At 63.8% G+C, this 57671-nt stretch carries 51 protein-coding genes and 1 tRNA gene (1 of these 52 running past the window's edge); 32 read left to right on the top strand and 20 right to left on the bottom strand.

Going from position 1 to position 57671, the window contains the following annotated elements; genetic code table 11:
- The 5 genes from ugpC (IH615_RS09350) to IH615_RS09330 all read right to left on the bottom strand — a co-directional run.
- Window positions 1–198, bottom strand: the 5' end (the start) of a protein-coding gene (ugpC, locus tag IH615_RS09350) for a sn-glycerol-3-phosphate ABC transporter ATP-binding protein UgpC (protein ID WP_291361600.1). It extends 858 nt beyond the left edge of the window; 198 of the gene's 1056 nt are visible here — the first part of the coding sequence; its start codon is at window positions 196–198; its stop codon lies off the left edge, out of view.
- A gap of 10 nt (window positions 199–208) precedes the next feature.
- Complete coding sequence (locus IH615_RS09345; protein ID WP_291361599.1) at window positions 209–3421, bottom strand: glycoside hydrolase family 38 C-terminal domain-containing protein; 3213 nt, start codon at window positions 3419–3421, stop codon at window positions 209–211.
- Window positions 3418–4230, bottom strand: a complete 813-nt coding sequence (locus tag IH615_RS09340) for a carbohydrate ABC transporter permease (protein ID WP_291361598.1) — start codon at window positions 4228–4230, stop codon at window positions 3418–3420. The genes IH615_RS09345 and IH615_RS09340 overlap by 4 nt, the downstream gene beginning before the upstream one ends.
- Window positions 4230–5120, bottom strand: a complete 891-nt coding sequence (locus tag IH615_RS09335; protein WP_291361597.1) for a sugar ABC transporter permease — start codon at window positions 5118–5120, stop codon at window positions 4230–4232. Before IH615_RS09335 ends, IH615_RS09340 begins: the two co-directional genes overlap by 1 nt.
- Before the next feature lie 278 nt (window positions 5121–5398).
- The gene (locus tag IH615_RS09330; protein WP_291361596.1) at window positions 5399–6715 is read right to left on the bottom strand and encodes an extracellular solute-binding protein; all 1317 of its coding nucleotides are present in this window, start codon (window positions 6713–6715) and stop codon (window positions 5399–5401) included.
- A 285-nt stretch (window positions 6716–7000) separates the two neighbouring features.
- Here IH615_RS09330 and IH615_RS09325 point away from each other — a divergent pair, with 285 nt between their 5' ends.
- Complete coding sequence (locus IH615_RS09325; RefSeq protein WP_291361595.1) at window positions 7001–8038, top strand: LacI family transcriptional regulator; 1038 nt, start codon at window positions 7001–7003, stop codon at window positions 8036–8038.
- Window positions 8039–8083: 45 nt separating this feature from the next.
- Complete coding sequence (locus IH615_RS09320; protein WP_291361594.1) at window positions 8084–9133, top strand: Gfo/Idh/MocA family oxidoreductase; 1050 nt, start codon at window positions 8084–8086, stop codon at window positions 9131–9133.
- A 3-nt stretch (window positions 9134–9136) separates the two neighbouring features.
- On the opposite strand, the gene IH615_RS09315 is transcribed toward IH615_RS09320, so the two are convergent.
- Entirely contained in the window at window positions 9137–9913 is a 777-nt protein-coding gene (locus tag IH615_RS09315) for a class I SAM-dependent methyltransferase (protein WP_291361593.1), read from the bottom strand.
- A 101-nt stretch (window positions 9914–10014) separates the two neighbouring features.
- Here IH615_RS09315 and IH615_RS09310 point away from each other — a divergent pair, with 101 nt between their 5' ends.
- From IH615_RS09310 to IH615_RS09300, 3 genes are read left to right on the top strand one after another with little or no spacing between them, the layout of a single operon-like run.
- Window positions 10015–11151 (top strand): ABC transporter substrate-binding protein, encoded by a 1137-nt coding sequence (locus tag IH615_RS09310; RefSeq protein ID WP_291361592.1) that lies wholly within the window; start codon window positions 10015–10017, stop codon window positions 11149–11151.
- Between the two features lie 3 nt (window positions 11152–11154).
- Window positions 11155–12231, top strand: a complete 1077-nt coding sequence (locus IH615_RS09305; protein WP_291361591.1) for an iron ABC transporter permease — start codon at window positions 11155–11157, stop codon at window positions 12229–12231.
- Window positions 12225–12980: an ABC transporter ATP-binding protein gene (locus tag IH615_RS09300; RefSeq protein WP_291361590.1), complete on the top strand. Its 756-nt coding sequence runs from the start codon at window positions 12225–12227 to the stop codon at window positions 12978–12980. The genes IH615_RS09305 and IH615_RS09300 overlap by 7 nt, the downstream gene beginning before the upstream one ends.
- A 62-nt stretch (window positions 12981–13042) precedes the next feature.
- On the opposite strand, the gene IH615_RS09295 is transcribed toward IH615_RS09300, so the two are convergent.
- The 8 genes from IH615_RS09295 to IH615_RS09260 all read right to left on the bottom strand — a co-directional run bounded on the left by IH615_RS09295 (window position 13043) and on the right by IH615_RS09260 (window position 22033).
- On the bottom strand, window positions 13043–13723 hold the full coding sequence (locus IH615_RS09295) for a hypothetical protein (RefSeq protein WP_291361589.1): 681 nt from the start codon (window positions 13721–13723) through the stop codon (window positions 13043–13045).
- Between the two features lie 459 nt (window positions 13724–14182).
- Entirely contained in the window at window positions 14183–15613 is a 1431-nt protein-coding gene (locus IH615_RS09290) for a gamma-aminobutyraldehyde dehydrogenase (protein WP_291361588.1), read from the bottom strand.
- Window positions 15614–15628: 15 nt separating this feature from the next.
- Window positions 15629–16441 (bottom strand): ABC transporter permease, encoded by an 813-nt coding sequence (locus tag IH615_RS09285; RefSeq protein WP_291361587.1) that lies wholly within the window; start codon window positions 16439–16441, stop codon window positions 15629–15631.
- Window positions 16431–17381, bottom strand: coding sequence for an ABC transporter permease (locus IH615_RS09280; protein WP_291361586.1), 951 nt, complete (start codon window positions 17379–17381; stop codon window positions 16431–16433). Before IH615_RS09280 ends, IH615_RS09285 begins: the two co-directional genes overlap by 11 nt.
- Window positions 17378–18373: an ABC transporter ATP-binding protein gene (locus IH615_RS09275; protein WP_291361585.1), complete on the bottom strand. Its 996-nt coding sequence runs from the start codon at window positions 18371–18373 to the stop codon at window positions 17378–17380. Before IH615_RS09275 ends, IH615_RS09280 begins: the two co-directional genes overlap by 4 nt.
- 195 nt (window positions 18374–18568) lie before the next feature.
- Window positions 18569–19726, bottom strand: a complete 1158-nt coding sequence (locus IH615_RS09270; protein ID WP_291361584.1) for an ABC transporter substrate-binding protein — start codon at window positions 19724–19726, stop codon at window positions 18569–18571.
- 163 nt (window positions 19727–19889) lie between these two features.
- Window positions 19890–20798, bottom strand: coding sequence for a LysR substrate-binding domain-containing protein (locus tag IH615_RS09265; protein WP_291361583.1), 909 nt, complete (start codon window positions 20796–20798; stop codon window positions 19890–19892).
- Between the two features lie 311 nt (window positions 20799–21109).
- A complete protein-coding gene (locus IH615_RS09260) occupies window positions 21110–22033 on the bottom strand; it encodes a LysR family transcriptional regulator (protein ID WP_291361582.1) in 924 nt (307 codons plus the stop codon).
- A 169-nt stretch (window positions 22034–22202) separates the two neighbouring features.
- Here IH615_RS09260 and IH615_RS09255 point away from each other — a divergent pair, with 169 nt between their 5' ends.
- The 6 genes from IH615_RS09255 (at window position 22203) to add (ending at window position 28420) form a co-directional block, all read left to right on the top strand.
- Window positions 22203–23180, top strand: coding sequence for a nucleoside hydrolase (locus IH615_RS09255; protein ID WP_291361581.1), 978 nt, complete (start codon window positions 22203–22205; stop codon window positions 23178–23180).
- A gap of 12 nt (window positions 23181–23192) precedes the next feature.
- Window positions 23193–24509, top strand: a complete 1317-nt coding sequence (locus IH615_RS09250) for a sugar ABC transporter substrate-binding protein (protein WP_291361580.1) — start codon at window positions 23193–23195, stop codon at window positions 24507–24509.
- A gap of 48 nt (window positions 24510–24557) precedes the next feature.
- Complete coding sequence (locus tag IH615_RS09245) at window positions 24558–25427, top strand: sugar ABC transporter permease (RefSeq protein ID WP_291361579.1); 870 nt, start codon at window positions 24558–24560, stop codon at window positions 25425–25427.
- A complete protein-coding gene (locus IH615_RS09240) occupies window positions 25424–26278 on the top strand; it encodes a carbohydrate ABC transporter permease (RefSeq protein WP_291361578.1) in 855 nt (284 codons plus the stop codon). Before IH615_RS09245 ends, IH615_RS09240 begins: the two co-directional genes overlap by 4 nt.
- Window positions 26279–26289: 11 nt before the next feature.
- Window positions 26290–27360 carry a sn-glycerol-3-phosphate ABC transporter ATP-binding protein UgpC gene (gene ugpC, locus IH615_RS09235; protein ID WP_291361577.1) on the top strand — a complete coding sequence of 357 codons (1071 nt, stop codon included), beginning with the start codon at window positions 26290–26292 and terminating at the stop codon, window positions 27358–27360.
- A 148-nt stretch (window positions 27361–27508) separates the two neighbouring features.
- Complete coding sequence (gene add / locus IH615_RS09230; protein ID WP_291361576.1) at window positions 27509–28420, top strand: adenosine deaminase; 912 nt, start codon at window positions 27509–27511, stop codon at window positions 28418–28420.
- Window positions 28421–28806: 386 nt separating this feature from the next.
- Here the strand turns inward: add and IH615_RS09225 are convergent, their stop codons facing one another.
- From IH615_RS09225 to IH615_RS09215, 3 genes are read right to left on the bottom strand one after another with little or no spacing between them, the layout of a single operon-like run.
- A complete protein-coding gene (locus IH615_RS09225) occupies window positions 28807–30462 on the bottom strand; it encodes a GMC family oxidoreductase (protein ID WP_291361575.1) in 1656 nt (551 codons plus the stop codon).
- A gap of 58 nt (window positions 30463–30520) precedes the next feature.
- Window positions 30521–31915, bottom strand: coding sequence for a guanine deaminase (guaD, locus tag IH615_RS09220; RefSeq protein ID WP_291361574.1), 1395 nt, complete (start codon window positions 31913–31915; stop codon window positions 30521–30523).
- Window positions 31912–32964 (bottom strand): LacI family DNA-binding transcriptional regulator, encoded by a 1053-nt coding sequence (locus IH615_RS09215; protein ID WP_291361573.1) that lies wholly within the window; start codon window positions 32962–32964, stop codon window positions 31912–31914. Before IH615_RS09215 ends, guaD begins: the two co-directional genes overlap by 4 nt.
- 211 nt (window positions 32965–33175) lie before the next feature.
- On the opposite strand from IH615_RS09215, the gene IH615_RS09210 reads away from it, so the two are divergent.
- The 11 genes from IH615_RS09210 to IH615_RS09160 all read left to right on the top strand — a co-directional run bounded on the left by IH615_RS09210 (window position 33176) and on the right by IH615_RS09160 (window position 47732).
- Window positions 33176–34426 (top strand): extracellular solute-binding protein, encoded by a 1251-nt coding sequence (locus IH615_RS09210; RefSeq protein ID WP_291361572.1) that lies wholly within the window; start codon window positions 33176–33178, stop codon window positions 34424–34426.
- 67 nt (window positions 34427–34493) lie between these two features.
- Complete coding sequence (locus tag IH615_RS09205; protein ID WP_291361571.1) at window positions 34494–35393, top strand: sugar ABC transporter permease; 900 nt, start codon at window positions 34494–34496, stop codon at window positions 35391–35393.
- Window positions 35393–36223 carry a carbohydrate ABC transporter permease gene (locus tag IH615_RS09200; protein ID WP_291361570.1) on the top strand — a complete coding sequence of 277 codons (831 nt, stop codon included), beginning with the start codon at window positions 35393–35395 and terminating at the stop codon, window positions 36221–36223. Before IH615_RS09205 ends, IH615_RS09200 begins: the two co-directional genes overlap by 1 nt.
- Window positions 36224–36263: 40 nt before the next feature.
- Window positions 36264–37184 (top strand): sugar phosphate isomerase/epimerase, encoded by a 921-nt coding sequence (locus IH615_RS09195; RefSeq protein WP_291361569.1) that lies wholly within the window; start codon window positions 36264–36266, stop codon window positions 37182–37184.
- Window positions 37181–37966 (top strand): TIM barrel protein, encoded by a 786-nt coding sequence (locus IH615_RS09190; protein ID WP_291361568.1) that lies wholly within the window; start codon window positions 37181–37183, stop codon window positions 37964–37966. Before IH615_RS09195 ends, IH615_RS09190 begins: the two co-directional genes overlap by 4 nt.
- Window positions 37967–38381: 415 nt before the next feature.
- Window positions 38382–39755, top strand: coding sequence for an efflux transporter outer membrane subunit (locus tag IH615_RS09185; RefSeq protein WP_291361567.1), 1374 nt, complete (start codon window positions 38382–38384; stop codon window positions 39753–39755).
- 29 nt (window positions 39756–39784) lie between these two features.
- Window positions 39785–40966 (top strand): efflux RND transporter periplasmic adaptor subunit, encoded by a 1182-nt coding sequence (locus IH615_RS09180; RefSeq protein WP_291361566.1) that lies wholly within the window; start codon window positions 39785–39787, stop codon window positions 40964–40966.
- A 16-nt stretch (window positions 40967–40982) separates the two neighbouring features.
- A complete protein-coding gene (locus tag IH615_RS09175) occupies window positions 40983–44120 on the top strand; it encodes a multidrug efflux RND transporter permease subunit (RefSeq protein ID WP_291361564.1) in 3138 nt (1045 codons plus the stop codon).
- Window positions 44113–45882 carry an ABC transporter ATP-binding protein gene (locus IH615_RS09170; RefSeq protein ID WP_291361563.1) on the top strand — a complete coding sequence of 590 codons (1770 nt, stop codon included), beginning with the start codon at window positions 44113–44115 and terminating at the stop codon, window positions 45880–45882. The genes IH615_RS09175 and IH615_RS09170 overlap by 8 nt, the downstream gene beginning before the upstream one ends.
- Before the next feature lie 58 nt (window positions 45883–45940).
- Complete coding sequence (locus tag IH615_RS09165) at window positions 45941–46624, top strand: response regulator (protein WP_291361562.1); 684 nt, start codon at window positions 45941–45943, stop codon at window positions 46622–46624.
- Window positions 46617–47732: an ATP-binding protein gene (locus tag IH615_RS09160; protein WP_291361560.1), complete on the top strand. Its 1116-nt coding sequence runs from the start codon at window positions 46617–46619 to the stop codon at window positions 47730–47732. The genes IH615_RS09165 and IH615_RS09160 overlap by 8 nt, the downstream gene beginning before the upstream one ends.
- Here IH615_RS09160 and IH615_RS09155 read toward each other — a convergent pair.
- Window positions 47725–48657 carry a helix-turn-helix domain-containing protein gene (locus IH615_RS09155; protein WP_291361558.1) on the bottom strand — a complete coding sequence of 311 codons (933 nt, stop codon included), beginning with the start codon at window positions 48655–48657 and terminating at the stop codon, window positions 47725–47727. The genes IH615_RS09160 and IH615_RS09155 overlap by 8 nt on opposite strands.
- 154 nt (window positions 48658–48811) lie before the next feature.
- Here IH615_RS09155 and IH615_RS09150 point away from each other — a divergent pair, with 154 nt between their 5' ends.
- The 6 genes from IH615_RS09150 (at window position 48812) to IH615_RS09125 (ending at window position 52618) form a co-directional block, all read left to right on the top strand.
- Entirely contained in the window at window positions 48812–49975 is a 1164-nt protein-coding gene (locus tag IH615_RS09150; RefSeq protein WP_291361557.1) for an amine dehydrogenase large subunit, read from the top strand.
- On the top strand, window positions 49972–50505 hold the full coding sequence (locus IH615_RS09145) for a MauE/DoxX family redox-associated membrane protein (RefSeq protein ID WP_291361555.1): 534 nt from the start codon (window positions 49972–49974) through the stop codon (window positions 50503–50505). Before IH615_RS09150 ends, IH615_RS09145 begins: the two co-directional genes overlap by 4 nt.
- 26 nt (window positions 50506–50531) lie before the next feature.
- Window positions 50532–51131: a methylamine dehydrogenase accessory protein MauD gene (mauD, locus tag IH615_RS09140; RefSeq protein WP_291361553.1), complete on the top strand. Its 600-nt coding sequence runs from the start codon at window positions 50532–50534 to the stop codon at window positions 51129–51131.
- A gap of 61 nt (window positions 51132–51192) precedes the next feature.
- Window positions 51193–51732, top strand: coding sequence for a methylamine dehydrogenase light chain (locus tag IH615_RS09135; protein WP_291361551.1), 540 nt, complete (start codon window positions 51193–51195; stop codon window positions 51730–51732).
- Entirely contained in the window at window positions 51729–52178 is a 450-nt protein-coding gene (locus IH615_RS09130) for a cytochrome c (RefSeq protein WP_291361549.1), read from the top strand. Before IH615_RS09135 ends, IH615_RS09130 begins: the two co-directional genes overlap by 4 nt.
- Window positions 52175–52618: a hypothetical protein gene (locus tag IH615_RS09125; RefSeq protein ID WP_291361548.1), complete on the top strand. Its 444-nt coding sequence runs from the start codon at window positions 52175–52177 to the stop codon at window positions 52616–52618. The genes IH615_RS09130 and IH615_RS09125 overlap by 4 nt, the downstream gene beginning before the upstream one ends.
- 432 nt (window positions 52619–53050) lie before the next feature.
- Here the strand turns inward: IH615_RS09125 and IH615_RS09120 are convergent.
- A tRNA-Ser gene (locus IH615_RS09120) sits at window positions 53051–53140 on the bottom strand.
- Window positions 53141–53383: 243 nt separating this feature from the next.
- On the opposite strand from IH615_RS09120, the gene IH615_RS09115 reads away from it, so the two are divergent.
- The 3 genes from IH615_RS09115 to IH615_RS09105 are packed head-to-tail and all read left to right on the top strand — an operon-like array spanning window position 53384 to window position 54850.
- Window positions 53384–53707 (top strand): hypothetical protein, encoded by a 324-nt coding sequence (locus tag IH615_RS09115; protein WP_291361546.1) that lies wholly within the window; start codon window positions 53384–53386, stop codon window positions 53705–53707.
- Window positions 53708–53764: 57 nt separating this feature from the next.
- Complete coding sequence (gene msrA / locus IH615_RS09110; protein WP_291361545.1) at window positions 53765–54421, top strand: peptide-methionine (S)-S-oxide reductase MsrA; 657 nt, start codon at window positions 53765–53767, stop codon at window positions 54419–54421.
- Window positions 54422–54481: 60 nt separating this feature from the next.
- The gene (locus tag IH615_RS09105) at window positions 54482–54850 is read left to right on the top strand and encodes an MmcQ/YjbR family DNA-binding protein (RefSeq protein ID WP_291361543.1); all 369 of its coding nucleotides are present in this window, start codon (window positions 54482–54484) and stop codon (window positions 54848–54850) included.
- A gap of 4 nt (window positions 54851–54854) precedes the next feature.
- Here IH615_RS09105 and IH615_RS09100 read toward each other — a convergent pair whose 3' ends face one another.
- A complete protein-coding gene (locus tag IH615_RS09100) occupies window positions 54855–56642 on the bottom strand; it encodes a hypothetical protein (protein WP_291361542.1) in 1788 nt (595 codons plus the stop codon).
- Between the two features lie 158 nt (window positions 56643–56800).
- Between IH615_RS09100 and IH615_RS09095 the strand changes: the two genes are divergently transcribed.
- The coding region (locus IH615_RS09095; RefSeq protein ID WP_291361541.1) for an MFS transporter at window positions 56801–57671 on the top strand (871 nt) is incomplete at its 3' end.

The raw sequence follows: 57671 nt of genomic DNA, 5'->3' as shown, positions 1-57671 counted from the left end.
CACCCTGCCGCCGATGGAGATGTCGCCGCCCGAGATGGGCTCGAGCCCGGCGATCATGCGCAGCAGGGTGGACTTGCCGCAGCCCGAGGGGCCGACAAAGACCACGAACTCGCCGGACTTGATGTCGAGATCCACCCCATGGACCACTTCGAGTGAGCCATAGGATTTGCGGACGCCGCGCAGCGATACGTCGGACATGAAGGCCTCCTCAGGTTTCGATCAGGAGCGTGGCGATTTCGAAGGGCCGCAGCGACAGGGTCACGCCATTGTCCTTGAGTTGCAATGGCTTGCCGGCGCCCTCCTCCATCAGGTTGACCACCCGCACGCTCTTGACCGGGATGCCGAAGGTGATGGTCGCCTCGGCCCGGATATTGGCGTGTTCGAAGAGGCGCAGCACCACGGCGTCGGACTTTTCGGCCTTCTTGACGGTTTCGAGCGTCACATTGGACTGGTCGACGCTGGCGAAGCTGAAGCTGGCGAACTCGGTGGCGGCATTGGCGGCCGGCCTGAGCGCGCCGATGACGGCGACGGGATTGTTGAAGCGTTCGGCGGCGCGATGCACGTCGGCCAGGTCGGCAACGCCGTCATGGACGAAGAGCGCATAGCGCAGGCGATGCTCGCCCAGATCGGCATCGGGGCTGGGGAAGGTCGAGCCGCGCACCAGGGTCAGGCGGACGGATTGTTCAAGGCAATCATAGGCATACTTGCAGTCGTTGAGCAGGGCGACGCCGAAATCGGCTTCGCTCAGATCGACCCAGCGATGCATGGAGGCCTCGAAGCGGGCCCGGTCCCAGGTGGTGTTTCGATGGGTCGGGCGCTTGACGTGGCCGAACTGGATTTCCGAGCGGATTTCGGAGGTGTTGAGATCGAAGGGGAACTGGGCCTTGAGTACCGTGTGGCGCTCTTGCCAGTCGATGAAGGTGTCGAATTCGACCTGCCTTGCGCCTGCGGCCAGCGAGATGACCTGGACGATTTTGGATTTCCGGTAGCTCCGCTCGACGCGGATGGCGGCGCGGTGGGGGCCGGTTTCTACCACTGAAATCAAGGACTTGCCATCGGCGAGCGGCCAGAACTGTTCCTCGAAATAGCGGTCAATGTCCCAGGCGTCCCATTGCATGGGCTTGTCTTCATAGGCGATGAGGCGGTTGGCCGCCTTGCCGGGCTCGAGGGTTTCGCGATTACGCGTCTTGTCGAAGACCGAGGTGATCTCGCCCGATTTGTCGAACGTGACCCTAAGCAGTTCATTTTCCAGATGTTTTTCTGAAACCGAGAGCGGTGAGCTGCTGTTGGCCGCGCCGCCGGCGACCACTTGTGCACCGGTCCAGCCGAGGGGAGACAGGTCGGAAACTGGCGCGGCGAAGCTGGTGGAACCGTCAGCGGAGACCAGTTTCTGGATCGGCGCGACGCCTGCGCCTGACGCCAACGAGGCACCAGCAAGCTGGGAGATTTCCTGCGCATTGCCGGCAAAATGCACGAGCTCTGCCCGTGTCTGGCCGGTAAAGTTGACCAGCCGCAGTTGATCCGCGCCCGGCTTGGCGAAGGCCTGGGCGGCGGAGTGCCAGGGACCATTCTGGGAGCCCAGGGTCGAGAAGATCTGGCCGTACTCGTTGTCGCTGTCGACATAGACTTCGGGGATCGAGGTGCCGGGCAGGATGTCGTGGAACTGGTTGATGAGCACCAGCTCCCAGAACTCGGCCAGCGTGTCGCTGGGATAGGCGGCGCCGGCCTGGGTCAGCGCCATGGCGCCGAGGAATTCCAGTTCGCGCAGCAGGCGTTCGGCCTTGCGGTTGTTGGCCTTGTTCTTGGCCACCGAGGTCAGCGTGCCGCGGTGATATTGCAGGTAGAGCTCGCCGTTCCAGACCGGGAACTTGTTGCCGGGGGCATCCATCTTCTTGCCGAGGCGATCGAGGAAGGGGACGATGCCTTCGAGCTTGACCCTGGGCGCGCCGGGAATGCCGCGTTCGAGGCGGATGCCGCGCTCGATCATGCCGCGGGTCGGGCCGCCGCCGCCATCGCCATAGCCATAGGACATGACGACTTCGTTGTGCACCGCCTTGGGCTCGTAGCGCTTCCAGGCGCCCATGGTCTCGCTGACCGAGAGGTCGCCATTGTAGGTGGTGAAGATTTCCTGGCTGTCATATTTCTGCGCGGTGATCAGCTGCGCCTTGGTGACCGTGCCGTCAATGCCGCGCCAGTGGAAGCTGTCATAGGGATGGCGGTCGGTGTCGTTCCAGCTCAGCTTGGACGTGACGAAGTATTTGAGACCCGACTTGTCCATGATCTGCGGCAGGTTGGCCGAATAGCCAAAGGTATCGGGCAGCCAGACCGTCTTGGGGTCGACGCCGAAATGCTCAAGGTGGAAGCGGCGGCCGCGCATGATCTGGCGGACCAGCGACTCGCCCGAGACGATGTTGACATCGGGCTCCACCCACATGGCGCCTTCGATCTCGAACTGGCCGGACTTCACCTTCTTGAGCATGCGCTCCCAGATTTCAGGATAGTCCTTTTTGAGGAAGTCGAAGAGCACCGACTGGTTATACATGAAGATGAATTCGGGATATTCCTCCATCAGGTTGAGCACCGTGGCGAAGGAGCGAGCCGTCTTGTCGCGGGTGTGGAGGACGCGCCAGAGCCAGCCGACATCGAGATGGGTCGAGCCCACAGCGGTGACCTGCGGCTGGGTCTCGGTATCGACAAGCTTGTAGATTTCGGCGGCGATCTTCTCGGCGGCGCCGAGCGAGGCCTCGAATTCAGGCGTGAAGCCGTCGCGACGATCCAGCGCCCGCAGGGCGCGATCGATGATGTTGAGAATGGCCTGACGGCGCGGGTCGTTCTGGTAGAGGCGGACGGCCACGTCCAGTGGGGTAGCCAAGTCCCAATAGAGCTTTTCGGCGCGTTCGCTGCGGGTATAGAAATCGACCGTGAAGCCGACCAGCGGCCGATCGAAGAAGGTGAAGGCGTTGACCAGCAGCGTGTGCTTGCTGCCCGGCTTGGCATTGCGCTCGATGACCAGCTCGGTGTGGTTGCCGTCGAGCGCCTGGGCAATCTTGCCGTCGAGATAGGCGAGGCACTGTGGGTCGGTGGACCCCGGACGATCCTGCCACTGGCTGGTGAATTTGAGCACGAAGGTCTTGCCGCGCGCGGCTTCGGGCACCACGATTTCGGCGGCAAACCAGGTGTGACCCTGCTTCTTGGCCCAGACGGAATGGGGGCCGAACTGCTCCCATTTGCGCCAATCGGCCTTGAGGGCCTGGTCGGCACTCATATCGGCGCGCTGCACATGCCACTGCCAGGGGACATCGGCGACGGGAGTGAGGATCTTGGCTTCAAGATCCTTGCAAAGCCGGATGAGTTTGCCTTCCATCTTGAGATCATCGTCCAGCAAACCGAGCTTTGACGACATGGGATTGGAATAGGTCATCCTTTGACTCCGACACCGGCGAACCCTGTGTTCATGTTTCGCCGCAACAAGAAATACACGCCGACCGCCGGCGCTGCGTAGATGATGGAAAAGGCCGTGAGGAAACCATAGTTGATGGCGCCCTGCTGGCCGAAAGCCGCGTATAGCCCCACCGACATGGGAAAGGCATCCTGCACGCGGGCAAAGATCAGCGGCAGCAGGAACTCGTTCCAGGCGCCGGTGAAGCTGTAAAACCAGACCACGGCAATGCCGGCGCGCGACATGGGCAGCACGATGCGGGTGACGATCTGGAACAGGGTTGCCCCTTCGACATAGGCGGCTTCCTCAAGCTCGATCGGCACGGTGTCGAAGAAGTTCTTGAGCAGCAGCAGCGTAAAGGGGAGGTTGAGAATGGTCAGGGCCACGATGACGCCGAACTGGTTGAGCAGCCCGCCGCGCTGCGCCGCGAAATAGAGCGGCACCAAGACGCCGGCCGAAGGCAGCATGCGCAGCAGCACCAGCGTCCAGAGGAACGCATTGCGCCCCGGAATGCGCAGCCGCGACAGCGGATAGGCGGCGGCGATGCCGACGATGACGCTGAGCGTGGCGGTGCCTGCCGCGATCAGCATGGAATTGAGGAACTGCTTGCCGGCATTGCCGCTGACGGCAAGGGCGAAATTGTCGAGGCCGACCGAGCGCGGGATTTCCAGCTGCCCGGTCGACATGGGGTTGAAGGCATTGAGGAACAGCCAGGAAAACGGGCTTACCCAGATGACGGCCATGAAGGCGAGCGCAACGGCGGTGATGCGCGAGCTGCTGGTCGATTCCATTATTTCGGCTCCCGCAGCATGCGCAGATAGACCAGCGACAGGAGGCCCACAATGACCAGCATGGCCACCGAAATGGCGCTGCCGAAGCCCAGATTGCCGCGGGAAAAGCTCTGATTGTAGAGGAACACCGCCAGCGTCTGGGTGGCCGTGCCCGGCCCGCCGCCGGTCATGGCGAAGATCAGCGGGAAATAGGTGAAGGTCCAGATGGTGATGAACAGCATGTTGGTGGCGATATGGGGCCGGATGATGGGCAGCATGACCAGCCAGATGCGCTGGAAGCCGGTAGCACCATCGACCTTGGCGGCCTCGACGACCTCGCGGCTGACCGAATCGAGCGCCGCCGAGAACAGCAGGTAGCTCCAGGCGGTACCCTTCCAGATATTGGCGATGGTGACGACGGGCAGCGCGTATTCGTTGATGAAGTTGATGGGCTTGAGGCCGAAGGGAATGATGAAGAGCTGGTTGATCAGGCCCGTCTGGCTGGTGGTGGCCGACCACAGGAAGGCCGCCACGATATCGGGCAGCAGCCAGCCCAGCATGATGCAGATTTCGACGACGTTGCGAATGGACGACTGGGTGCCGCGCAGCAGAGCCGCGAGCAGGAAGCCCAGCACCGACTGGCCGACAATGGCCGAGAAGAAGACGAAGATGACGGTGGTCCAGAGCGATTCGAGAAAGCCACGGCGGGTGAACAGGCGCTCGAAATTCTGCAGGCCCACCCAGCTCCATTCGACCGACTTGCGCCCGACCAGGGCCAGGTCGGTGAAGCTGAAGGCGAAGGCCCAGGCCGTGAAATAGAGCAGCGCACCGATCAGGATGGCGGCAGGCAGCATGCCGAGACCGAGGACCCAGAGATTGCTGGTGAGCCAGGGGTTGGCTTGGTTCTTCATGCTGTGTTTCTCACTCACACGGGCCGTTCAAAACACTCGATGTCATCCCGGCCTTGAGCCGGGATCCATCTTGAGATCTCAGGATGGACCCCGGCTCAAGGCCGGGGTGACACCGTGGCTAGGGAGACCTCGAAGGCACCCTCCCCCGTCACGACGGCGCCCGGAGGACAGTGGGGCGCCGCCGCGTCGGGAGGAATTGCCATTCGGGCATAGCCCTCATGGCCTTCTTGCCTCAGATCGCTCCACCGGAGCGACCTGCCCTACGGGGCGGCTCGAAGTCATTCGTAGGTGATGACCTTTTCTTCGCCGAATTCGTCAACCAGGGCATCATGATAGCTCTGGATGACTTCTTCAACGCTGGCGCCATCGAGCAGGTCGGACGTGGCCTGCTGAATGAGGGCCGAGACGGTCTGGTAGCCGGGGATGGTGTCGCGGCCGGTGGTATCGGCGGCAAGCGCGGTGGCCTCGGCGAGGAACGGATCGGCGGTATACTCAGCCGATTCCGAAATATCGGTGCGGACGGCCATGCGGTGATTGGCCAGCGTCCAGGCCTTGAAGTTGCCTTCGTCGAAGATCGAGGTCACCAGCTTGAACGAGGCTTCCGCATCGGCAGCCTTGGCATTGATGCCGATGGCCCAGCCACCCGAAATATTGGTGGTCGCCTTGGTGCCCGGTTCACCCGAGCCCGGCCATGGCGTCCAGCCGACCAGGGCGTCACGCTCTTCGCGTGATGGAGGGGCGTTGCAATCCCACAGGCATGCATCTTCCCAGGAACCCGAGGCCAGGATGCCCAGCTTGTCATCGGCCAGCGCCTGACGCACGGCAGCGCCAATATCGGTGGCGTAGTTGAGATCGGCCGGGTTCAGCTCACGCTCGACATAGACCTGGTGATAGAGATCGAAGACACGGCGCAGGGCCGGGCTGTCGCCGATCCACTGATTGGTCTCGCGGTTGAGCAGGCGGTTGCGATCGCCTTCGGGAACGTCAGCGCCGAGCAGCGCCATATAAACGCCCTGCATGGTGGCGGCTTCGCCCTGCTTGGTGCCCGCCGGCAGCTGGAACGGATACTGCACGCCCGCATCCTTGAGCTTCTGTGCGGCATCGAGCACGTCAGTCCAGCTCTTGGGCTCCCACGGCATGGCAATGCCCGCCTTTTCGAAATTGGACTTGTCGTACCACAGCATGCGGACGTCGGTATCGGTGGGCAGGGCATAGACATTGCCCTGGTAGGACGCCACTTCGAGCAGGCCGGGCAGGTAATACTGATACTGGTCCCAGGCGGCGGCCATGTCGTTGAGCGGGGTCAGGTAGCCGGCAGCGGCCAGCTCGGAGACCATGAAGCTGTCGATGACATTGACATCGGCGGCGGTGCCGGCGCTGAGGTCGAGCGCGATGCGCTGGTCATAGCCCTGGCCGGGCAGCTTGATGGCGTTGACGGTGTCGCCCGTCTCGGTCTTGTAGGCCTCGATGCCCGGCTCGACCAGCGAGGCGATCCATTCGGGATACATAATCGTCACTTCCGCCTGCGCGGGCATCGCGGCGGCGGCCATCAGTGACAATGCGGCCACCGTGGTCAGAAAACCTTGTCTGAGCATCAAGTCCTCCTCTGCTGCTTGAGCCGCCTCTGAATGAGCGGCCTGGCGCCGGAACCCTCATCCGGAACGCGGCCAGAGCAAACCACAACTTATGCAACGTTGCAATTCTGAATCGCATTGCGACAGCAATAATGACGTTTCGACAATTTTGTCGTTATTTGCCAGTGTGTTAATTTTGCGCAATCGTTTCAGGTTGGACCGAACATGCAATGTATCGTTGCAAAATTTGGCCTGTTTGGTTTCGGCGCTTGCCGGTGTAAAAGCGTCTGGGGAAGGCAACACAGCATGAGCAGCAAGTTCACCACAGCAGGCAAGGCACGGGCGCCAGGGAACCAGCGGGTCACCCTGCGCACCATTGCCGATGTGACGGGGCTGAGCCTGTCCACCGTGTCGCTATCGCTGCGCGGCGGGACGACGCTGAAGCAGGAGACGCGCGACAAGGTGGCCGAGGCCGCCAAGGCGCTGGGCTATATCCCGGACCGCGCCGGCGTGCGCCTGCGGACGGGCAAGACCAATGTGATCGCGCTGGTGCTCGATGGCGCCGAGGATTCGATCGATTTCGCGCGGCAGATGATCCAGGGGATCGGCCATGCCATCAAGGGCACGCGCTATCACCTGACGGTCATTCCCGAATTCGAGCGGCACAACTCGGCCGAGACCATCCGCTATATCCTGGACAACCGCACCGCCGATGGCGTGGTCATCACCCATACCAGCCCGCGCGACAAGCGCGTGCAGATGATGATCGATGCCGATTTTCCCTTTGTCAGCCACGGCCGCACGGAATTCTACACGCCGCATCCCTATCACGACTTCCATTCGGAAGCCTTCACCGCCATGGCGGTGGAACGGCTGGCCAGCAAGGGCTGCAAACGGGTGATGCTGGTCATCGGCGATGACAGCACCACCAATTACCACAACATCGTCACGGCCTTTCACAAGGCGGCGGCCCGCGCCGGGATCGAGGCGCGCATCCTCGAGGGCACCAAGGGTATCAGCCCGGCCGATATGCGCAAGATCGGGCTCGATCTCGCCGCCGACCCGATGCGGCCCGATGGCATTATCAGCGACAGCGAAATGCGCACCATCGCCCTGGTGGGCGGCTTGCAGGAGGGGGGCCTCGTGCTGGGGCGGGACCTGCAGCTGGTCTACAAGCAGACCTCGGGCATCCTGCCGACGCTGTTTCCCGCGCTGGACAGCATCCGCGAGGATGTGTTCGCGGCAGGGGGCGAGCTGACCCGCCTGCTGCTCAAACGCATCGAGGGCGCCGATATCGAGAGCCTGCAGACCATGGCCGAGCCGCAGCCGCACTGGCGCAGCTAGGTTTTCGCGATTGGTCCCGCCCGGGACAATCAGGGAGGAGTTGCGATGCGCCTGCTCATCATCGGCACGGGCGGCATGGCCAATAGCCATGCCACCAATTTCTCGGCCATTTACGGCGTGTCGCTGGTGGGCGGCGTCGATGTCGATCCGGGGCGGCTGACGGCCTTCTGCGCCCAGCACCATATCGAGCGGCAATTCGTGTCGCTGGAGGAGGCGCTGGCCTGGGGCGAATTCGACGCGGTGGCCAATGTGACGCCCGACCGGGTGCATTATCCCACCACCATGCAGGCCATTGCCGCAGGCAAGCATGTCTTCTGCGAAAAGCCGCTGGCGACCGATGCCGGCAAGGCGATGGAAATGACCGAGGCCATCGAGCAGGCCGGGCTGGTGGGCATGGTCAACTTCACCTATCGCAACTCGCCGGCGGTGCAGCAGGGGCGCGCGCTGGTGCTGTCAGGGGCCATCGGCGCGGTCAGGCACCTCGAAGCCTCGCATCTGCAGAGCTGGCTGGTGGGCAACCACTGGGGCGACTGGCGGACCGAGCCCAAATTCCTGTGGCGGCTGAGCACCGGGCATGGTTCGGGCGGCGCGCTGGGCGATATCGGCATCCATATCGTGGATTTCGCCTCCTATGGCTCGGGGCTCGACGTGGCGCATGTATTCGGGCGGCTCAAGACCTTCGACAAGGCGCCGCCCGACAACCGCATCTGCGAGTACCAGCTCGACGCCAATGACAGTTTCACCATGAATGTGGACTTCACCTCGGGCGCCATTGGCACCATCCAGGCGACGCGCAGCGCGGCCGGCCAGATGGACCAGCTGCGCCTGCGCATCTATGGGGAAACCGGCTCGGTGGAGATCGTCTATGACACGGGCCAGTCGAGCCTGCGGGCCTGCCTGGGCGAAGACGTGCATAAAGCCACCTGGCGCGAGCTGCCGCTGACGCCCGTCGATACCAACTACCAGCGCTTCGTGGCGGCGGTGCGGGGTGGCGCGACGCTGGAGCCGTCGTTCCGGCGGGCGGCTGATATCCAGAAAGTGCTCGATGCCGCCATTGCCTCCAATGCCAGCGGGCGGGACCAGGGCGTAGCCTGACCGCTAGCCCGGCCGGGTGACGCAGATGGCGAAGCGGTCCTGTGTCAGCCGCTCGAGCGCGCGCCAGAACGGCATCTTGCGGGCCTGGGCCCAGTGGATGGCGCCCAGGCGCCGGTCGACAACCGGATTGACGAAGCCGACTTCCAGCAGGGCCGCCACCACGGCCTCGGCCGGCATCTGGTCGGAAAAATAGACCTGCTCGCGGATCCGGGTGAGCCGCTCGGCCATGCCGGGTGCAAGCCTGGTGTGACCGGGTTGGCCGCCGAACGCCAGGCGCAGGCGCGTCGCCCAGCCCTTGCGGCCCATATTGCCATCGACGATCAGCAGCTTGCCGCCGGGCTTGAGCAGCTCGAACCATTCGCGGAAGGCGGCGGGCGCGTCGACCAGGGTCCAGACGAGATGGCGGTTGGTGATGACGTCATAGCTCTGGCGGGGCTCGGCGGTATTTTCCGCATCACGCATGATGAAGCGGATATCGGCCTTGCGCTTGCGGGCCTTGGCCCGGGCCTGTTCGAGCATGGCCTCGGACCAGTCGGCGCCGGTCACCGCGAAGCCCATGTCGTGCATGAGGTGGGAAATGACCCCGGTGCCGCTGGCCAGATCGAGCGCCGCCCGCCCCTGCCCCTCGCCCAGATGCTTGCGGATCAGCCGGTGCCAGCCGGCCCGCTCAGCCTCCGAAAAAATCTCGTGGCCGACGCTCTCGTCGAAGGTGGCGGCGCGTTCGGACCAGAACTCGCGAATTTCGTCGCGGATAGAATAGTTTGAGCTCGCATCGCTCATCGGGAGACCTAACATATTGGAATTGCTCTAAAAGATAAAACTTGATCTCTGACATCATGTTTTATAGGCGGGAGACGTATCAAGTTTCCAGCGAGACTCAAATGAAAATATCGCGCCTCATGCTGATGCCGGCAGTTGCCGTGCTTGCCGCCCTTTCCCTGCCCGCCTTTGCGCAGGCCTTCACCGTAACCGACGTGGCCGGCCGCGCGGTTTCGTTCGACGCGCCGGTCGAGCGCGCCATCCTGGGCGAAGGGCGCATGATCTATTCGCTGGCCACCATCGAGACGGAGAATCCGTTCGCCCATGTCGTGGGCTGGCGCAACGATCTGTGGACCACCGACGTCAAGTCGTTCGACGCCTATGTCGAAAAATTCCCCGAGGCGGCCGAGCTGCCGTTTTTGGGCAGGCTGACCGATGGCACGCTGCAGGTCGAGACCGTGGTGACGCTGGATCCGGACGTGCTGATCCTTCCTATCGGTGACAAAACGGCTGCCGAAGAAGTCAAGCTCGAGGAGACGCTGGCCGATGTGGGCGTCAAAATCGTCTATGTCGATTTCCGCGAGCACATCATCGACAACACGGTGCCGAGCCTCCACATCCTGGGCCAGCTGTTCGGCAAGCCGGAGCGCGCGGCTGAGGTCGCCGATTTCTGGCAGTCCAAGATGGACGCGATCGCCAAGGTCATCGCCGAGAACGACATCGAGCGCCCCGATGTGTTCATGTATCGCGCGGCGGGCCTGGTGGAATGCTGCGGCACGTTCGGCCCGGACAATTTCGGCCTGATGGTCGAATTGGCCGGCGGCAACAATCTCGGCTCGGACTTCCTGCCCGGCTATACCGGCTCGATCAATCCCGAGCAGGTCATCGCCTCCAACCCCGACGTGATCGTGGTGACCGGTTCGGACTGGACCAATTCGCCCAATGCGACGGATTTCGTCAGCGTCGGCCCCGGCACGGCCGGTAATGCCGAAGCCAGCCGCGCCATGCTGGCCAAGCTGGTGGACGCTCCGGCCTTTACCGGCTCGACCGCGGTGGCCGAAGGCAATGTGCATGCCATCTGGCACCAGTTCTATACCAGCCCCTACCAGTTCGTGGCGATCCAGGAGATGGCCAAGTGGTTCCATCCGGAGCTGTTTGCCGATGTGGATGCCGGCGCGACCTTCAAGGAATTCTACGACCGGTTCCTGCCGATCGACTATGAGCCGGGTGCCTGGCTGTCGCTCAAGGCGGGCGAGTAAACCATGGCCGTCGCCGATATCACCGACATGACGGAAGCGGCGGCACAGGGGCGCGGTGAATACCGCGCCCGCACCCGACGCAAGATCGCGATCCTGGTCGGGCTGAGCCTGGCGCTCTGCCTGTCGTTTGCGGTGGACCTGGCCTGGGGACCGGCACGCTATGGCCTCGACCAGGTCGTGCTGGCGCTGTTCCACCCCGATGCGGTATCGGCGCAGGTGCGCACCGTGGTGTGGGACATCCGCATGCCCGTGGCGGTCATGGCCATCGTGGTGGGCGCGGCCCTGTCGGTGGCCGGCGCCCAGATGCAGACCATTCTCGCCAATCCGCTGGCGAGCCCCTTTACCCTGGGCATTTCAGCCGCCGCCAGCTTCGGCGCGGCTTTGGGCATCGTCACCACGGTGCCGCTGCTGCCGGTGGCTGCCGGACTGATCGTGCCGGTCAATGCCTTCATCATGGCGCTGGCGGCGACGCTCTTCATCCACTTCGTCTCGCAGGCGCGTGGCGTCACGGTGCAGACCGTCGTGCTGCTGGGCATAGCGCTGGTCTTCACCTTCAATGCGCTGCTCGCCTTCGTGCAATATCTCGCGTCCGAACAGGCGCTGTCACAGGTGGTGTTCTGGACCATGGGGAGCCTCACCAAGGCGACCTGGCCCAAGATCTGGATCACGCTGGTGGTGCTGCTGGTGGCGCTGCCGCTGTTTGCGCGCAATGCCTGGGCGCTGACGGCGATCCGCCTGGGCGAGGACAAGGCGGCCAGCTTTGGCGTCAATGTTCGCTATGTCAGGCTCGAAACCATGCTGATCATTTCGCTGCTGGCCTCGGTGCCGGTCAGCTTTGTCGGCACGATCGGCTTTGTGGGCCTGGTGGGGCCGCATATTGCCCGCATGATCCTGGGCGAGGACCAGCGCTTCTTCCTGCCCGGCTCGGTGCTGGCGGGGGCGCTGCTGCTGTCGGTGACCTCGATCGTCTCCAAATCGATCATTCCGGGCGTGGTCTTTCCCATCGGCATCATCACCGCGCTGGTCGGCGTGCCCTTCTTCATTTCGCTCATTCTCTCCAATGTGAGGCGGTCATGGTAGCTCTCGAGCTGGACGGCGTCGGCGCGCGCTATGGCAAGCGGCTGGTGGTATCGGAGGTGTCGACGCCGACAATCACGGCAGGCGAGATCGTCGCAGTGATCGGCCCCAATGCGGCCGGCAAGTCGACGCTGTTCAAGCGCGTGGCCGGCCTGCTCAGCGGCCCCGGCGAGGTTCGCCTCAGCCAATCGAGCAAGGGTAAGAACTCGATCAGCTACATGCCGCAGGACACCTCGGCCAATGCCGTGCTGACGGTCTATGAATCGATCCTCCTGGCCCGCAAGCAGGGCAGCGCCTGGTCGGTGGCCGATGACGACCTCACGCTGATCGACCATGTCATGACCGCCCTCAACATCACCGAGATCGCCTTTCGCGACCTGGGCGCCCTGAGCGGCGGGCAGCGGCAGCTGGTATCGGTGGCGCAGACGCTGGTGCGCGAACCCGACATCATGCTGATGGACGAGCCGACCAGTGCGCTCGACCTGCACCGGCAGGTGGAGGTGCTCAGCTTCATGCAGGCGCAGGCGCGCCAGAAGGGCATGATCGTCTTGATCGCCATCCACGATCTCAACCAGGCCCTGCGCTTTGCCGACAAGGTGCTGCTGATCGCCGACGGCAAGATGCGCGCCTGCGGCGATCCGCTCGACGTGATCAATCCGGCCATGCTGCGCGACATCTATGGCGTCGATGCCCGCATCGAGAAATGCTCGCGGCAGTTCGACCACGTCATCGTCGATGGCGTGGCTGCCTAGCGGTCATTCCCACAAAGGGTCGTTCGGCCTTTGAAAGGGCGAGGCGCCGTCGACGGGTGGCGCTATCTGGCCTCATGCAGGATGCGGGCAGCCGACTTGGTGAAGACAAACTCGGCGGCGCGAATTTGCCCCGCCAGCAGGTCCAGCCTTCGCTCCAGACTCCTGCGGTAAAGGTCGGTGGTTTCGCGCTCAACCCGATCCAGGAGCCACGGGCGGAAGCCAAGCAGATTGGTGGCAGCCGAACCGTGGGCCATGGTCACCAGGTTTCGGGCGAGGAGCGAAAGAGCATTATGATCCTGCGGCAGCAGGAAAAGTTCCTGCAGGGCCCGGCTCACCGCCATCCAGTTACCAGCGGCGACGTGGTGCATGACATTGCCATAGTGGCCGTGGCCCTTGATTTCAGACACCAGCCATTCCGCCAAGGCGTGAAGAAGCGTCGCACTGCCGTCCTCATGCAACAGGCCCCCGGTTCTGACGGCGATTATTGACGAATGTTCCATGGCGATCCCCTGATGGTCACCCCTGTTACCCGGGATCCCGATGTCGTTCGTTGCGACCGCGCAAGGATGCGCGACCACGCAGCCGGGCCAGACGCTTAAGATCCGCGCCGAGGGTAATTCGGTGCATCTGTTCGACGCCGAGTCGGGCAGGCGCATCGCGACCCAGGCGATCTCGGCGCCATCATGAACTGTGTTGGAAGGTCCGCCTTCGCTGCGCTCCTGCCGGAAGCGGTCGTTCCGCAAACGGCTCCAACTTGCCAGTCGGCAAGGCGCCCCATATCGGCCATTCAGACCGCGTCTCCGATTTCCCAAAAGCAGCCGTTCCGCTCACGTCGAGGCAATGGCGAAAACGGGGCGGAAAGGCGACAGGCAGCTTTTGGAATCGCTGCGGCCAGCTGGTTAGCCCAGCCGCCACCCACTAGGAGCTGCCGAGCTGTGATCCTGGCGCTGTCTTTGGCTGCCAGAAACAAGGCCATCCGCGCCACGTCGTGCGGATAGACACGCCTGTCAGCGCTTAGCTGTCGTTGATCGGCTGCTCCGCTGACAGGCTATCCAGTGGGTGAGTGGACGTTCCATCATCACCCGGCCCGACACCAGTGTGTCATGCGGATGTCGTGCTTGCCCAGCGCGCTTGCCGTGGATCGCGTGAGCCCGTGAGACCTGAGGCAAACCTAGATCTGGATTGGCCGTCGGATCCTGCGGCTAGCCTCCGTGGTTGATCATCACGTGCCGGACCGCCGTGTAATCCTCGAGCGCGTAGGACGACAGGTCCTTGCCGTAGCCGGACTGTTTCAGCCCACCGTGCGGCATCTCGTTGACCAGCATGAAATGGGTGTTGATCCAGGTGCAGCCATAGCGCAGGCGCGCCGCGGTCTGCATGGCCTTGCTGACGTCGCGGGTCCACACCGATGAAGCAAGGCCATAGTCGCTGTCATTGGCCCAGGTGATGGCGTCTTCGGGGTCCTTGAAGCGGGTGATGGAGACGACAGGGCCGAATACTTCCCTGCGGACGATCTCGTCCTCCTGCATGGCCCCGGCAATGACGGTGGGCTGGAAGAAATAGCCGCGCTCACTGGCCGGTTTGCCACCGGTAGTGATCGAGATATGCGGAAGTTCGGCGGCCCGCTCGACAAAACTCGCAACCCGGTCGCGCTGGCGCCGGGAGATCAGCGGCCCGATTTCGTTCAGGGTATCGTCGGGATCGTTGAGCTTGATGGTGGACACGGCCGAGCTGAGGTCGGCGACCAGCTTGTCGTAGATCTTGTCGCCGGCATAGATGCGGCAGGCGGCGGTGCAATCCTGCCCGGCATTGTAGAAGCCGAAGGCGCGGAGGCCGTTGACCACCGATTCCAGATCGACATCGTCATAGACGATGACAGGCGCCTTGCCGCCCAGTTCGAGATGGGTGCGCTTGACCGACTTGGCGGCGGCCTGCAGCACCTTCTTGCCGGTGGCCACGTCGCCGGTGATGGAGATCATGTCGATCCCCGGATGGTTGATCAGCGCATTACCCACCGTATCGCCGCGCCCGAGCACGACATTGACCACACCTTCGGGCAGGATGTCGGCCATGACACGCGCCAGCTTGAGCGCGCTGAGCGGCGTCTGTTCGGAAGGCTTGAACACCACTGTATTGCCTCCGGCAACGGCGGGTGCCAGCTTCCAGGCCATCATCATCAGCGGATAGTTCCATGGCGCGATCGAGCCGATGACGCCGACGGCGTCGCGGCGGATCATCGAGGTGTGACCGGGCAGGTATTCGCCCGAGACCGTGCCGGTCATGTTGCGCACGGCACCTGCGAAGAAGCGGTAGCAATCGACGACGGCGGGGATTTCGTCGTTGATCACGGCATTGATCGGCTTGCCGCAATTGAGCGCCTCGAGCGCCGCGAAGGCGGGGGCATCGCGTTCGATGGCGTCGGCAATGCGCAACAGGCAGCTCGAGCGCTGCCCCGGCGTGGCGCGTGACCACCCTGTGAAGGCCGCCTTGGCCGCCGCCACAGCCGCATCGATCTGGCTCAGGGAGGCTTCCGGCAACTTGACGATTTCGCTGCCCGTCTTGGGATTGAGGATGATCTCTTCGGTTTCCGTGCCGGATACGAAGTCCGAGCCGATCAGCATCTGCGTGTCCAAGATGTCCTCCTTAGTTCATTTGCCGCTGCCGGCGATCTGGTCGCCGTCGCGGGTCAGGTAAAAGGCCAAGAGAATGGGGATGGTCGTGACCAGCACCACGATGAGCGCCACGACATTGGTGACCGGCCGCTGGCGTGGCCGCACCAGTTCTTCGAGCATCCAGATCGGCAGCGTCTGCTGCTGGCCGGCGGTGAAGGTGGTGACGATGACCTCGTCGAAGCTCAGCGCGAAAGCCAGCATGCCGCCGGCCAGCAAGGCCGTGCCGATATTGGGCAGGATGACATGGCGGAACGTCTGGAACTGGTCGGCGCCGAGATCCATGGAGGCCTCGATCAGCGAGCCCGAGGTACGTCGGAAGCGGGCGACGGCATTGTTGTAGACCGTAACCACGCAGAACGTGGCGTGGCCGACCACGATGGTCCAGAACGAGAAGGGTATGTCGGTCATGCCAAAGGCCGAGCGCAGGGCGAGCCCGGTGATGATGCCCGGCAGGGCGATGGGCAGGATGACCAGCAGCGAGATGACCTCGCGACCGAAGAACCTGCTGCCCGAAACGGCAGCGGCGCAGAGCGTGCCGAGGATGAGGGCGATGATGGTCGACACCGTCGCCACCTGCACGGACAGGGTCAGCGCCTCCCAGACATCGGCCCGGCCCCAGGTGACGGCAAACCAGTTGAGCGTCAGGCCCGGCGGCGGCCACTGATAGGTGCGTTCCTCGGTGGTGAAGGCATAGACGAAGATCAGCAGCAGCGGCGCGATCATGAAGACCAGGCCCGCCCCGGCGGCGAGCTTCAGACCCCAGGGGGCGCGCGGAGTGTCAGAGTGCATCGAAGGCCCCCTTGCGCTGCGCCATCCACAAATAGAGCCCCATGATGACGATGGGCACGACCGAGAAGGCCGCCGCCAGCGGAATATTCCCGGCGGTGCCCTGATGGGCATAGACCGCCTGCCCGATGAACAGCCGCGAACTGCCGATGATCTGGGGAATGATGTAATCGCCCAGCGTCAGCGAGAAGGTGAAGATCGAGCCGGCGATAATGCCGGGGAGGGCCAGCGGGAAAGTGACATGGCGGAACGTCTGCCAGGGGGTGGCACCGAGATCGGACGAGGCGTCGGTCAGGTTCACCGGCACCCGCTCAAGGGCTGCCTGGGTCGGCAGGATCATGAAGGGCATCCAGACATAGACGAAGACCAGGAACGTGCCGGTATAACTGATGGACAGCGACCCGCCGCCCACCACCGGCAGGCCGAGATAGGCCTCCAGCAGACCGGTCAGATGCAGCTGCGCGAACAGCCAGTTGAGGATGCCCTCCTTGGCGAGGATCAGTTTCCAGGCATAGATCTTGACCAGATAGCTGGACCAGAGCGGCAGCATGACCGCGAGATAGAACATGGCCTTCCATTTGCCGCGGGCATAACGCGCCGCCATATAGGCGATGGGGAAGGCGATGATGGCGGAGGCCAGCGTCACGGTGGTCGCCATCAGCACGGTGCGGATGATGATGTCGAGATTGGCCGGGTTGAACAGCTCGCGATAGGTCTTGAGCGTCAGCACGTCGTAATCGACCAGACCGGTGAATTCGTCGATGGCGTAGAAGCTCTGCAGCAGCAGCGCCAGCAGCGCGCCGACATAGATCACGCCGAGCCAGAGCAGTGGCGGCGCCAGCAGCAGCAAGACCAGCAGCTTGGGGCGGCGCCAGAACAGGTCTGACAGCGCAGTGAGCGCGCCATGCCTCTGCTCGGTGAAGGCGTCGTCTGTGGTGCTCATGGTGTGTCCGCCAGCCGATGCAGAGCGGATGGATCGAAGGACACGGCCACCTGCTCCCCCTCCTCCGGCATGGCCGGGCCAGACGGCATCACCGCATGGATGCGCTGCCCGGCGATATCGACAGTCAGGCGCGTGGTGGCGCCGAGATAGCTGCGGGACACGACCATGCCAATGAGGTTGGCCCCTGCCCCGGCGGTGACGGTCACGGCCTCGGGCCGCAGGCTTGCCCAGCCTGGCTTGCCGGTGAGCGTGCCGACGAAGTCCGGCGGCAGCACATTGGAGGAGCCCACGAAATCGGCGACGAAGCGTGAGGCAGGGGTGAGATAGATCTCCTCGGGCGTGCCTACCTGCATGATCCTCCCCAGATTGAACACGGCGATGCGGTCGGCCATCGACATGGCCTCGCCCTGGTCGTGGGTGACGAAGATGAAGGTGATGCCCAGCCGCTTCTGCAGGCTCTTGAGCTCCTCCTGCATCTGTTCGCGGAGCTTCAAATCGAGCGCGCCGAGCGGCTCGTCGAGTAGCAGTACCTTGGGCCGGTTGACCAGCGCCCTTGCCAGCGCCACGCGCTGCCGCTGCCCACCAGAAAGCTGGCCCGGCCGGCGCGCGCCATAGCCGGACAGTTTGACCATCTCGAGCGCCGCCTCCGCCTGGCGGTAGCGCTCGGAGCGCTCCACTTTCCGCAGCATCAGCGAATAGGCGACGTTGTCGATGACGTTGAGATGGGGGAACAGCGCATAATCCTGGAACACCGTGTTCACGTTGCGCTTGTAGGGCGGCACGGTTTCGGCGCGCTCGCCGAAGATGGCGAGTTCGCCCGAGCTTGGTTGCTCGAAGCCGGCAATGACGCGCAGGCAGGTGGTCTTGCCCGAGCCGGACGGGCCCAGCATGGCGAAGAACTCCCCCTCGACGATGTCGAGGTCGATCGCGTCTAGCGCCAGGACATCGCCGAAGCGCCGGGTGATGGCCTTGAGGGATACGGCGGTGGTCAACTCGCCCTCCGCCAATCGTTACTGCTTGTCACTTCGGTCCCCGCTCTAGCCACGTGCACCGCACGGCACCTCCCCCTCGATGGGGGAGGTTGGGAGGGGGTGATGGGAGCCCCGATATCGCGGCTCTCAACCCCCACCCTTGATCCCTCCCACAAGGGGAGGTGTCGACTGAATCGTCGGGATCGGCGAACGCGTCTACCGACCGCCAATCACTCCGACATAATCGGACACCCAGCGATAGTAGGGCACGCATTCGCCGGTTGAACACTGCGCGGTCGGGGTGCGCCAGAACTTGATCTTGTCGAAGTTCTCGTAGCCGTTGGTGGCGCAGCCGGCGTCGCCGAGCAGTTCATTGCCGGTGCAGGCGGCAGGGACCGACGGCACGGTGCCGAACCAGGCGGAGACGTCGCCCTGCACCTTGGGCGAAAGTGAATGCTCCATCCACATATAGGCGCAGTTGGGATTGGGGCTGTCGACATGCAGCATGGTGGTGTCGGCCCAGCCGGTAATGCCTTCCTCGGGGAAGGTGGATGCGACCGGCGCGCCGCCAGCCTTGAGCACGTTCACCTGGAACGGCCAGGAGCTGGACGCGACCACGCCTTCATTGGTGAAATCGTCCATCTGGATAAAGGCATCGTGCCAGTAGCGGCCGACCAGAGTGCGTTGCACGCGCAGCAGGTCGAGCGCGGCCTTGTATTGGTCTTCATTGAGTTCGTAGGGGTCGGTGATGCCAAGCTCGGGCTGGTGCTTCATCAGGTAGAGCGCAGCGTCGGCCACATAGATGGGGCCGTCATAGGCCTGCACGCGACCCTTGTTGGACTGGCCATCGGGCAGCGTCATTTCCTCGAACACCACGTTCCAGCTGGTGGGCGGTGTGTCGCCGAAGACTTCGGTATTATACATCAGCACGTTGGCGCCCCACACATAGGGGGTGCCGTAATGGACGCCGTCCACGGTATGCCAGGGAGCGTTCTGCAGGCGCTCGTCGATAGTGGACCAACTCGGGATCAGCGCCGTGTTGATCGGTTGCACCCGGTCGCCGGCGATGAGACGCAGCGAGGCGTCGCCCGAGGCGGTGACAAGGTCAAAGCCACCCTCGTTCATCAGCGCGACCATTTCGTCGGAGGTGGCGGCCGTCTTGACCGAGACCTTGCAGCCGGTGTCGGCCTCAAAGCTGGTCACCCAGTCATAAGCCGGGTCGGTCTCGCCGCGCTCGATATAGCCCGCCCAGGCCACGATGCTGACCTGGCCCTCGCCTGCGCCAAGGGCCTGCAGCATTTCCTGCGCCATGACCTGCCCGGAAAACAGCACGGCAATCGAGAGCGCGGTACCTGTCCTCAGTATCGATTTCATCGAAGTCTCCCTGTTCCTGAACGTCTCCGACCGCCCTTTCAGGCTGGTCGCGCTCGGGAGCGGGCGCGGAGCGCTAGGCTCCCTTGAAACAGAGCTTATGACCCCCGTTAAGTTTCGCAAACGCATTGTTGAGAATGGTTGTATCGGAAAAACCGATACCACATCAGCTTTTATGGCGCGGATGGTGGGCCTGGGCCATGGCGATGAAGTCGCGGGCGGCGCGCGGCAGTTCCGAACCACGCCGCCAGACCATGCCGACCTGCACCACCGGCAGCACGCCGGCAACGTCGCGGCTCTCGATGCGGTCGCCCTCCAGCGACCAGGGGCGATAGATGAGATCGGGCAGGATGGCGAGCCCGGCGCCGGTGGCCACGAGACTGCGCACCGCCTCGACCGAGCGGGTGCGGAAGGCCACATGCGGCCGGGCCCCAAGTGCTGACAGCAGCTTGCCGGTATTTTCCTCGGTCTCGTCCACCGTCAGCATGATCAGTGGTTCCTGGGCGATGTCGCCGATTTCGATGATCTCTGCGCCGGCCAGGCGATGGCCCAGTGGCAGCCACAGCCGATAGGGCGACGTCTCGAAGATTTCGGCCTGCAGGGCAACCCGGTCACGCATGTTGGAAATGACCATGACGGCGACGTCGAGTTCGCCGCCGATCAGCAGATGTTCGAGATAATCGCCATTGTCCTCGATTGCGGTGACCTGCACGGAGGGTTGCGCTCTACGATAGCGGGCCAGCAGGTCTGACAGGATATAGCCCGCCACCAGCGAGGTCACACCCAGTTGCAGCGTCCCGCCTCCAGGCTGCGCCTCCTCGCCGAAACTGCGACGGGCGTCAGACACATCACCCAGGATACGTGCGGCGTGACGATAGAACTGATGGCCGCGATTGGTGATCAGCAGGCCACGTCGGTGCCGCTCGAACAGGGCGACCCCCAAATCTTCTTCGAGGTCCTTGATAGCGTCCGTCACCGCCGATTGGGATACGGAAATCGTATGGGCTGCGCCCGAAACCGTCCCGGCCTCGCAAGCGGCCACGAAGTACTGAAGCTGGCGCAAGGTAAAAGCCAAGCCGAATGCCTTACTAGCTGAGACCACAACAATTGACCGGGCGTGTTGCCAAAGCAAGTGCCGCCTCTGCCGCCTGACCAAGCTTTCCTCGAAATGTTCCAAGCGAGGAGCAGCTGAGCGTGGCCACCACTATCAACACTGACCGGCGCGCAGGCGATGCGACAGACCGCTTCTTGGTTCATCCCCGTAGGTGGTCGGGGCGCTATGCTCCCGTCGGCTTCTACTGCCGGGTCCGGCGTCAAGGTACCAGCCAGTATAAAGGTGCGCACAAGGAACGCGCTCCCACCAGAAGATGACTGGTCACCGTCGCCTTAGGCGTTCCCGTTCACTCTCCGGGCCTGCTCGGTCGACCGCTCCTCAAACTTGAGCCCCCGGGCCATCTCCGTTTCGAACCACCGCCGCACGACCTGCATCATCCTGTTCGAGCGATCTTCTCGCCAGGCAAGGAACCAGTGGCCGGATCGCGTGACCATGCCGAGGGGAGCCACGAGGCGGTTCTGTTCGAGCGCGTCCCACACGGCTGGCCCTGGCCCGATGGCGACGCCCTGTCCGGCTTCGGCGGCCTGGACGCTGAAGGAGAGACTGTCATACCAAACGCTTTCCCGCGCAGGCAAAACCACGCCCCCCTCGCGGGCCCAATTGGTCCACATGTCGGGCGGCCAGCGAATGTCGAGGCGCGGAAGGCTCCACATGGCCTCCGCGTCGCTGCGCCGACCCAGCGCGATCATCGGGCTGAGCACCGGTCCGAAGGTTTCCGGCGCCACCGGCGCCACCACCATGCCCGGAATGTCGAGCAGCTTGCCGACGCCGATATAGAGATCGATGGAGCGGTCGGCGGGGTTGATTTCCCGGGTCCAGGTGGTGATCCGCACCGAGACGCCACCCAGCGCCTTTTCGAGGCTTTGTAGGCGCGGTACCAGCCAACGCAGCAGGAACGTGTCCGGCGCGGTCAGCATGATGGTGGATTGATCATGTAGCGCTTTGAGATGCTCGGTGCCGCGATTGATCGAGGCCAGGGCCTCGGTCACCGTCGCGGCAAACGTGGCGGCCGCCGGCGTCAGCCGCAGCGAGCGATTGCCGCGCTCGAACAGTGGCACGCCCAGCTCATCCTCGAGATTTTTGATATGCCGACTGACGGCACCATCCGACACGCGTAGTTCCTGGGCTGCACGATGAATGCTGCCCAGGCGGGCCGCGACTTCGAAGGCACGCATGGCATTGAGCAGGTGCAGCATGATCTTGCCTCAGGAAAAGTCAATCGAAGGGTAAAATAGTCTGCTGTTGCCAATCTGTCATCTGCCCTAGCGTCTAGGCAGTTTCAAAGGGAAAACGGGGCGAATTCCGGCGCCACCAGACGCCCCGAGTTTGCCTCAGTAAAACTAGGTCATGGAAGAGTTTGCCGACTTGAGCGCCATTCACCGTATCATTATCGACTGCGACCCCGGCCATGACGACATGGCCGCCATCCTGCTCGCTGCCTTCCATCCTTCGATTGAGATCGAGGCGATAACCGCGGTCTGCGGCAATGCTCCGCTTGTTCACACGGCCGACAATGCCCTGCGCATCGTCGATGCTTTCGGGCTGGACGTCCCTGTCTATGCGGGCGCCGAAGCGCCGCTGCTGCATCGATATGCCTTTCCTGCTGAATTCCACGGCCCGAGCGGGCTCGACAGCGCCGGCCAAGGCTTGCCGCCGGCCCGCAGCCAGTTGCAGACCCAGCATGCCGTCGACGCGATCATCGAGCGCGTCGAGGCGGCGCCGGGCGAGATCACTCTCGTCGTCATCGGCCCGATGACCAACATCGCCCTGGCGCTCGCCCTTCGGCCCAGTCTCGCGCAAAAGATCAAGCAGGTCGTGTTCATGGGTGGCTCGGCCACCGAGGGCAATGTGACCCCGGCGGCAGAATTTAACATCTGGGCCGATGCCGAGGCCGCGCGCATGGTGTTCCGCTCCGGCGTCAAGCTCGTGATGTTCGGGCTCAATGCCACCCACCAGACACTGATGCGTCGCGAGGATGTCGCCCGGATCCGCCAGGCCCATAAGGGCAGCAATCCGGTCGCCGACATCATGGATTTCTATTGCGGCACCTATTACCGCTTCGCCGGAGCTGACAAGCCGGGTGCTCCGGTGCACGATCCCTGCGCCATTGCCTGGCTCATCGATCCCACCATATTCGACCTTGTCGAACGACCGGCCGAAGTGCTGGTCGGCGCTGATGGCGGGTATGGTCAGACCCTGATCGACATGCGGCCGCAGGACCCGTCCCACGACGCGCGGATCCGCAATGTCGCGGTGGCCATCAAGGCCGATCCGAACCGTTTCGCCGACTTGGTCACCCAGGCATTGGTCTGGGCTGCCGGCCGAATTTCCGCAAACTCATAAGGGGTGCCTAGGATGAAGATTACTCAATTCGCCATCGCTGCCGGTCTTGCGGCCGGCCTTCTCGCCGGCACCGCGCTGGCCCAGGAAAAGACGCTCACCATGATCGTCATCGAGGGTGGCGACACCACCGCGATGCAGGCCGTGGTCGACGCCTACAAGGCCGAGCATCCGGATGTCGCCATCAATCTCCAGCCCTATCCGTTCGCGCAGTTCTTCCAGGTTGCCGAATTGCGCCTGCGTTCGGCCGAAACCGGGATCGATCTCGTCTATGTCGATGCCCCGCTACTCGCGAGCTACGCTTCGCGTGGCTTCCTGTCGCCGATCGATGCAGCCATCGACACCTCCGCGCTCGTTCCCGCCGCCCTCGATGCCGGCCGGTATGAGGGCACCCAGTTTGCCCTGCCGATCAACAATTCGGCGCAGGTGCTCTACTTCAACAAGGCCCTGTTCGAAGCCGCCGGGATCACCCCGCCGGCCGGCCTCACCGAGGGCGAGACGGCAAGCCAGGTCGAGGTGGACACCCTGGCCTCAAGCGAACGCTGGACATGGGAACAGGTCGCTGAAGCCGCCCGTGCGCTGACTGTTTTCGAAGGCGGCCGCACCACCACCTATGGCTTTACCGTCGAACAGTTCGGCGAACTCTATCAGTTGCAGCCTTTCGGCGAATCCCTGGGCAGCCCGGTGATCGGCCCCGATGGCTATACCGCAGCGGGATATCTCGATAGCGAGGCCTGGACCAAGGGCGCGACCTTCTGGGGCAATCTCTACAATGAATGGGCGGTGAGCCCGAAGAGCCTGGGTTATGGCGAAGCCGCATCCCTGTTCGGCAATGGCCAACTCGCCATGTTTGCTGGCGGCACCTGGAACCTGCCGATCCTGTCGGCCACCGATGTCGACTTTGGCGTGGCGCCCTACCCCTATTTCGAGGGCGGCTCGGTCGTCACCCCCACCGGCTCCTGGTATGTCGGCGTCAATGCCGCCTCGGCCAACCAGGCCGAAGCCATGGCTTTTGCCAGCTACCTGACCACCAGCGACGCCGGCACCAAGGTGTGGTTCGACAGCCTCCAGCAATTGCCGACCTATACGCCGCTGCTCGACACCATCAGCACCTCGGCCGATTATGACGCCTTCCCGCAGAACGTCTTCCGCCTTGGCGTTTATGACTCGCTCAATACCGCCAAGGCTCGCCCAGTGACCGCCGCCTATGGCCAGTTGCAGGACGCCTTCCGCACCGCCTTTGTCGACATCGCCAATGGCGTGCCGGTTGCCGATGCGCTGGCCAGCGCCGTACAGAAGTTCGAAGCTGCCGCGTCCCGCGTCGCGCAGTAAACGATAGAGGGCGTCCGGTCTCCCGCGGACGCCCCGAAGGAAACGACAATGTCCCGATCGCGCACCCCGGTTCTGCTCATAGCGGCCTTGCTGGCACCGGCGCTGATTGGGCTTGTCGTTTTCCGCCTTTATCCGGTGGGACTGGCGATCAGCGACAGCCTCTTCAACATGGTGCGCGGCCAGCAGATCTTTGTCGGCCTCGACAATTACCTGTCCCTCCTCACCGACCGCACTTTCTGGAAATCGATGCAGGTGACCCTGTGGTTCAACCTGCTGATCAATCCCATCCAGATCGCGCTCGCCCTGGGCCTCGCGCTGCTCTATGTGCAGAATTTCAAGGGCGTGACGCTCTATCGCGTCCTCTTCCTCATTCCCATCGGCGTCTCGCTCCCCACCGCGGTGATCATCTGGCGCATCATGCTGACCCAAGACGGGCTGGTGAACGGTCTGGTCGGCATAGCCGGCGTGCCTGCACAGCCCTGGCTGACCTCGGAAAGCCTGGCGCTCTATTCCATCATCGCCATAGCCACCTGGAAGGGCATTTCCTACTGGATGATCTTCATTATCGGCGGATTGCAGACCATCGCCCCCGAGATCTACGACGCTGCCCGCATCGACGGCGTCAAATCCTGGCAGCGCCTGATCTTCATCACCATTCCGCTGCTGCGGCCGACCCTGCTCTTTGTGCTCGTTGCCGACGTGACCATCAATTTCCTGCTCTTCGCGCCGATCTTCATGCTGACCCAGGGTGGGCCCGCCGACAGCACCAATGTCCTCATGTACGAAGCCTACAAATCCGGCTTCATCTTCGGCGACATGGGCCGCGCCATGGCCATCATCGTCGTGGTGGTCGCCATCCTCCTCGTCATCGTCGGCCTGCAGTTCAAGTTGTTGTCGAACCGGGAGGCCCGCTCATGAGCACGCATGCGGCAACGCCGAAGAAGGCCCTGAGCCTTGGCCTCAAGCACCTGGTCTATCTCGTCATTGCCTTCATCTTCGTGCTGCCGCTGTGGTGGGCAATCGTCTCCTCGCTACGGCCCAACAGCGCTATCTTCGCTGATATCTTCCCCTTCACGCCCAAGGCATTGCTGCCGACGCCACCGACCTTCGAGGCCTATGCCGGCGTATTCGAGCGCGGCTTCGGGCAGATCATCGCCAATACAATGCTTGTGGCGCTGGTCACCATGGTCGCCGGCCTCGTGGTCAACGGCGCGGCCGGCTTTGCCTTTGCCATGTTCGACTTCAAGGGCAAGAAGATCGTCCTCTCGGCCATCATCATCAGCTTCATGCTGCCCTTCGAGGCCATCGCCCTGCCGCTCTATACAGTCACCCAGCAACTGGGCTGGCTCGACAATATCGCCGCGCTGATCGTGCCCAGCGTCGCCAACGGCCTGGCCGTATTCCTCTTCTACCAATTCTTCAGCCAGGTCCCGAAGGACTATGCCGAGGCCGCCCGTCTCGACGGCGTTAGCTGGCTCAACATTCTCATGCGCATCTACGTGCCCCTGTCGCTTCCCACCTGCATCAGCGCCGCCCTGCTGCTATTCATCTTCCAGTGGGAGGCCTTCCTCTGGCCGCTGCTCGCCATGCCCAGCCAACAGTTCAAGGTCATCCAGGTCGGCATGGCCGCCTTCCAGCAGCAATACCAGACCATCTGGAACCAGCTTTTTGCGGTTTCGGTCATTACCGCACTCATCCCCATCGCCTTGCTCATGCCATTGCAGCGCTACTATGTGCAGGGCCTGGCCGGTGCCGGCATCAAGGGCTGAAGGAGCCTTCCATGGCAGGTCTTTCCCTCTCCAATGTCAGAAAATCGTTCGGCCAGACCGCCATCATCCACGGCGTCGACCTGCACATTGCCGACGGCGAATTCGTCGTCTTTGTCGGCCCTTCCGGCTGCGGAAAATCCACTCTCCTGCGCATGATCGCGGGGCTCGAAAGCGTCAGCAATGGCACCATTGCCATCGGCGGCCGCGATGTGACCCATCTCGATCCCTCCGAGCGCGGCGTCGCCATGGTGTTCCAGTCCTATGCGCTCTATCCGCATATGAGCGTGCGCGACAATATCGGCTTCGGCCTGCGCATGAACGGGGTGCCGCGCGCCGAAGTGGACCGCAAGGTCGCCGACGCCGCCACCGCTCTTCATCTCACTGAATTGCTCGACCGCAGGCCCAAGCAGCTTTCCGGAGGCCAGCGCCAGCGCGTCGCCATCGGTCGCGCCATCGTGCGCCAGCCGGACGTGTTCTTGTTCGACGAGCCGCTCTCCAACCTCGACGCCGAATTGCGTGTGCAGATGCGGCTCGAAATCGCGCGCCTCCATGCCGAACTGGCCGCGACCATGATCTATGTGACCCATGACCAGGTCGAGGCCATGACCCTGGCCGACAAGATCGTGGTCCTGCGCGCCGGCAGCGTCGAACAGGCCGGCACCCCGCTCTCGCTGTATGACGATCCCGAAAATCTCTTCGTCGCCGGCTTTATCGGCTCGCCGCGCATGAATTTCCTCCGCGCCGAATGCGGCACCGATGGCATGATCCGTCTCCCCGACCACCGCAATGTCATTGTTCCTCTGACACTCGCCGCAGCGCCACAGCCCGGCCAGGACCTGCTCCTCGGCGTGCGCCCGGAACATTTTGCTCCAGACGAAGCCGTGAGCCTCAATCTCACCGTCGACCTCGTCGAACATCTGGGCGGCGCGTCCTACGCCTATATCGGCTCCGGCACTGCCCATCCCCTCACGATCGAAATGCGCGATGCCCGTAATGTCGGCCGCGGCACCGTTCTCGAGACCAGCTTCGACCCCAATCGCGCCTTCCTTTTCGACGCAAGGACCGGAGACCGCCTACGATGACGGACGCCCAGACCACATCCGTCGCCGACCTCCCCAAGGTTGAGCTGCACCTCCACCTCGACTGCTCGATGAGCTTTGAATCCGTTGCTGCTCTAGTGCCCGACATGACGCAGGAACGTTACCGCGCCGAATTCCTCGCTCCCAGGAAGTGCGTCAACCTCGTCGATTATTTCCGCTATCTCGCCGCGCCCTGGCCCTGCTGCAGACCGGGCACGCGTTGCGCATCGCCACGATCGACCTCCTGCGCCAGCTCGCCGACGACAATGTCATCTATGCCGAAATCCGCTTCGCTCCGCACCTTCATCAGCGGGACGGCCTGCGCTCGGAAGAGGTCGTGGAAATTGTCCTCGCGGCCGTAAACGAAGGCAAGACCCTCTACCCGGTCGAAGCCCGCCTGATCCTCTGCACCCTGCGCCCTGACGACACAGCGCAGGGTTTTGAAATTCTAGCCCTCGCCGAAAAATACGCGGCCCGGGGCGTGGGCGGGATTGACCTTGCCGGTGACGAGGCCGGCTATGGACTGGCCGAGCATATTCCAGTGTTCCGCCGCGCCGCAGACCGGGGCATCAACGTCACGGCCCATGCCGGCGAAGCCACCGGCGCCAAAAGCGTCGAGGAGGTCGTCACCGAACTCGGCGTCCGCCGCGTCGGCCACGGCGTGCGCAGCATTGAGGACGCCGCCGTCATCAACCTGCTCATCGACCACAAGGTTCACCTCGAAGTCTGCCCCTCGTGCAATATTCAGATTGACGTCTTCCGGACTTACGCCGACCACCCGGTCGAGCGTTTGCGCAAATCCGGCGTCGCTCTGTCCATCAATACGGACGCGCGTGGTCCGACAGATTTGACCCTTCGGCAAGAATATCAACGGATCGAGGCGACCTTCGGCTGGACGAGGCGCGACTTTGTCGCGGCAAGTCTCGCCGCCATCAACGCCAGCTTCCTCGAAGAGTCCTTGCGTGGCAAATTCACACATTCGCTCGTCGAGTTGAGTGGGGAGACGGAAATCGGGCCTTCTTCAAGCCTTGAAATTCCGACCACTAATCAAGTTCGCACCTAGCTCTTGCAGATAGCCGGACGCGCTCAGTGGTGCTAGCGACACCGGCGACTGGGAGTCGTCGCTGACCCGCTTTTTCGGGCAAGCGCTTCGGCTGCGGGCTGCAGCGTACAAATGCCAAACCGAAGTAGCCGACCGGGCATTGCTGGGGGCCGTCTACAACGCGCCCCATTTATACCGATCGGTGATCTGCGATATTTGCCCAATAGCGAACATGCTGACGAACGCCTCTGGCCGGCATGCCGGGGTCCGACCAGAAATTTGGGGGCCGGCGAACTGATCCGTCTGGCCCCGATCTCCGTCCGGGTGGCGAATTCAGTTTGCCTTCACGGAGCTTTGGCACCACGGGCCAGTCCCGGCAGTCGCACGCGGGGCGCTGTGGCGATGCCCTACGCCACCTCGCTATTCAGTCGTGACGCCAGCTTGCGGCATGCCCTTACGGTCATGGCCATGATGGTCAGGGTCGTTCCGGAGACGCCGCTGCCGGCAAACGCGCTGGCATCGGTCACCAGCAGATTGGGCAGGTCCCAACTCTGGTTCCACGCGTTGAGAACGGAGGTCTTAGCGTCGTCTCCCATGCGGGCACCACCGGCTTCGTGAATGGCGGCGCCCATCACCATCGTGCGCGAGAACATCTTGCGAAACACGAAGCGGCTGAGGGGGTTGGCGTCGGGATAGGCGCCGCGTCCCTTTTCCTCGAGGCCCAGGGGGGACCCGACATAGGCGATGCGGCCGCCGGCCTGTTCGATGGTTTCGACAATGGCGCTGATCTGCTGCTTGAGCGTGACGCGGTCCTGCTCGCCGATTTTGCATCGGATATGCGGGATCGGGATGCCCCAGGCATCGCGGCGGCTGGTGTCGAGGGTGATGCGATTGTCCGGCACGGCGTCCATGGCGCCATAGCCGAAAAAGCTGAAGCGGGCATCGGCATTGTCGGGCGTGCTGTAGCGCCCGATGCTGCCCTGAAAGGCAAAGTCGCTGTCGGCCGATTGGCCATCGGCAGCGATGAAGCGCGGCATGTAGATGCCGCCTGACGGGCCGTAGAACGGGTCGGCAGGTGCCGTGTCGGCGCTGGCCCAGCCCTTGGCTTTTGTATAGGTGCCGGCCACCACGCAAGGCAGTTGATCAACGAAGTAGCGGCCCAGTGTGCCCGAACTGTTGCCCAGGCCCTGCGGATGCTGCGGGCTTGCGGAATTGAGCATCAGGCGGATGCTTTCGATCGGGGAGGCACACAGGATGACCGAGCGGGCGCTGACGGTGGTCTTCTGCCGCGCGAGGCGATCGATGACCTCCACGCCTGTCGCCTGTCGCCCGCTTTCGTCGGTCAGGATCCTGCTGACGATGCTGTTGTAGCGGATGTCGAGACGGCCGCTGGCGATGGCATCGCGCAGCGGGCGCAGAACGCGGGTGGCTTCGGGGCCAATATAGCGCCAGGTGACAATCTTGCGTTCAGGCCACTGGCTCTCGACATCGGCCTTGAAGGTCTGCTCGGCGGCCGTCATGGCGGCGCGATGGCCGTAGATGCTGTCGGGAAGCGTGGGGACATTGTCCTGTTCGCCATAAAGAGCGAGCGAGCGTTCCACTTCTTCGTAATAGGGCACCAGATCATCGTAGCCGATCGGCCAATCGACGCCGCGGCCGCTGCGGGTGTGCATCTTGAAGTCGTCGTCCGTCCAGCGCAGCAGGACGCGGCCGAAAACATGGGTGCGGCCACCGGCCTGCCGGCTGCGGATCCAGACAAACGGCGCATCGGGCGGGGTGGTATAGGGCAGTTCGCGGTCGTTGACGAAGAGGTGGCGCTGGCGTGCGTCGAAAAAGGCCGCCCGCGCCTGGATGCCCTGCCCGCCGACAACAGCCTTGACCCGTTGCCAGAGGTTGATGTCACTCTGCCGGCGCACCGATGAAGGATTGAAGTCGCCCACGCCGATCTCGGGGCCGGCTTCCAGTTGAACCACGCGCAGGCCCTGCGCCGTCAGCTCCTGGGCCGCAAACATGCCGGATGCGCCTGATCCGACGATCACGGCGTCGTAAATTGTATCCGACATAGTCGCTCCATTGCTTGGATTGTGTTTGAGATGGCGCCTTGGCAACGCCAGCGATGATCTAGTTGGCCGCTTCGCGCTGCGCTGACGGAACGACCTGATGCCCATCGACCCAGACGGTTGCGACATTGGCGCGGGTCGCCCCATGCATGATCTTCTCAAAGATCGCCGTGGGGTCGGTGAGGTCGAAGAGACGAATGCCGCCGGCCCTCGCGGTCGCATCGATGGCCACCAGGTCGAAGCGGCAGCCCACTGCAAGGCGCCCCACCGGCAGGTCCAGCACGTCGCCGCCACCGGCCGTGGCCAGGTGAAACGCGGCGACCAGATCCACCGCGGAGTTGGGGCGGCCGCGCCGCTCCGGTGGCAGGTCGGGATCGACACCCTCTTCCAGCATGCGCGATGATCGCACCGTCGCCAAGCAGGCGTCGAACATGGACGCCGACGGTCCGCCCGAAATGTCGGTGCCCAGGCCCACGCCCACCTGTCGCTCCAGGGCCTTGCGCAACGGAAAGACGCTGTTGGCAAAATAGATGTTGGACAGGGCGCAATGGGCGACGCCCGCGCCACGGCCGGCGAGCCGATCCATGTCATCGGTTGAGAGGAAAGTGGCGTGGGCCAGGACCGTGCGCCGCGTCAGAAGGCCAAAGCCGTCCAGCGCTTGCGTATCCGTCACGCCGAAGCGGGACAGGGCATGGCCATGCGCCCAGTCGCTTTCCGAGCAGTGGGTCTGGACGTGGCAGTCATACTGGTGCGCCAAGGCGCCCAGTCCGGCCAGCGCCGCTTCGGAGCAGGACGGGGTGAATCGCGGCGTCACTACGGGGAGAACCAAAGCCTCTTGATTGCCCGGATGGGCCCGGATGTATTCGATGACCTCTCGCGTACCTGCGACCGCGGCTTCCGGGGTCGCGTCGCGGTAGCCGTCCGGGCAGGCGGCCGGATCGTCCATGGCAACCTTGCCCACCAGGGCACGTTGGCCGAGCGTCAGGCAGATATCGGCGAGCAGTTTGCTGGCCGCGACATGCTGGGTGGCGAAATAAAGCGCAGTGGTGGTGCCGCCTGCCAGCAGATCCTCCACCAGCGACTGGTAGCGCGTGGCAGCGAATTCGAGATTCGCGTACTGCGCCTCGAGCGGGAAGGTATAGGTATTGAGCCAGGTTTCGAGCGGCGCATCGAGCGCTAGGCCCAGCTGCGGATATTGCGGCGCGTGCACATGGGTATCAACGAAGCCCGGCAGGCCATAGCTGCCCTGCGGCAATCTCAGGGCCATGTCGCCAAAACGCGCTTCGGCGTCGGCGCGGTCCGCATCGTTGGGCCCAAGAACCGCAGAGATGGTGCCGGTTTCGTCGATTGCGATCAGCGTATCGGCGAGGATTTCGAGCCGATCGAGCGCCGGCGCATGGAAGAAATCGCCGATGATGGCGCGGCCACGCAGGCCGGAGCGGAGAGGGGTGTTCATGCTTGGATGTCTCTGACGCTCTGGCGCAAGACCAGTTGGCACGACACTTCGATACGGGTGTTGAGGGGGACCGTCTCGCCTTCCACGATGCGAATGAGGAGATCGGCGGCCTGCTGGCCAAGTTCTGTCGTGGATTGCTGGATTGTTGAGAGGCTCGGAACCAGGAATGCGCCGACAGGCGCCCCGTCAAACCCGATCACCGAGACATCTTCTGGCACGCTGAGACCGGCATCGGTCACCCGCTTGATGAAGCCGATGGCGGTATCGTCATTGGCGCAGACCACCGCCGTTGCGCGACGCTCGGGTGCCGCCTTGAGATAGTCTTCGGCAGCACGAACACCGCCGCCAAAATTGAAGTCGCCGCGGAGGACCTCGAGGCCTTCAGCCGGCACACCCTGGGCGGCAAGGGTCTCGCGCACACCGCTGACGCGCTGGTGTTCATGGTAATTGTCGGCACGCCCCCCGACATAGACGAACTTGCTGTGCCCCATGTCGATCAGCGCCAGCACTGCCTCGGCGATGGCGGTGAAGTCATTGCTGACCACGCTGGGAATGCCGGCCGCGCTCTGGTCGAAATGCAGGGACACAACGGGAAGACCGGCGTCAGCAAGGGTCAGTTCGGCAACCTTGGGGGGGAGTGTGGCCATCAGGATCACGCCGCAAATGGTGCCGCCAAAGGCGGTGGTGATGATGTGTTCATCGGTCCACGCCTCGCGCGACACGTTGGCGATCAACAGATGATAGCCGCGCTCGGTCAACGTCCTGGCCACCGATTCGAGCCCCTCGAGAACGGTCTGAGAGGCTCCGATGTAGAGCGTCTCGGGCAGCACGATCATCACGGTTCGGGTCTGTCCCACGCGCAGGCTGCGCGCTGTCTGGTTGACGGTATAGCCCAGCTTTCGCGCCGCAGCTTCGACCTTCAGGCGCGTCGGTTCAGCAATGCGGCCGGGTTTGGTCAGCGCACGACTCACGGTCGATGTGGCCACTCCAGCCTCGCGCGCCACATCCGAAATGGATGGCCCGAACGCGCGATCATCGTTCCTCGCCATGCTAACTCCCACCCTGCACACCAAATCCCGATCTGCGGATTTGCCTAATTTGAAGGCACCGACCACCCTTGCGTACCAAATCAGCATATGCCATCGTTAGCGCGTTGGCAATCGATTGCCAAACCTGAGTGGTCTAACCGGTGCTGACGGGAAGCGGCGTGTGGAAGGACCTGCAATGCTGTCATTCACGGGTCCCAGAGGAACCACGCCCATGAAACATCTGATGATTGCCGCAGCGCTTCTGGCGGCCACCGCTTATGCAACGCCTTTCGCCTTTGCCCAAAGCCCAATCGACGACACGCCTGCCACGGGGACGCTGCAAGTCTGGATTGGCGGCGCTGAAGGCGAAAAGCTGCCGGCGTTTCTTGCCGACTTCAAAGCGGCAAACCCCGGTCTTGATGTCCAGGTCACCCAGATCCCGTCCGACCAGTTCGATACCAAGCTGCTGACCGCCATCGCGGCCGGCACCGTGCCGGATTTGGTGCGGCTCTATTCGCAGAGCCAGTCCGGGCTCTTGGCCACCGGGGCGTTTGCCGAGGTGCCAGCGGGCCTGGTTGATCCCGAGAGCTTCTTCACCAACACCTACAACACCACCGTCAAGGGCGGCGTCGCCTATGGTCTGCCATGGGACGCCTATGCCACCATCTTCCAGTACCGCAAGGATCTGGCAGACAAGGCCGGCCTTGAAGCGCCCAAGACCTGGGACGAGCTCAAGACCTTTGCCGCTGCCATGAAGGAACAGGGTGTCGAGTGGCCGATTTCGCTCGACGTCGGCTATGACATCTACAATGCGCAGGGCCTGAACGAATATGTGCACCAGAACGGTGGCAGCTTCATCAATGCTGACCAGACGGCCTGGACCATCAACTCCCCCGAGAACGTGGCTGCATTGGAATACTGGGGCTCGCTGATCTCGGAGGGCTTTGCCTCGCCCGATGGCCCGAAATTCCTCGACACCGTGCCGTGGTTCACTTCCGGGCAGATTGTCGCCAAGGACAATGGCCCCTGGCTTGAGCAGTGGCTGGTCGACGCCAATGGCGCCGACTGGGTGAAGAGCAACCTTGCCACAGCACCGGTGCCCGCCGGCCCGGACGGCAGCTTCTCGGCCTTGGGCTCGGGCAGCGTTGCCGTGCTCAAGGATGCCAAGAACCCTGACGCCGCCTGGAAGCTAGCGCGTTACCTGACCGAGCCTGCAACCCAGATCGCCTGGTACAAGACCTTTGGCGCCTTGCCCGCCGTCAAGGCTGCATGGGACGATCCATCCATCGCGTCCAATCCTTTGCTCGATGCGGAGCGCGAAGCCCTGCAGACGGCCGTGGATATTCCGCAGGTTGCCACCTGGCCGCAGGTTGGCACCTATCTTGGCCAGCAGATGGAACTGGTGGCCCGCGGTCAGGCCAGCGCCAAGGACGTGCTTGATGACGTTCAGAGCTTTGCCGAAGGCGCCGGCCTGGGCAACTAATCTCCCTTACGGCCCCGGGGCATCGCGTTCCGGGGCCATTTGCTGCCGTCCTTGTCTGGAGCCCGTCATGTCTCGCTTCGTTTCCTGGATGCAGGCGCCATGCCGCCAGCGCGTCAGCACGGCCTGGCTTTTCATCGCCCCGTTCATGACGATCTTCGTGCTGTTCACGGCAATTCCAGCGGTGCTGGCGCTGATCTACAGCTTTACCGACATCGGCGTTGCTGACATCCGACACCCGCTGGATGTTGATTTTGTCTCGTTCCAGACATTTGCGCGCGTGCTGACCAATCCGGGTTTCCTCAAGTCGATCTGGACCACGGCGCTGTTCGTGGTCATCGGCGTGCCGCTGACCATGATCATCGGTCTGGCCTTGGCGATCGGGCTCAACAATGGCATCACCAAGCTGCGCGCCACCTATCGTGCCGCCTTCTTCCTGCCTGTCATCACCAACATCGTGGCGGCCGCCGTGATCTGGCAATATGCCTTCACGCTGAGTGGGCCGGTCAACTCCATCCTCGCCTCGATCGGCACGGCGGGCCCCAATTGGCTTGGCGACCCACGGATGGCGATGCCCACCGTCATCATGCTGGCCGTCTGGCGCAATGTCGGCACCTGCATGGTGCTGTTCCTGGCCGGGCTGCAGGCCATTCCTGTGGACGTCTACGAGGCCGCCAAGATTGATGGTGCTTCCGCCTGGCGACGTTTTACGGCCATGACGCTTCCCCTGCTCAAGCCGGCAACGCTGCTGGTGACCGTGCTGATGACCGTCTCGTTCATGAACATTTTCGACGAGCCCTATCTGCTCACCAAGGGCGGCCCGCTGAGCTCGACCAAATCGGTTGCCCTTTGGGTCTACGAACAGTTCGGGCAAGGCAATATCGCGCCCGCCATGGCCGGTTCCTACGTCATGCTGGCCATTGTCGTGGTCCTGGGCGTCCTGCAACTCCGCCTGCTGAGGGCCCGCTGATGGACAAACCCCACCCTGTCGTCACAGCCGTCCTCTACGGTCTGTTGACCCTTGGCGCCCTGATTGCCCTGCTGCCCTTTGCCTGGGTCTTGTTCGGTGCGTTCAAGACCCAGGCCGAGATTATGTCCGCGCCCGGGGCCTGGCTGCCGCAGAATTTTGGCAATGTCAGCAACTTCATTGCCTTGTTCGCCGAGCGCATGTTCGGGCGCTACATGCTCAATTCGCTGATTGTGTCGTCGGCAACCGTGGTCACCAACGTGTTGTTCGCCACCATGGCCGGCTATGCCTTGGCCAAGCTGGAATTCCCCGGCCACAAGTTGGTGTTCGCCTGCGTGCTGACGGCCATGATGGTGCCCTATATCGCTCTGTTCGTGCCGCAGTTCTTCATCATCGTGCAGATGGGCCTGGTCAATACGCTGACCGCGATCGTGCTGCCGATGGCGGTGATGCCGATTGGCGTGTTCATCATGCGCCAGTTCGCCGATTCCGTTCCCACCGAATTGCTCGAGGCTGCCCGCATCGATGGTGCCGGCGAGTTCGCCATCTTCTTCAAGATATTTCTCCCCCTGGTCGGCCCGGCAATGGCGACGGTGGCAATCATCACCTTCCTAAATTCGTGGAATTACTTCCTCTGGCCGCTGATCGTGGCGCAGAACCAGGACACCTACACCCTGCCGGTCGGCCTGGCCGTGGCGTCGCAGGGCGCCAAGTCGACCGACTATGGGCTGCTGCTGGCCGGGGCCATCGTGGTGTTGCTGCCCGTGCTGATCCTCTTCCTCTTCCTGCAGAAATACTTCGTTCAGGGCATTGCCGGCACCGGCATCAAATAGCCCCGTCATACCGAGCCCTCTGGCTCAGCAAGGGATTTTCATGCCGTTCACCGTGGCGACCGACATCATCACTTTCTACGATCCTTCGTTCTGGGGCCTGAGCACGTTTGACGAGACGCTGGCCTGGGGCGCAACCCACCCACGCGCATTCTGGGACAAGGTGCTGGCGACGCTGTCCGGCACAGGTGTCACCGGGCTGGAACTGACCTTTGGTCCGGGCAGCATCGACAATGCCCTTCTGGCCTATGGCGGCGTGGCCGCCTTCAAAGCGGCGCTGGAATCGGCAGGCATCAGCGTTGTCAGCGCCTTTGTTGCCGATGGTCCGAAGTGGGATGGTGATGCGGGCCTGCCCGCCATTGTCGCCGACGCTGAACGCCGTGCCGATGTCCTGGCCGCGCTCGGCGCTGAAATCCTTGTCTGCGGCCTGCCCATGCGCAAGACCTTTGGCGAGCAGCCGCCGGTGTTTGTCGACGGCCGCTACATGCAGGCCATGGCCGACATTGCCCATGCCGTGGGGGATGCGGTCGCCCAGAAGGGCATCAAGCTGACGCTGCACACCGAATCCAACAGCACGCTGTGGTATGAGCGTGACATCGATCTGTTCATGGCGCTGACTGACCCGCGCTATGTCTGGCTTTGCCCGGACTCCTGCCACATCGCCCTGGGCGGCGGCGATCCGGTGCGCGTGGCAGACCGCCACAATCAGCGCATTGCCCTGGCGCATTGGAAAGACGCACTCGGTCCCATCGAGCGGCACCTGATCATTGACGCGACCATCTACGGTCAGCAGCAGCGCTACATGGCGGATTTCGGCAAGGGCGTGGTGGACTGGGCCGGCTGGTCCGCGGCCATGGCGCGCACGCCCGGTGGAGACATCGCCCTGATCGAGCTCGATGTCGCAGCCGATCCCGTCGCTGCCCTGCGCGAGGGCCTGGCAGTCGTATCGCGCTATCGCGCATGATCGCGTTCAGCGTCTGCATCGAAACCGCCTTCACCGAAGACGATGGGGATTTTCCCCAGCGGGTTCGTGCCGCCGCAGCCAGCGGTTTCAACGCGGTCGAGATCTGGGACTGGTGGACCAAGCCCCTGGCGGAGTTGCGCAACGCCCTGCGTGATACCGGCACGGCGCTCCATACGCTCTGCGTGGAGGATTGGCGGGACAAATGCCGGCTTGGCGATGCGGCAGCGCGTGACCAATTCGTCGAGCGCGTGCAGCGTGCCGCTGCGGCCGCCCTCGATCTTGGCACGCCCAATCTCGTGGTGCTGCCCGGCGATCGCCTCGAGGGCGTGGACGAGGCCATCCAGCACCATGCCCTAATGGCAGCGCTCGACGCAGCGGCGATAGCGATCGCCGGCTCCGGCCTGACGCTGCTGCTCGAAGTGGTGAACCGGCAGTTCGAAGGCCCCAATGCCTTGGTTCGGGATTCCCGGACGGCCCTTGATCTGCTGCGCCGGCTTGGTCGTCCCGACGTTGCCTTCCTCTATGATCGCTACCACGCCATCCTCAACGCCGAGCCCCTGGGTTGGGCGATTGAAACGAACATGGATCTCATCGGCCATGTTCAGGCCGCCGACGTGCCGGGGCGGCACGAATTCGGCACGGGAACGGTCGACTGGGCAAAGGAACTGCATTGGCTGGGCGACGCGGGATACACCGGCTTTGTCGGGATCGAAGCCATACCGCTTGGCCACAGCCGGGAGCTGCATGCCCAGGCCAGCCGCCTGCTTGTGACGCCGGGATAGGCCGATGGACGGCCTTGTGACGGCCATTCCAGGCGAGCACGCCCTTCAATTGAATATCGGGGCAGCCCAGTAGCGGACAGAGACTGGGGCCGCCCGCAATTTGTCCGCTTTCGCTTCAACTCATCCAGAACTTGCCTGTCCACTTACGGCCCCTTTCTTGCCGCTGGCCGGATCCTGATGAATGGCCGGAAGGGGGCCGGTTGCGGTCGGTCCGCTTTCGATGTTCCACCCAAGGGAAAGCGGACGTTTGACCGACGACGTTGACCAGACGGCGATTACCCAGGAGCGTGCTGGGCGTCTGTGATCATCTGCACGCGATCTGCACGATTCGTCGACATTGGCTGCACACTTGGCTGGTGGGTAGCGCAGGAACCCAAGATCGGTTCCGCGCCCTCCATCACACTCAGTGTGGCCCATGACCTTGTTCCGCGTTGCGATCCTTCTTCCGTCCGTGCTTCTGGCAGGCTGCTCAAGTCTCACCGCGCAATATGTGCGGCCCGCGCTGCCCAATGCGCCGGCCTTGCAGGATAGTGCTGGTATCAGCGCGCCGGTGGCCGCGGCCAACTGGTGGCGCAGCTTTGGCGATCCCAAGCTCGATCTACTGGTCGAGGCGGTGCTGCAGAACAACAATGATATCCTGGCGGCAACGCTGCGGGTCAGGAAAGCCCAGTTGCAGGCCGACCTGGCCGGGGCTGCCAAAATCCCGGTGCTCAGCGGCACCGGCAATGCGCAGACCAGCATGGTGCTGGCCGAGGGCACTTCAAGCAATAGTTTCACCCTGGGATTGGGCGCCACCTATGAGCTCGATCTGTGGGGGCGGCTGTCCAGCGGGCAGGATATCGCCGCGCTCCAGGCCGCGGCGTCCATCGAGGACGTGGAAAGCGCGCGAACCACGATCATCGCCTCCACGATCGAGGCCTATTGGCGCCTCGCCTTTACCAATCAGGACCTGGCGATTGCCCGGGCTGGCCTTGATGCCGCTCGGGAGGTCGAGAGCCTGGTCAAGAGCCAGGCCGCTGTGGGCGCTGCGACTGAGCTCGAACTGGCGGAGGTGCGCCAATCCGTGGAAAGCCAGGCCGCCCAGCTCTCGGACCTCGAGCAGAATCGCGTGGTGCTGCGCAATGCATTGGGCGTGCTGCTCAACGGCGTGCCAAGTCCCGTCCCCGAGCCACAGCTGCTGCCGCGGCGCACGCCGGTTCAGATCACCGCTGGGCTGCCCGCTGAACTGCTGTCCCGCCGCCCAGACCTGCGGGCCGCCGAGCTGCGCCTGCGGGCAAGCCTGCGCACTGTCGACAATACGCGCGCCAGCCTCTATCCGCAGATCAGCCTCACCGGCGATCTTGGCACCAGCAGCACCGATCTTCTAGGCATCCTGGCCAATCCAGTCGCGGCGCTCGGCGCCGGGCTGGTGCTGCCTTTCCTCAATTTCAAGGATGGCGAGCTGCGGGTGAAAGTGTCCGAGGTGGACTATCAGGTCGCGGTATCGGAGTTCCGCGCGTCCCTGCTGACCGCCTTCAGCGACACCAGCAACGCGCTGAGCGCCCGAACCGCCCTCAATGAAAAGTCCCGTCGCCTGCGCGCGGCGCTTGAGGCGGCACAGGCCGCCGATCGGCTGACCGGTGAACGCTATCGCGCCGGAGCGGTGGCCCTGCGTATCTGGCTCGACGCCCAGGAGCGCAGCCGCGCCGGTGAGCGCGCGCTGGCCGCCAACCGGCTAGAGCAATTGCTGGCCGAGGTACAGATCTTCCGCGCCCTCGGCGGCTCTCCATCCCCTTCAGTGGCGCTGTAAGCGCACCCTCTCCATTGCTGGATCGCCCGATGTTTGTCCGCATTGCTCCCGTTCTCTCCGCTATCCTCGTCGCCACGCTGCTCGCGGGATGTTCTGCTTCGTCAGAGCCTCCTGCCGCCGAAAGTGCCGAGGCCGCGACGCAGGCGCCCCTGGTGACGGTGATGCCGCTGCAAGCAAGATCGGTGACGGTCTGGGATGAACTTCCCGGCCGGATATCGGCTTTTCGCACCGCCGAAATCCGACCGCAGGTCAGCGGTCTGATCATCGCCCGGTCGTTCGAAGAGGGCAGCTACGTCACCCAGGGGCAGGCCCTGTTCCAGATCGACACGGCGTCGTTTGCCGCCGATGTAGCCAGCGCCGAGGCCGCGTTGCAGAAATCGAATGCCGTGCTCGCACAGGCCGCTGCCGAACTCGACCGGTCGGATGTGCTGCGACAGAGCAACAATATCAGCGACCAGAACTATGACCAGATTGCCTCGCAGCACGCCCAGGCCGCGGCCGACGTCGCACAGGCCGAGGCGGCGCTGAAAAAGGCGCGCCTGTCGCTCGAGCTTGCCACCGTCAAGGCGCCCATCGACGGGCAAATCGGTGCCGCCACGGCCGGAGAAGGCTCGCTGGCGGAAGCCACGAGCGCCACCAGCCTTGCCACCATCCAGCAGATCGGCAAGGTCCATATCGATATCCGTCAGCCCGCCTCCCGGCTTGAGCATCTGCGGGCCATGGCGCGCACCGGGGGCCTGCAGCAGGCCGGCGCTATCCCGATCGAAATTCTGCTCGGCGACAGCGACGATAATATCATCGCCGCCAGAGCTCTGTTCTCCGACATCAGCGTCGATGAGGGCACCGGCAATGTGCGCCTGCGGGCCGTGGCTGAAAACGCCGATCGTCGCCTGCTGCCGGGCATGTATGTGCGGGCCCGGGTGCCGCGTGGCATCTATCCCGATGCCGTTAGCGTGCCGCAGCAGGCCGTAGTGCGAGACGCGCTCGGCGTGCCCAGCGTCTATGTCGTGGATGCCACCAGCAATGCCGCAGCCAAGCCGGTGCAGCTGGGTGAACTGGTGGAGGGCAGATACATCATCCGCGCCGGCCTGGTGGCCGGAGATCGCATCGTCGTCGAGGGACAGGAGAAACTGGCAGCCCCGGGCGCGGTGCGCACCGTCGAATTCGGCACAAAACCGGATGAACCCGCTTCACCCGCGCAAAACGACTGACCGGAGCGAGCAGAAAATGCCTCAGTTTTTCATCGATCGCCCCGTCTTCGCGTGGGTCGTAGCCGCTTTCATCACGCTGTTCGGTATCATCGCCATTCCGCAGCTGCCCGTTGCGCGATTTCCCTCCATTGCCCCGCCCAGTGTCAGCGTCTTCGCCAGCTATTCGGGCGCCTCGGCCCAGACCGTCAATGAGACCGTGGTCGTCCCGATCGAACGCGAGCTGACAGGCGTCAAGAACCTGCTCTATTTCAGCTCGAGCGCCGATAGCACGGGGAGCGCCAACATCACCCTGACCTTTGCCCCGGGCACCGATCCGGAGCTGGCCATGGTGGATGTGCAGAATCGCCTCAAGGGCGTCGAACCCCAGCTGCCGCCGCTCGTCCGCCAGGGCGGTCTGGCGGTCGAATCGGCGTCGGCGGGCTTTCTTGCCATCGTGACGCTGACCTCCGAGGGCAATCGCCTGTCCGCACTCGATCTGGAGGATTACCTCGCCAAATACATCGTGCCCGAGCTCAAGCGCGTCAAAGGCGTCGGGCGCCTGCAATCCTTCGGCACCGAGAAGGCGATGCGCATATGGGTCGACCCGCTCAAACTCGAAATGCTCAATCTGAGCATTGCCGACGTGACCTCGGCCATCCAGGGGCAGAACCTGCAGATCGCGCCGGGACAATTGGGAGCAGGCCCCACCGTGCCCGGCCAGACCGTCACCGTGCCCCTTACCGTGCGCAGCACGCTTTCGACGCCCGAGGAATTCGGCAAGCTCGTGGTCAAGGGCGAGCGCAACGGCGCCACGGTGCTGTTGAGCGATGTGGCGCGCGTTGAAATCGGCGCCCAGACCAGCTCGTTCTCGATGCTGCAGAACGGCAACCAGGCGACGGGCGCTGCCATCCAGCTGTCGCCTGGGGCAAATGCCGTGGCCACTGCCAACGCCATCAAGGCGCGCCTGGCCGAGCTCAAGCTCGCGATGCCGCAGGGCATGACCTATGCCCTACCGTTCGACACCTCGCCGTTCATCAAGGTGTCCATCGAAAAGGTCATCTACACGCTCTTTGAGGCCATGGCCCTCGTCTTCGTGGTGATGTTCCTCTTCCTGCAGAATATCCGCTACACCATCATTCCCGCCATCGTGGCGCCAGTCGCCCTGCTCGGTACATTCGCGGTGATGTTCCTGGCCGGCTATTCCATCAATGTGCTCACCATGTTCGGCATGGTGCTGGCCATCGGCATCATCGTCGATGACGCCATCGTGGTCGTGGAAAATGTCGAGCGCATCATGGCGAGTGAGGGACTCTCGCCCAAGGACGCGACGCGCAAGGCCATGAAGGAGATCACCGGCGCGGTGATCGGCATCACGGCGGTGCTGGTGGCGGTGTTCATTCCCATGGGCCTTGCCAGTGGCTCGGTGGGCGCGATCTACCGGCAGTTCACCCTGTCGATGGCCGTGTCCATCCTGTTCTCGGCCTTCCTGGCTCTCACGCTGACGCCGGCGCTGTGCGCCAACCTGCTCAAGCCCGTCCAGCACGGAAATCGGAAGTGGGCGCCATTTGCCCTGTTCGACCGGGGTGTCGACAAGGTTACCCGCGGCTATGGCAAGACCGTCGCAGGCTTGTTGCGGCGCGGCGGCCGCATGATGGCGCTTTACGTCGTCCTGGTCGGCGCCCTGATCTACTGGTTCCCGCTGATCCCCACGGCGTTCGTCCCGGACGAGGACCAGGGCAACTACACGGTGTCCGTCGCCTTGCCGGCTGACGCCACCGAGGAACGCACCGCCAAGGTGACCGATCTGGTCAACGCTGCTGTGACCAAACGCGAGGCCACGCAGGACAACCTCCTGATCAATGGCTTCAGCGACGTGGGTTCGGGTGCCAATGCCGCCACGGCTTACGTCACGCTCAAGGATTGGAAAGACCGCGCCGACCTCCCCGCCAGCGAGGAAGTTGCCGCCATGACCGAGGCCCTGGCTGACGTGCCGGAAGGCTCGATCCAGGTCTCTCTGCCGGGCGCCATAGAGGAACTCGGTGGCGGCGCGGGCTTCAGCTTCGTGCTGCAGGACCGCGGCGGCAAGGGGCTCGAAGCCCTCATGGCGGCGAAAAAGCAGTTGCTCGAGGCCGCCGCAAGCAGTCCCAAGCTCGCCAGTCTCAACCAGAACAGCCTGCCCAACGGCCCCAATGTCGAGCTCGAGGTCGACCGCAACAAGGCACAGGCACTCGGTGTCTCGTTCCAGGCGATCAGCGAAACGCTGGGCACCGCGATCAGTTCGAGCAATGTGGGAGAGTTCTCCAATGCCGGCAAGTTGCAGCAGGTCATCGTCCAGGCCGATGCGCGCTATCGCATGCAGGTCGATGACGTGCTCAAGCTCTTCGTGCGTAACGACAAGGGCGGCATGGTCGCCCTGGGTGAAGTGGTGACGGCCAGGTGGAACAGTTCGCCCCGTCAAATCTCGCGCCATAACGGCTATCTGTCGGTCGATCTGGGGGGCGAAGGGGCAAAGGGCGTGGCCAGCGGCGATGCCATGGCCGAGGTCGAGCGGCTGGTGCGGCAATTGCCGGAAGGGTTCGGTATCGAATGGACGGGCGAATCGCTGCAGGAGCGCGATTCCGGCGCGCAGATGCCATTGCTCATGGCGCTCTCCATGCTCGTCGTCTTCCTGGTGCTCGCCGCGCTCTATGAGAGCTGGACGGTGCCCATCTCGGTGCTGCTGGTGGTGCCGCTCGGCATTATCGGTTCGGTCGCGGCGGTGCAACTGGGCGGACAGTCCAATGACGTCTTCTTCAAAGTGGGCCTGATCACGGTGATCGGCCTCTCCGCCAAGAACGCCATCCTGATTGTCGAATTCGCCAAGGCCAAGCTCACCGAAGGCTGGACCCTGCGCGACGCCATCGTCGAAGCCGGACGGCTGCGCATCAGGCCGATCGTCATGACCTCGCTGGCCTTCGCGCTGGGCGTCCTGCCACTCGTCCATGCCCACGGGGCCAGCGCGGAAACACAGAAGGCCCTGGGTACCGGTGTGCTCGGCGGCGTCATCGCCGCAACGCTCTTCGCCCTGCTCTTCGTCCCGGTCTTCTACTACGTGGTGATGTCGATTTTCGGTCGCAAGAAAGTCTCGCTGGCCCCGATAGTCACGCCAACGTCAACGGGTTCCGATCATGCATGATCCCTACGAGGACTATGAGGATTCCGCTACCCAGCACGCGCCCCTGCGCCGCGTGTTGGGGCTGTTCCGTCCGCATGGCAAGGCGCTGCTCATTGTCCTTGCACTCATCATTGTGGCCGGCGCCGCCGGCGCCACCGCGCCGTTTCTGGTCCGCAGCGTGATCGACGATGCGCTTCCCGCCAGCAATGTTGGACTGCTGCTGCTGCTTTGCGGCGGCCTCATCGGCGTCGCAGTACTGTCGGCTATCGCCAGCCTGTTCCAGTCCCATGTATCGACCCACATTGGCCAGCAGGTCATGCACGAATTGCGGGTCGCGCTGTACCAGCACCTGCAATCGCTCTCACTGGCCTTCTTCGCCACCGCCCGCACCGGCGAAGTGCAGTCGCGCATGTCGAGCGACATTGCCGGGTTGCAGGCCCTGTTCACCGATACGGCCTCCGATTTCGCCCGCAATGTCAGCATCGTGCTGACCACCATCGTGGCCATGATCCTGCTCGACTGGCGGCTGGCTCTGGCTTCTCTGGTGTTCATGCCGGTGCTGGTATGGCTGAACAATCGCGTCGCGGCCCTCCGCGAACGCATCACCTTCGAGCAGCAGGACCGCATCGCCGATATGTCGGCAACAGTCACCGAGTCGCTCTCGACCGGCGGCTTCATCCTTGCTGGCACCATGGGCCGCGCCCGTCATCTTGTGCACCTCTTCCGCCAGACCTCGGCCGATGTGGCCAGGCTCGAACTGCGCTCGCACACGGCCGGTCACTGGGAAATCGCCATCGTCATGTTCGCGCTCGACATCCTGCCGGCGCTGACCTTCCTGATTGGCGGGCTGCTGCTGGCCCAAGGCGTGGGCGCTTCCATCGGCACGCTGGTGGCACTCATCGCCCTGCAGGAGCAATTGCTGTGGCCGATGCTCGAACTGTTCGAAGCGCGGGTCGAACTGTCGAAGGCGCGGGCGCTGTTGACGCGCGTCTTTGGCTATCTCGACACCGAGCCCCTGGTGGTCCAGTCGCAAAAACCGACGGTGATCGACCTCGGCAGGTTCCGTGGCGATGTCGCCTTCGAGGGCGTTTCCTTTTCCTATCGGGAAGCGGACCGGCCGACCCTGCACGACATCAACCTGCACATTCCAGCAGGCAGCCACACCGCCATTGTCGGCACCACGGGCTCGGGCAAAAGCACACTCGGCTATCTCATGGCGCGCCTCTATGACCCCGATCAGGGCCGCGTCTGCTTCGACGGTACGGACATTCGCAACCTCAGCTTCGAGACATTGTCCCATGTGCTGGGTGTGGTGACGCAGGACCCGTTCCTGCTTAATGCGAGCATCGAGGAAAACCTGCGCTTCGCCAAACCGGAGGCCTCCAATTCCGAACTGGCAGACGCAATCGAACTGGCGCAACTGACCGCAACGGTCGCGGCCCTGCCCAATGGCATAGGCACCCCTGTGGGCGAGCGCGGCTATCAATTTTCGGGCGGGGAGCGCCAGCGCCTGTCGCTGGCCCGCACCGTTCTGCGCGACCCCAAGATCCTGCTATTGGACGAAGCCACCAGCGCGCTCGATCCGGAGACCGAAAAGGCCCTGGCTGCTGCGCTGCAAGGCTCTAGCACCAGAACGGTCGTGTCCATCGCCCATCGGCTGTCCACCGTGCGTCATGCCGACCAGATCGTGGTGCTCGACGAGGGTCGCATCGTCGAGATCGGTACCCATGATGCCCTGCTCGTCGCAGGTGGCCGCTATAGCCGCCTGGCAACGATCGGATGATAGGCATTGACGTCTCCAAGCCAAGTCTGATGACCTCCCCGCAAAAGCACCGCTGAGCATGACCAACCAACTCATCCTGATCATCGAAGACGACATCGAGATCGTGCGTATCCTGCAGGCTTATTTCGAGCGGGACGGCTTTCGCACCATCGCGGCCACCGACCCGCTGACGGGCCTCGCCCATCATCAGCGCCTCAAGCCTGACTTGGTGGTGCTCGACGTCAAGATGCCCAAGATGGACGGATATGAGACGCTTGCCGCCCTCCGCCGCATTGATGATGCCCCGGTGATCATGGTGACCGCGTTGGCGGAAGATCTCGACAAGCTCCAGGCACTGCGGCTGGGCGCCGACGACTACGTCGTCAAGCCCTTCAATCCGCTTGAGGTGGTGGCCCGCGCCCGCGCGATCCTGCGGCGGGCACAGGGCGGACGACAAAGCGCGGTCCTTCGGGCGGGACGCCTGAGCATCGATACGGAGGCGCATACAGTGCTGGTGGATGCCGAACCGCTCTCTGTGACGTTGACCGAGTTTCGTCTCCTGGCTCACATGGTGCGGTCGCCCAATCGGGTATTCGAACGGGGCGAATTGATCGATGCCTGCCTGCCCGAGGGCGAGGCGATGAATCGGACGGTCGACAGCCACATGAGCAATCTGCGGCGCAAGCTAGCTGCGGCGGGGTTGCCCGACTTGCTGTTGAGCGTGCGGGGCGTCGGCTACCGTCTGGACGTGCCGCATGGCTAGGCAGGTCAGTACGGCGCTGCAGATCGTGCTCGTGGCGGTGGCGCTTGCCTCGGCAATGGCCATCCTCGCCTATTTCGGCTTTCCCGCCTATTACGAGCTGGCGCTCCGCATCTGGCCGGCCGTGCCTGAGCATGACGCCCTCTGGACCTGGGTGGACTGGGGTTTCCTGCTCCTCACGCTGATCATCGGCATTCCTCTGGCGGTCCTGGGAGGTTGGTGGCTATCGCGGCGCATCGTCATACCGCTGCTTGAAGTGGCGAGGGCGATCCGCGCCGTTGCCGCCGGCGATCTCAAGGCCCGGGCCAATCCGAGCATACGCGGCTTCGGCGAATCGGCGCGGCTGGTGGAGGACTTCAACCTCATGGCCGCTCGGCTGGAACGTGCGGAGGCCGAACTGCACTATTCCAATTCCGCCGCTGCCCATGAGCTGCGCACACCGCTGACTATCCTGAAGGGGCGGCTGCAGGGGGTCGCCGATGGTGTCTTCACCCTGACGCCGGAGCTGGTCACTCTGTTGTTGACGCAAGTGGACGGCCTGACCCGCATTGTGGACGATCTCAGGGCCCTCGGGCTGTTCAATGCCGGTGCACTTGAGCTCAGCGTCACCGAGATCGACCTGGCCGATCTCGCCCGCGACGTCGCCGCGCTTTCCGCGGACGATCTCGACAGGAATGCCATGCTCGTCTCGCTGCGCCCGAACCCGGCACGCGTGCGTGCCGATCCGGACCGCATGCGGCAGCTTCTTCTGGCGTTGATCGACAACGCGATGCGTTACGCGCCAGGCGGGGCCCTCGTTATCGAGACTGGCGTCGAGAAGGCAACGGCGGTCATCCGCTGCCGTGACCACGGCCCAGGGCTTTCCTCCGACGCGCTGAAAAGCGCCTTCGAACCGTTTTGGCGCGCCGAGGATTCGCGCGCCCGCGACAAGGGCGGCAGTGGCCTGGGCCTCTCCGTCGTCAGGGCAATAACACAGGCGCATGGCGGTCACGTCCTGGCGGCGAATATGGAGGATGGAGGGGCGTGCTTCACAGTCTTCCTGCCGACCCCATCGGCGACTGGTTGGCAGCCCTCCCGGCTTGATCACGGTTCGACAGCCAATCTTAGGTAAGTGCGCTTCGGATGGTCTCCAGCGGCGTTTCGTGGAAGGTTTGTGCGTAGTAGGCAGCAAACCGGCCGAGGTGGAAAAAGCCATTCTCCATGGCGACCTGCGCCACGCTCTTGTTGCTGGTGCTGGTTCGCGTCAGCGCCCTGCGCGCCCGGTCGAGGCGCCGCTGACGCAGCCAGACGCCGGTACTCAGGCCGGTCGTCTGCAGAAAGGCCGCGCGCAGGACGTGGTCCGGCACGTCCAGTTCGGCGGCCAAGCCGGCGACGGACAGCACGCCATCGGGGTCGGCGTCCAGCCGGCGCTGGGCTCGCAGAAAAACGGCATAGGCGTAGCTTTCGCGCAGTTTGACATCGGTTCCCTGTGTGCCGACCAGCTCGCAAAGCTCGGAAAACTTGTCGAGGATCATCCCCGGCAGCACCTTTTCCATCTCGCCTGGCGCATGCCGCACGGCGTCCGGCGCTGAAGCAAGGATGGAAGAAAGCCAGGCGCGCAGTTCGTTGGCAGTGGCATGGTTCGCCACGCTGACGATCGGTCCGACCTTGTTGCGGTCATAGGCCGGGAGCGCCCTTTCGTCCACGACGACGTAGAAACCGCGTTCGGTTCCTCCCGTCACCACGTTGATCTCGCAGCCGCCGCGATGGATGAAAGCGACCGGCGCATATCTGTCGCCGTTGATCAGGCAGTCGTCGCCGGTGCCCATGGGCACGACCAGAACAACCTTGCCTGCTGGTGGCGAAGTGGCTTGCGCCACTGAGAGGTTCAGCCGTTCTTCCCCGATCGCCACGCGACCGAAGTCGATGAACGTGGTTGAACCGCGGAACTTGCCGCCGCTCAGCTGAGTATAGCGCTGTCCCCATCCCGGCAGGCCGGTTTCTTGTTCGGCTGCGTCGAGGAAACTCTTGACCAGATACGCGCTTGTGGCGGCCACCCTTGCTCTCCTTTGCAAGGGATTCCTAGTTGCAGGCTACGAAAAAGGCAACGATGAAGAATGCCTAAATAGTAGGCGAAATTAGTTCGGATATCGGATTTCGGATATCGCCAGCGCCTGATGTGGTCCCTCCACGCCTTTGATGGAGACCTGAATGGCCAAGACACTTTCCGCGACCTTTGGCCTGCTTTGCGCAATTGCCGGTGCCTGCGCACCGGTGACGGCGTTCGCGCAGGATGACGAATTCGTGCCCGAGACGCTGACAGCCAAGGCGGAGATGGACCCTGGCCCCAATGTCTTCGTCAATGTGCAGAACTGGTCCGGCGGTCCCAGTGTCGGCTATATCTACAGCGCCGAAGACCTGACCCGAAAAGGCAGCGTCAGTGGCGGCTCGCAGAGCCACTTCACCATCTCCAGGGACGGCACCACGGCCTACATGGCCTCCGGCTATTACCCGCGTTACGATTCCGGCGATGGCGAGCATGTGCTGCAGATATTCGACGTCGCCACCAATACGCTGACCAAGGAAATCCCCATTCCTTACAAGCTGGCGCAGTATACCGACGACCTGTCGCTGCTGCAGCTGAGTGCCGACGAGACCTTCGCCTTCGTGCAGAACGGCACCCCCGCGACTTCGGTGACGGTGGTCGACCTGGCCAAGGGTGAAGTGACCCAGGAAGTCCCGTCTCCGGGCTGTTTCGGCATCTACCCGCTGCTTGAGGGAATTGGCTTCTCGGCCATCTGCAACGACGGCGCGTTCACCACCTTCGTGCTGAGTGACGATGGCGCCACGTTCGAAAGCCAGAAGAGCCAAACCATCTTCGATCCGGACGCGGACCCGATCTACCTGTCGTCCGATCGTGCAGAAGGCGACCTGCTGTTCATCTCCTATCACGGCAATGTCTATCGCCTGTCCGACACGGGGGGCGTCATCAAGAAGCTGAGCGTCACCCCGATCGCCGACGGTGTCGAGGGGAACTGGGGTACCAGCGGCTATACTGTGGTGACCTATAACGAGGCCAACGGCATCCTGTTCGTGCCCATGGCATCAGAGCACCACGACGGCAGCCATTATCATGGGTCGGAGGAAGTCTGGGCCTATGACCTCAGGAACAAGGCCCTGCTGTACCGCTCGCCGCTGGCCGATCTGGTCGGCGTCGCGGTGACCGATGGCGCTGAGCCCGAGCTCTATGGGTTCAGTCTCAAGAACTCGATGGTCTACAAGTTCGAGGTCGATCCGCTGGCCCGCTTTGCCGCCAAGCAGGTTGCCGAGCACAGTGTCGATGGCTTCGCAACGACGCTCATGGTGTCGCCATGAGCGCGGTCACCCTGTCCTCGATGCTGACGGCGACGGTGACGGTCTTCCTGTGCCTGCTGTTCGCCCGGGCCGCCTGGCACAAGATCGCCGAGTTCACCGAGTTCACCGGCTTTGTAGCAGATTACCGGTTGGTGCCTGAGGCCCTGGTGAGACCGGTCTCGATGTCGGTGGTTGTCGCCGAGATACTCGTGGTGCTGCTGCAGCTCGTGCCTGGCGGACAGGTCTTCGGGCTGGTTCTGGCCATGGCCATCCTGGGCCTCTACGTCGCGGCGATGAGCATCAATATCCTGCGTGGGCGCACCAGCATCGAGTGCGGCTGTGGCGGGGCGGTGCAGCCGCTGTCGTGGTCGCTGGTCTGGCGCAACGCCGTCCTTATCACGATGGCCATCACCGCCGTGGCGACGGCCCCCTACAGCCTTGACGCCGGTAGCGCGATTGCGGCGTTGGCCTCCGGTTTCACCCTGTGGACGGGCTTTTTGCTGGCCGAGCAGATCCTGGCCAACGACGCCACCGCGCGACTGACGCGCTAGGCGCAAACCGACAAAGGAACATGAACATGAACATTCTCATCTTCGCGGTGACAGCCCTGTTCGCCATGGTGATCGCTCTTTCCGTGGGACTGTTTGCACTGGCCCGTCAGATCGGCGTGCTGTTCGAGCGGGTCTCGCCAATGGGGGCCTTGGTCAACGATTCCGGCCCTGAGGTGGGGCAGCAGACGCCTCTGTTCAACCTTCCCAGTCTGACGGGCGGCGCGGTCGCTCTGGGCCCCAAGCCGGGTCGCTCTACCCTTGTCTTCTTCCTCTCCCCCACATGCCCGGTCTGCAAGAAGCTGCTGCCGGTCATCGAGTCGGTGCGCAGGGCCGAGGGCCGCTGGCTCGATGTCGTTCTGGCCAGTGACGGGCAGAAGGCGCAGCACGAGCGGTTCATCGAAACCGCCAAGCTATCCAGCTACCCCTATGTGGTCTCCACCGAGCTTGGCCTGGCCTATCGCGTCGCCCGGCTGCCCTATGCCGTGCTGATGGATGAACACGGCGTCATTCGCTCCAAGGGTCTGGTCAACAGCCGCGAGCAGTTCGACAGCCTATTCAACGCCTTCGACATGAAGGTCCCCTCGATCCAGACCTACTTGGACGGCCAGCACGCCGTGCAGCACTAACCGTCCCTCACGGACAGGTCCAGACCTGCCTGTTGCTCAACCTTCAGCATCGGAGAGCCCTATGGCTAAAATGATCGACTCGTTTCTTGGATGGATGGACGCTGCAGCCGAAAATCGGACCCGCCGCATTGCAGATGGCTCGGGGCGCCGGAGCTTCCTGCAGAAAGCCGGCTGGGCCCTGGTGGGCGGCGCGGTCCTTCCGATGCTGCCCTATGACAATTCCAACGGGCAGGCCTTCGCCCGCGGACTTGGCGAACCGGACGAACTGCCCGAGGATTGCGAATACTGGCGCTACTGCTCCCTGCATGGCTCGCTGTGCAGCCAGTGTGGCGGCAGCGTAACCCAGTGCCCGCCCGGCTCCACGCCCTCCAAGGTTGCTTGGGTCGGCACCTGCCGCAACCCCAATGACGATAAGGATTACCTAGTTTCCTACAACGATTGCTGCGGCAAGGGCGGCAGTTGTGGGGATGGATGTTCACGCCAGGAAGGCGATCGTCCTGGCTATCGCTATGGTCTGGCCAGCGAATCGAGCTGGTGTCTGGCCAATACCGACAAGGGCATTCACTGCACCGTGGCCATCGTGGTCGGGCAGGCAGAATGAAGCTCACGCATCTTCTAATACATCTGGGATTGGCGCTGCTGATTGCAGCGCCCGTCACCGCCGACGAAGTCAGCGAACAGCTGTTCGTGGATGCCTGTAGCGGCTGCCACCAATTGGGCGGCGTCGGCCAGCCGGCCCTTGCGCCGCCGCTGGTGGATCCGGCGCTGTGGGCGGGTCTGGGCGAGCAGGCACCCGATTATCTTGTGGGCGTCATAGTCGGTGGCCTGACCGGCAAGATTACTGTCGCGGGGCAGGACTATATCGGCCTCGCTATGCCGCCGCAGGACTGGATGACCGACGAGGAGATAGCGGCCGTCGCAGCCTATGTCCTGAACGATCTCAATGGTCTCGACCTGACCGCAACGCCCGAACTGATTGCGGCTATCCGCCCAGCCCATCCGAGCCATCAGGACCTGCGGGCCATCCGCAAGGAGGCGTGGCAGTGACCTGGCTCAAGGCAATCGTGATCGTCCTGCTCGCCACCGGTATCGCCAGCGGCGCCGAGCGCACGCCCAAGGCCAGTTTCATCCTCAAATGCGCAGGGTGTCATCTGTCAGATGGCACCGGGATGCCGGGCTCGGGAATTCCCGATTTCGTGGGCAAGGTGGGTGTATTCGCCGCGCTGCCTGAGGGACGAGCCTATCTGCTGCACGTGCCTGGCGTCATCGGGTCGAGCCTCAGCGACGCCCAGATTGCCGAGGTGCTCAACTACATCATGGACACTTGGGCCGGTGCCTCCTTGCCTGCAGATTACCGGCCCTTCGAGGCCGCCGAGGTCAGCGCGTTACGGCAACAAAACGTCGGCAACGCCGTGAAATTTCGTCGTATTGTCGTCGACAAGCTCGAGGCGATGGGCCTGTCGGTAGCGGATTACCCGTGGCCCTAATATGCTGACGCGCGACGATCTTCGAGGATGATTGTGCTTGAGAAGCTCAGCACTTGGTGGGTCGTCAAGTCGCTGAAGGCCCAAATGGCAAGGTGACGTTTTTGCAGCAAGACCTTGGCCTCCGTGCTGACAACAACGAAGTCGGGCGCTCTGGGTTCATTGGGTCGTGCTTCGAACCTGGTGGCCAGAGATCAGCAGCGATTTCAGCGATGCTATTGGCCGCCCCCGCTCTCCACCTCATTTCGGCTATCGCGGTCTCCAAGGCGGACCGGCCGCTTTCGGCGCCGGCGGATCACGAGTTTAACGGCCGGAATGGGGCGCTAAGCTGCCATTGCCTCACTGAGATAACATCAGCAGTTTGGTGGGTCTTATGGCGGGTCAGTCTTTCGCTGACGCCTAATGCTTTGGCAGGCAACAGAGAAATAGAACAGGTGGCGGAGAGAAAGGGATTCGAACCCTTGAGACGGTTCCCCGCCTACACACTTTCCAGGCGTGCGCCTTCGACCACTCGGCCATCTCTCCGCATCGCCTTGATCCTGGGCTGGAAACGCCAGGAGGGCCGGCTGGTTGGCCGGCGCGAGCGAGGCGCAATATACTTATGAACGCCCCGGGCGCAAGGGATCACGACGTCGGGATGACGATTGTTTTTGCCTGAGGCGCTTGCCACCTTGTGAGCAGGCCGCCCTGCATGGCACAAAGAGGCCGTGCACGGGGCGGAACGGGTCAGGCCAGCGTCAGTTATCCCCTTCGGCACAGGGAAAGTGAATGCGGCTTGTTCTGCGAATTGTCGGCACCTGGCTGATCGGCTTGGCGCTGGTTCTGCTTGTTATCGACGGCACCAAGTCACTTGGGGCCAATGCGCTGGTCTATACCAGCCTGGCGGATCTGTGGACGCAGATCCATCCGCCCAGCCTACTGGAGGTCGAGGCCTTCTTCGAGAGCCGGTTCTTTGCCGACCTGCTCGATGCGGCGTTCAAGGCCGTGCTGGACTATCCGGCCTTTGCCGTGTTTGGCATTCCCGGAATTGTGCTGGCCCTGGCCGGGCGCAAGTCGCGCCGCGAGCGCTATCTGCGCGCCGACCAGATCTAGCGCCCTGTAACTTCGCCCGATCGTGCCGCGAATAGAGCGGTGAAAGGAAGATGCGACATGTTCTTCAAATCCAAGCCCACCAGCATTCCCGCTGCCAGCGAGGCCCTGCCCGGCCGCGACATGGCCATGCCGGTCGCCCCCGAGCATTTCGTCAATGGCCAGGCGCTCAAGGGTCCCTATCCCGCCGGCGCCCAGACCATCTATTTCGGCCTCGGCTGTTTCTGGGGCGCGGAGCGGCTGTTCTGGCCATTGCCGGGCGTGATCGTCACCGCCGTCGGCTACCAGGGCGGTTCGACGCCGAACCCGAGCTATGAGGAAGTCTGCTCGGGCCGCACCGGCCATACCGAGGCGGTCAAGGTGGTCTATGACCCCGCCAGGATCAGCCTCGAGGCGCTGCTCAAGACGTTCTGGGAAGAGCACGACCCGACCCAGGGCATGCGCCAGGGCAATGATGTGGGCACCCAGTATCGCTCGGCCATCTATACCACCACGCCCGAACAGGCCGATGTGGTGGACAAGAGCCGCGCGGCCTATCAGCAGGCTCTCAGCCAGCAGGGCCTGGGGCGGATCACCACCGAGGTCGCCCCGGCTGGTGAATTCTTCTATGCCGAGACCTATCACCAGCAATACCTGGCCAAGAATCCGCGCGGCTATTGCGGGTTGCAAGGCACGGGCGTGAGCTGCCCGATCGGGCTGGGCGTCGCCGCCGAATAGAGCAAACCATGCGCCGATCCGGTACACCGGGTCGGCGTTTTCGTCAGCAGGCTGTCGGCCTTGAGCGTCACCTATCCCGCCATCATGACCCGACCCGGCTTCGAGGCGTTCATCGTGACGCTGCCGAAGGCGACACTGGTGCGCCAGTGGCGCGACGACTCGGTGGCCAAGATCGGCGGCAAGGTATTCGCCCTGCTCGATCGCGATCCGGGCGAGGTGTGGCTCAAGGTGTCGCCCATGGCCTATGAGTTGCTGACCGACCTCGAGGGCATCAGGCCGGCGCCCTATTTCGCCCGGGCGGGATGGGTGGCCATATCGGTCGCCAGTCCGCTCAGCGGCGATGAGGTGGAGGCCTATATCCGTGAGGCGCATCGGATCGTGGCGGGGAAGCTGACGCGCAAGGCGCGGGCGGAGCTGGGGCTCGAATAGCCGGCTATTGCGGCAGCACGGCAAAGACCTGCAACGTGGCGCTGGGCAGGTTCACATCCTGTAACCAGGCCGGCAGCTTTCCCGCAGCATAGAGACTGGCGAAGCTGTCCTCGGCGCGGCTGGGCAGGCCCTTGAGCTCGGCCATGGCGGGGCAGAGCACGACAAGGCCGATCCCGCGCATGTCGAGAATGGTGCGGGCGCTGGCGATGGGATCGTTGAAGAAGCGATAGGCGTCGCGCACGCCCTGCTCATTGCGATGATAGGGAGCGGCCACCACTTCGTGCGGCGTATAGAGCAGCAGATGGGCGCCCAGGTCGATGGGGGTCAGGACCCGCTCGGGCGGCAGGGCGGCCAGATCGGCAAAGGCCGATGGCAGGAGGCACGGCTCCTTGCTGGCCCGGGCCTCGGCCATCTGCTGGGGGCGGCCGGGCACGACATTGACCACCGCGGTCACCAGCAGGGACAGCACGACGCCGGCGAAGGCCAGCCAGCTCAGCACGAGGCCGGCAATGGTGCGCAGGCGCGGGGCGGCGAGGTAATGCTGGCGGGCGCTGACGATAAGCCAGGCGGCGGCAGGCATGGCGGGCATCACCGCGAGGCGAGCGCCGCGCACCTGGGCCAGCATGACCAGCGCGGTGCAGACCATGAAGACGAGCAGGGCCGCCCATTCGGCGCGCTGCTGCGGCACGGTTCGGAGCCTCACGACGACAACCGCAGTGGCCAGCAGGGCCGGCACGCCCACGGCGATGGCATAGGCGGGCAGTTCGGTAATGGTGATGAACCAGGGACGGGCTTCGACGATGCTTGATATCCAGTTGGCCTGGAGCCACGGATCGAGGGCGCCATAGGGCCCGCCCAGGCATTGCGGATAGGCGAAAGCGACCGCGCCCATGCCGATTGCCGCGAGCAAGCCGAGCAGGACGAGGCGCTGCCACCAGGCGCGCAGCGGCAGCAGGCTGGCCAGGGTGAAGACCACCGCCACCACCAGCGCCACGGCGACATAGACCGGGGAGAGCACGTCGCAGGCTGGTTCGAGCCAGCGCGAAGGCGGCCGGAAGATGGCCAGGTGAACCATGGCGCCACCGGCGAAGGCGAGGCCGAAATGGCGCATGGTGCGGGCCCGCGCCGGATCGGCCACGAAGGCCAGGCCCATGACCAGGATGGCCGCGGCAATGGTGGGCAGCGATTCGGTGGCGATGGCCAGGGCAGTCGCGGCCAGCAGGCCGCAGGCAATGGCAAAGCGCGGGCGCCTGACGGCCTCGACGCCGGTCCACACCATGGCCAGCGTCAGCAGGATGACGACATTGTGGTGATCGACGCGGCCGGGGGTGAATTCGGCCGAGATGGCGGGGCTGAGCACCGGCAGCACCAGCGCCGGCAGCACGCCTTCGGGCCCGACGAGGCGATGGGCCAGGGTGGCGCTCAGCCATAGCAGCACGGCCAGCAGCAGCATGGGCCAGGCGGCACCGGCGGCAACCAGCGCCAGATCGGCCCCCAGGAGGGGCGTGAACAGCGCCAGCAGCAGGGCCAGCGGCAGGTCGATCAGCCGCGACCAGTGCAGTTCGGCGCCATAGGGCGTGTTGAGGCGGTGGGCGGTAAGGTCATACCAGGGCTGGCCGTTGAGCAGGTCGCGCACCATGACCATGCGCATGGCGTCGTCCGTATCGGCAAAGAAGGGCATGCCGGCCCGGCCATAGAAGGCGCGCACCAGCAGGATCGCGGCGGCGGCGGCGAAGACAAGGGCGACAAGACGCAGGTCGGGGCCGCGATGGGAGGACGGGTGGGTGGTCAAAGGGACGATCCTGCGATGATGGCGCAGGATGGACGGGCGCGGTTAAGATCGGGTGGAGGGCAGGCCACGACTCCGCCACGCATGCTCCCGAAATATGCAATTGCCTTCGTCGTCGGCGTAATATACCAAGTCACTCCTTGTTTATTTGCGAGTTCATGATGACCGATTCCGTTGAGGGCCGGTGGGCCGAGATTTTCACGCCGCGCTATGCGACCGTCACGCTGATCCTGTGCCTGGGCGTGGCGCTGTTGGCGTTCAACGCGTTTCTGGCCTCGATTTCGCTGCCGACGGCGGTGCAGGAAATGGGCGGGGTGGCGCTGATTTCCTGGGCGCTGACGCTGTTCCTGGTGTTCGCCATCGTGGGCGGATCGGGCGCGGCGCTGCTCAAGCAGCAGCTGGGCGCCCGCTCGGCTTTGCTGGTCTCGGCCGGCGTCTTCCTGGTTGGCACGGTGGTGGCGGCAACCGCCACGTCGATGGAACAGGTGCTGGTGGGGCGGGCGCTGCAGGGGCTGGGCGAGGGCGTGGTCTCGGCCATCTGCTTCGCGCTGATTCCGGAGCTGTTTCCGTCGCGGCTGGTGCCCAAGGTATTCGGGCTGCAGGCCATGATCTGGGCCATTGCCGCCTTTGGCGGGCCGGCCGCGGCAGGGCTCCTGACCGAGCTGGTGTCCTGGCGGGCGGCGTTCCTGGTCAATGTACCGCTGGTGCTGATCTTTGCCGCCATGGTGATGGTGAAGGTCCCGGCTCATTCGCCCGGGGACCGCGCGGCGGTGACCTTTCCCGGCCTGCGGCTGGCGGTGATCGGGGCGGCCATCATGCTGGTGGCGCTGGCGGGCCTAGCCGGTCCCGTGCTGGCGGCAGGCCTGCTGCTGGCCGCGGGCGTGCTGCTGGTGGCTGCCGTGTGGCTCGACGCGCGCAGCCGCGACCGGCTGATGCCGCCGGACGCCTTCCGGCCCATATCGGTGGTGGGCACGGGGCTGTGGATGGTGCTGCTGATCAACGTGGCCGGCGCCGGCTCGGCGGTTTACCTGG

The organism is Devosia sp. (assembly GCF_014860165.1).
Lineage (GTDB): Bacteria > Pseudomonadota > Alphaproteobacteria > Rhizobiales > Devosiaceae > Devosia.
This window is presented reverse-complemented; position numbering and strand designations above follow the sequence as displayed.

Bases quoted from the DNA above. Each gene is read 5' to 3' on its own strand.
- IH615_RS09345 (WP_291361599.1), bottom strand. From the start codon at position 3,421: ATGACCTATTCCAATCCCATGTCGTCAAAGCTCGGTTTGCTGGACGAT.
- IH615_RS09340 (WP_291361598.1), bottom strand. From the start codon at position 4,230: ATGGAATCGACCAGCAGCTCGCGCATCACCGCCGTTGCGCTCGCCTTC.
- IH615_RS09335 (WP_291361597.1), bottom strand. From the start codon at position 5,120: ATGAAGAACCAAGCCAACCCCTGGCTCACCAGCAATCTCTGGGTCCTC.
- IH615_RS09330 (WP_291361596.1), bottom strand. From the start codon at position 6,715: ATGCTCAGACAAGGTTTTCTGACCACGGTGGCCGCATTGTCACTGATG.
- IH615_RS09325 (WP_291361595.1), top strand. From the start codon at position 7,001: ATGAGCAGCAAGTTCACCACAGCAGGCAAGGCACGGGCGCCAGGGAAC.
- IH615_RS09320 (WP_291361594.1), top strand. From the start codon at position 8,084: ATGCGCCTGCTCATCATCGGCACGGGCGGCATGGCCAATAGCCATGCC.
- IH615_RS09315 (WP_291361593.1), bottom strand. From the start codon at position 9,913: ATGAGCGATGCGAGCTCAAACTATTCTATCCGCGACGAAATTCGCGAG.
- IH615_RS09310 (WP_291361592.1), top strand. From the start codon at position 10,015: ATGAAAATATCGCGCCTCATGCTGATGCCGGCAGTTGCCGTGCTTGCC.
- IH615_RS09305 (WP_291361591.1), top strand. From the start codon at position 11,155: ATGGCCGTCGCCGATATCACCGACATGACGGAAGCGGCGGCACAGGGG.
- IH615_RS09300 (WP_291361590.1), top strand. From the start codon at position 12,225: ATGGTAGCTCTCGAGCTGGACGGCGTCGGCGCGCGCTATGGCAAGCGG.
- IH615_RS09285 (WP_291361587.1), bottom strand. From the start codon at position 16,441: ATGCACTCTGACACTCCGCGCGCCCCCTGGGGTCTGAAGCTCGCCGCC.
- IH615_RS09280 (WP_291361586.1), bottom strand. From the start codon at position 17,381: ATGAGCACCACAGACGACGCCTTCACCGAGCAGAGGCATGGCGCGCTC.
- IH615_RS09270 (WP_291361584.1), bottom strand. From the start codon at position 19,726: ATGAAATCGATACTGAGGACAGGTACCGCGCTCTCGATTGCCGTGCTG.
- IH615_RS09260 (WP_291361582.1), bottom strand. From the start codon at position 22,033: ATGCTGCACCTGCTCAATGCCATGCGTGCCTTCGAAGTCGCGGCCCGC.
- IH615_RS09250 (WP_291361580.1), top strand. From the start codon at position 23,193: ATGAAGATTACTCAATTCGCCATCGCTGCCGGTCTTGCGGCCGGCCTT.
- IH615_RS09245 (WP_291361579.1), top strand. From the start codon at position 24,558: ATGTCCCGATCGCGCACCCCGGTTCTGCTCATAGCGGCCTTGCTGGCA.
- IH615_RS09240 (WP_291361578.1), top strand. From the start codon at position 25,424: ATGAGCACGCATGCGGCAACGCCGAAGAAGGCCCTGAGCCTTGGCCTC.
- ugpC (WP_291361577.1), top strand. From the start codon at position 26,290: ATGGCAGGTCTTTCCCTCTCCAATGTCAGAAAATCGTTCGGCCAGACC.
- IH615_RS09225 (WP_291361575.1), bottom strand. From the start codon at position 30,462: ATGTCGGATACAATTTACGACGCCGTGATCGTCGGATCAGGCGCATCC.
- guaD (WP_291361574.1), bottom strand. From the start codon at position 31,915: ATGAACACCCCTCTCCGCTCCGGCCTGCGTGGCCGCGCCATCATCGGC.
- IH615_RS09215 (WP_291361573.1), bottom strand. From the start codon at position 32,964: ATGGCGAGGAACGATGATCGCGCGTTCGGGCCATCCATTTCGGATGTG.
- IH615_RS09210 (WP_291361572.1), top strand. From the start codon at position 33,176: ATGAAACATCTGATGATTGCCGCAGCGCTTCTGGCGGCCACCGCTTAT.
- IH615_RS09205 (WP_291361571.1), top strand. From the start codon at position 34,494: ATGTCTCGCTTCGTTTCCTGGATGCAGGCGCCATGCCGCCAGCGCGTC.
- IH615_RS09200 (WP_291361570.1), top strand. From the start codon at position 35,393: ATGGACAAACCCCACCCTGTCGTCACAGCCGTCCTCTACGGTCTGTTG.
- IH615_RS09195 (WP_291361569.1), top strand. From the start codon at position 36,264: ATGCCGTTCACCGTGGCGACCGACATCATCACTTTCTACGATCCTTCG.
- IH615_RS09190 (WP_291361568.1), top strand. From the start codon at position 37,181: ATGATCGCGTTCAGCGTCTGCATCGAAACCGCCTTCACCGAAGACGAT.
- IH615_RS09185 (WP_291361567.1), top strand. From the start codon at position 38,382: ATGACCTTGTTCCGCGTTGCGATCCTTCTTCCGTCCGTGCTTCTGGCA.
- IH615_RS09180 (WP_291361566.1), top strand. From the start codon at position 39,785: ATGTTTGTCCGCATTGCTCCCGTTCTCTCCGCTATCCTCGTCGCCACG.
- IH615_RS09175 (WP_291361564.1), top strand. From the start codon at position 40,983: ATGCCTCAGTTTTTCATCGATCGCCCCGTCTTCGCGTGGGTCGTAGCC.
- IH615_RS09170 (WP_291361563.1), top strand. From the start codon at position 44,113: ATGCATGATCCCTACGAGGACTATGAGGATTCCGCTACCCAGCACGCG.
- IH615_RS09165 (WP_291361562.1), top strand. From the start codon at position 45,941: ATGACCAACCAACTCATCCTGATCATCGAAGACGACATCGAGATCGTG.
- IH615_RS09160 (WP_291361560.1), top strand. From the start codon at position 46,617: ATGGCTAGGCAGGTCAGTACGGCGCTGCAGATCGTGCTCGTGGCGGTG.
- IH615_RS09150 (WP_291361557.1), top strand. From the start codon at position 48,812: ATGGCCAAGACACTTTCCGCGACCTTTGGCCTGCTTTGCGCAATTGCC.
- IH615_RS09145 (WP_291361555.1), top strand. From the start codon at position 49,972: ATGAGCGCGGTCACCCTGTCCTCGATGCTGACGGCGACGGTGACGGTC.
- mauD (WP_291361553.1), top strand. From the start codon at position 50,532: ATGAACATTCTCATCTTCGCGGTGACAGCCCTGTTCGCCATGGTGATC.
- IH615_RS09135 (WP_291361551.1), top strand. From the start codon at position 51,193: ATGGCTAAAATGATCGACTCGTTTCTTGGATGGATGGACGCTGCAGCC.
- IH615_RS09130 (WP_291361549.1), top strand. From the start codon at position 51,729: ATGAAGCTCACGCATCTTCTAATACATCTGGGATTGGCGCTGCTGATT.
- IH615_RS09115 (WP_291361546.1), top strand. From the start codon at position 53,384: ATGCGGCTTGTTCTGCGAATTGTCGGCACCTGGCTGATCGGCTTGGCG.
- msrA (WP_291361545.1), top strand. From the start codon at position 53,765: ATGTTCTTCAAATCCAAGCCCACCAGCATTCCCGCTGCCAGCGAGGCC.